Origin of the sequence: Wolbachia endosymbiont of Drosophila pseudotakahashii (assembly GCF_026015925.1) — a bacterium.
Classification (GTDB): domain Bacteria; phylum Pseudomonadota; class Alphaproteobacteria; order Rickettsiales; family Anaplasmataceae; genus Wolbachia; species Wolbachia pipientis.
In genome coordinates this window covers 690,046-747,716 of the sequence record NZ_CP110359.1, presented here as the reverse complement: position 1 = coordinate 747,716, position 57,671 = coordinate 690,046, and the positions used below count along the sequence as shown (strand labels likewise).

Annotated in this window: 57 protein-coding genes, 2 pseudogenes and 1 riboswitch (2 of these 60 only partly in view); of the genes and pseudogenes, 27 read left to right on the top strand and 32 right to left on the bottom strand. The window is 35.0% G+C overall.

Features of this window, described 5'->3' with window-relative positions:
- The 4 genes from ONI09_RS03910 to ONI09_RS03895 all read right to left on the bottom strand — a co-directional run.
- Positions 1–865 carry the beginning of a hypothetical protein gene (locus tag ONI09_RS03910; RefSeq protein WP_265013736.1) on the bottom strand. It extends 869 nt beyond the left edge of the window, so only the first 865 of its 1,734 coding nucleotides appear in the window; it begins with the start codon at positions 863–865; its stop codon lies off the left edge, out of view.
- 135 nt (positions 866–1,000) lie between these two features.
- Positions 1,001–1,405, bottom strand: coding sequence for an HK97 family phage prohead protease (locus ONI09_RS03905; protein WP_265013735.1), 405 nt, complete (start codon positions 1,403–1,405; stop codon positions 1,001–1,003).
- 243 nt (positions 1,406–1,648) lie between these two features.
- A complete protein-coding gene (locus ONI09_RS03900) occupies positions 1,649–2,227 on the bottom strand; it encodes a hypothetical protein (RefSeq protein ID WP_265013734.1) in 579 nt (192 codons plus the stop codon).
- 72 nt (positions 2,228–2,299) lie between these two features.
- The gene (locus ONI09_RS03895; RefSeq protein WP_265013733.1) at positions 2,300–2,470 is read right to left on the bottom strand and encodes a hypothetical protein; all 171 of its coding nucleotides are present in this window, start codon (positions 2,468–2,470) and stop codon (positions 2,300–2,302) included.
- Positions 2,471–2,641: 171 nt separating this feature from the next.
- Here ONI09_RS03895 and ONI09_RS03890 point away from each other — a divergent pair, with 171 nt between their 5' ends.
- Together ONI09_RS03890 and tatC are read left to right on the top strand one after the other, a co-directional pair.
- A complete protein-coding gene (locus ONI09_RS03890) occupies positions 2,642–3,730 on the top strand; it encodes a type I glyceraldehyde-3-phosphate dehydrogenase (RefSeq protein ID WP_265013732.1) in 1,089 nt (362 codons plus the stop codon).
- Complete coding sequence (gene tatC, locus ONI09_RS03885) at positions 3,727–4,488, top strand: twin-arginine translocase subunit TatC (RefSeq protein ID WP_264707549.1); 762 nt, start codon at positions 3,727–3,729, stop codon at positions 4,486–4,488. The genes ONI09_RS03890 and tatC overlap by 4 nt, the downstream gene beginning before the upstream one ends.
- Positions 4,489–4,541: 53 nt before the next feature.
- Here the strand turns inward: tatC and ONI09_RS03880 are convergent, their stop codons facing one another.
- Positions 4,542–4,997: an arginine repressor gene (locus ONI09_RS03880; protein WP_064125001.1), complete on the bottom strand. Its 456-nt coding sequence runs from the start codon at positions 4,995–4,997 to the stop codon at positions 4,542–4,544.
- Between the two features lie 125 nt (positions 4,998–5,122).
- Between ONI09_RS03880 and ONI09_RS03875 the strand changes: the two genes are divergently transcribed.
- The 3 genes from ONI09_RS03875 to ONI09_RS03865 are packed head-to-tail and all read left to right on the top strand — an operon-like array spanning position 5,123 to position 7,129.
- Positions 5,123–5,857 (top strand): substrate-binding periplasmic protein, encoded by a 735-nt coding sequence (locus ONI09_RS03875; RefSeq protein WP_265013731.1) that lies wholly within the window; start codon positions 5,123–5,125, stop codon positions 5,855–5,857.
- On the top strand, positions 5,857–6,504 hold the full coding sequence (locus tag ONI09_RS03870) for an amino acid ABC transporter permease (RefSeq protein WP_007548901.1): 648 nt from the start codon (positions 5,857–5,859) through the stop codon (positions 6,502–6,504). The genes ONI09_RS03875 and ONI09_RS03870 overlap by 1 nt, the downstream gene beginning before the upstream one ends.
- On the top strand, positions 6,497–7,129 hold the full coding sequence (locus ONI09_RS03865) for an amino acid ABC transporter ATP-binding protein (RefSeq protein ID WP_236718395.1): 633 nt from the start codon (positions 6,497–6,499) through the stop codon (positions 7,127–7,129). Before ONI09_RS03870 ends, ONI09_RS03865 begins: the two co-directional genes overlap by 8 nt.
- Positions 7,130–7,518: 389 nt before the next feature.
- Here the strand turns inward: ONI09_RS03865 and ONI09_RS03860 are convergent, their stop codons facing one another.
- Entirely contained in the window at positions 7,519–8,718 is a 1,200-nt protein-coding gene (locus ONI09_RS03860) for a phage major capsid protein (RefSeq protein WP_265013730.1), read from the bottom strand.
- Between the two features lie 48 nt (positions 8,719–8,766).
- Here ONI09_RS03860 and ONI09_RS03855 point away from each other — a divergent pair, with 48 nt between their 5' ends.
- Positions 8,767–8,898 carry a hypothetical protein gene (locus tag ONI09_RS03855; protein WP_255356234.1) on the top strand — a complete coding sequence of 44 codons (132 nt, stop codon included), beginning with the start codon at positions 8,767–8,769 and terminating at the stop codon, positions 8,896–8,898.
- A gap of 125 nt (positions 8,899–9,023) precedes the next feature.
- Here the strand turns inward: ONI09_RS03855 and ONI09_RS03850 are convergent, their stop codons facing one another.
- Positions 9,024–9,980, bottom strand: coding sequence for an IS5 family transposase (locus ONI09_RS03850; RefSeq protein ID WP_253303014.1), 957 nt, complete (start codon positions 9,978–9,980; stop codon positions 9,024–9,026).
- 33 nt (positions 9,981–10,013) lie between these two features.
- Between ONI09_RS03850 and ONI09_RS03845 the strand changes: the two genes are divergently transcribed.
- A complete protein-coding gene (locus ONI09_RS03845) occupies positions 10,014–10,181 on the top strand; it encodes a hypothetical protein (protein ID WP_265013729.1) in 168 nt (55 codons plus the stop codon).
- A 192-nt stretch (positions 10,182–10,373) separates the two neighbouring features.
- Here the strand turns inward: ONI09_RS03845 and ONI09_RS03840 are convergent, their stop codons facing one another.
- The 5 genes from ONI09_RS03840 to ONI09_RS03820 form a co-directional block, all read right to left on the bottom strand.
- On the bottom strand, positions 10,374–11,171 hold the full coding sequence (locus ONI09_RS03840; protein WP_155968486.1) for a hypothetical protein: 798 nt from the start codon (positions 11,169–11,171) through the stop codon (positions 10,374–10,376).
- Positions 11,172–11,220: 49 nt separating this feature from the next.
- Positions 11,221–11,895 (bottom strand): orotidine-5'-phosphate decarboxylase, encoded by a 675-nt coding sequence (pyrF, locus tag ONI09_RS03835; RefSeq protein ID WP_006280567.1) that lies wholly within the window; start codon positions 11,893–11,895, stop codon positions 11,221–11,223.
- A gap of 30 nt (positions 11,896–11,925) precedes the next feature.
- The gene (locus ONI09_RS03830) at positions 11,926–13,248 is read right to left on the bottom strand and encodes a coiled-coil domain-containing protein (RefSeq protein ID WP_265013728.1); all 1,323 of its coding nucleotides are present in this window, start codon (positions 13,246–13,248) and stop codon (positions 11,926–11,928) included.
- A gap of 125 nt (positions 13,249–13,373) precedes the next feature.
- The gene (locus ONI09_RS03825) at positions 13,374–14,936 is read right to left on the bottom strand and encodes a hypothetical protein (protein WP_265013727.1); all 1,563 of its coding nucleotides are present in this window, start codon (positions 14,934–14,936) and stop codon (positions 13,374–13,376) included.
- Positions 14,937–15,003: 67 nt separating this feature from the next.
- The gene (locus ONI09_RS03820; protein ID WP_265013726.1) at positions 15,004–17,475 is read right to left on the bottom strand and encodes a valine--tRNA ligase; all 2,472 of its coding nucleotides are present in this window, start codon (positions 17,473–17,475) and stop codon (positions 15,004–15,006) included.
- 259 nt (positions 17,476–17,734) lie between these two features.
- On the opposite strand from ONI09_RS03820, the gene ONI09_RS03815 reads away from it, so the two are divergent.
- On the top strand, positions 17,735–18,517 hold the full coding sequence (locus ONI09_RS03815; protein WP_265013725.1) for a hypothetical protein: 783 nt from the start codon (positions 17,735–17,737) through the stop codon (positions 18,515–18,517).
- Positions 18,518–18,570: 53 nt separating this feature from the next.
- Here the strand turns inward: ONI09_RS03815 and ONI09_RS03810 are convergent, their stop codons facing one another.
- Positions 18,571–19,086 carry a gamma carbonic anhydrase family protein gene (locus ONI09_RS03810; protein ID WP_264707561.1) on the bottom strand — a complete coding sequence of 172 codons (516 nt, stop codon included), beginning with the start codon at positions 19,084–19,086 and terminating at the stop codon, positions 18,571–18,573.
- Positions 19,087–19,230: 144 nt separating this feature from the next.
- On the opposite strand from ONI09_RS03810, the gene secG reads away from it, so the two are divergent.
- The 3 genes from secG to ONI09_RS03795 are packed head-to-tail and all read left to right on the top strand — an operon-like array spanning position 19,231 to position 21,588.
- Positions 19,231–19,551 (top strand): preprotein translocase subunit SecG, encoded by a 321-nt coding sequence (gene secG, locus ONI09_RS03805; protein WP_182319295.1) that lies wholly within the window; start codon positions 19,231–19,233, stop codon positions 19,549–19,551.
- Complete coding sequence (locus ONI09_RS03800) at positions 19,551–21,155, top strand: CTP synthase (protein ID WP_265013723.1); 1,605 nt, start codon at positions 19,551–19,553, stop codon at positions 21,153–21,155. The genes secG and ONI09_RS03800 overlap by 1 nt, the downstream gene beginning before the upstream one ends.
- Positions 21,156–21,180: 25 nt before the next feature.
- Entirely contained in the window at positions 21,181–21,588 is a 408-nt protein-coding gene (locus ONI09_RS03795; protein ID WP_209472967.1) for a nucleoside deaminase, read from the top strand.
- Positions 21,589–21,659: 71 nt separating this feature from the next.
- Here ONI09_RS03795 and ONI09_RS03790 read toward each other — a convergent pair whose 3' ends face one another.
- The 5 genes from ONI09_RS03790 to ONI09_RS03770 form a co-directional block, all read right to left on the bottom strand.
- Positions 21,660–21,854: a hypothetical protein gene (locus tag ONI09_RS03790; protein WP_265013722.1), complete on the bottom strand. Its 195-nt coding sequence runs from the start codon at positions 21,852–21,854 to the stop codon at positions 21,660–21,662.
- Positions 21,855–21,977: 123 nt separating this feature from the next.
- The gene (locus tag ONI09_RS03785; protein WP_265013721.1) at positions 21,978–22,400 is read right to left on the bottom strand and encodes a hypothetical protein; all 423 of its coding nucleotides are present in this window, start codon (positions 22,398–22,400) and stop codon (positions 21,978–21,980) included.
- Positions 22,401–22,403: 3 nt separating this feature from the next.
- Positions 22,404–24,326, bottom strand: coding sequence for an ankyrin repeat domain-containing protein (locus ONI09_RS03780; protein WP_265013720.1), 1,923 nt, complete (start codon positions 24,324–24,326; stop codon positions 22,404–22,406).
- A gap of 249 nt (positions 24,327–24,575) precedes the next feature.
- A complete protein-coding gene (locus ONI09_RS03775; protein WP_264707566.1) occupies positions 24,576–25,781 on the bottom strand; it encodes an MFS transporter in 1,206 nt (401 codons plus the stop codon).
- A 266-nt stretch (positions 25,782–26,047) separates the two neighbouring features.
- Positions 26,048–26,224, bottom strand: coding sequence for a hypothetical protein (locus ONI09_RS03770; RefSeq protein ID WP_265013719.1), 177 nt, complete (start codon positions 26,222–26,224; stop codon positions 26,048–26,050).
- A gap of 719 nt (positions 26,225–26,943) precedes the next feature.
- On the opposite strand from ONI09_RS03770, the gene ONI09_RS03765 reads away from it, so the two are divergent.
- Entirely contained in the window at positions 26,944–28,047 is a 1,104-nt protein-coding gene (locus ONI09_RS03765) for an ATP-binding protein (protein WP_265013718.1), read from the top strand.
- Positions 28,048–28,286: 239 nt separating this feature from the next.
- The gene (locus ONI09_RS03760) at positions 28,287–29,285 is read left to right on the top strand and encodes a pyruvate dehydrogenase complex E1 component subunit beta (protein WP_012673123.1); all 999 of its coding nucleotides are present in this window, start codon (positions 28,287–28,289) and stop codon (positions 29,283–29,285) included.
- Here ONI09_RS03760 and ONI09_RS03755 read toward each other — a convergent pair.
- The 11 genes from ONI09_RS03755 to pgsA all read right to left on the bottom strand — a co-directional run bounded on the left by ONI09_RS03755 (position 29,261) and on the right by pgsA (position 40,961).
- A complete protein-coding gene (locus tag ONI09_RS03755; protein WP_265013717.1) occupies positions 29,261–29,635 on the bottom strand; it encodes a TrbC/VirB2 family protein in 375 nt (124 codons plus the stop codon). The two genes, ONI09_RS03760 and ONI09_RS03755, sit on opposite strands and share 25 nt — an antisense overlap.
- Before the next feature lie 871 nt (positions 29,636–30,506).
- Entirely contained in the window at positions 30,507–32,303 is a 1,797-nt protein-coding gene (gene lepA, locus ONI09_RS03750) for a translation elongation factor 4 (RefSeq protein ID WP_264339418.1), read from the bottom strand.
- Between the two features lie 80 nt (positions 32,304–32,383).
- A complete protein-coding gene (locus ONI09_RS03745) occupies positions 32,384–33,787 on the bottom strand; it encodes a malonyl-CoA decarboxylase (protein ID WP_265013716.1) in 1,404 nt (467 codons plus the stop codon).
- A gap of 857 nt (positions 33,788–34,644) precedes the next feature.
- Positions 34,645–35,337, bottom strand: a complete 693-nt coding sequence (locus ONI09_RS03740) for a thiamine diphosphokinase (protein WP_265013715.1) — start codon at positions 35,335–35,337, stop codon at positions 34,645–34,647.
- Between the two features lie 100 nt (positions 35,338–35,437).
- Positions 35,438–35,593 carry a PQ-loop domain-containing transporter gene (locus tag ONI09_RS03735; protein WP_265013714.1) on the bottom strand — a complete coding sequence of 52 codons (156 nt, stop codon included), beginning with the start codon at positions 35,591–35,593 and terminating at the stop codon, positions 35,438–35,440.
- Positions 35,582–35,684, bottom strand: a riboswitch (TPP riboswitch). (Overlaps the previous gene by 12 nt.)
- 76 nt (positions 35,685–35,760) lie before the next feature.
- A complete protein-coding gene (locus tag ONI09_RS03730; protein ID WP_265014425.1) occupies positions 35,761–36,606 on the bottom strand; it encodes an SPFH domain-containing protein in 846 nt (281 codons plus the stop codon).
- A gap of 7 nt (positions 36,607–36,613) precedes the next feature.
- Entirely contained in the window at positions 36,614–37,795 is a 1,182-nt protein-coding gene (locus ONI09_RS03725; protein WP_410543717.1) for a peptidoglycan DD-metalloendopeptidase family protein, read from the bottom strand.
- Positions 37,792–38,532 carry a YebC/PmpR family DNA-binding transcriptional regulator gene (locus tag ONI09_RS03710; RefSeq protein WP_038248082.1) on the bottom strand — a complete coding sequence of 247 codons (741 nt, stop codon included), beginning with the start codon at positions 38,530–38,532 and terminating at the stop codon, positions 37,792–37,794. The genes ONI09_RS03725 and ONI09_RS03710 overlap by 4 nt, the downstream gene beginning before the upstream one ends.
- A gap of 59 nt (positions 38,533–38,591) precedes the next feature.
- The gene (locus ONI09_RS03705) at positions 38,592–39,299 is read right to left on the bottom strand and encodes an outer membrane protein assembly factor BamD (RefSeq protein WP_265013712.1); all 708 of its coding nucleotides are present in this window, start codon (positions 39,297–39,299) and stop codon (positions 38,592–38,594) included.
- A gap of 66 nt (positions 39,300–39,365) precedes the next feature.
- The gene (locus ONI09_RS03700) at positions 39,366–40,307 is read right to left on the bottom strand and encodes a hypothetical protein (protein ID WP_265013711.1); all 942 of its coding nucleotides are present in this window, start codon (positions 40,305–40,307) and stop codon (positions 39,366–39,368) included.
- A gap of 111 nt (positions 40,308–40,418) precedes the next feature.
- Positions 40,419–40,961 carry a CDP-diacylglycerol--glycerol-3-phosphate 3-phosphatidyltransferase gene (gene pgsA / locus ONI09_RS03695; protein WP_253303417.1) on the bottom strand — a complete coding sequence of 181 codons (543 nt, stop codon included), beginning with the start codon at positions 40,959–40,961 and terminating at the stop codon, positions 40,419–40,421.
- Between the two features lie 134 nt (positions 40,962–41,095).
- Between pgsA and ONI09_RS03690 the strand changes: the two genes are divergently transcribed.
- Positions 41,096–42,418, top strand: a complete 1,323-nt coding sequence (locus tag ONI09_RS03690) for a malic enzyme-like NAD(P)-binding protein (RefSeq protein WP_265014423.1) — start codon at positions 41,096–41,098, stop codon at positions 42,416–42,418.
- 14 nt (positions 42,419–42,432) lie between these two features.
- Here ONI09_RS03690 and ONI09_RS03685 read toward each other — a convergent pair whose 3' ends face one another.
- Positions 42,433–43,359 (bottom strand): P44/Msp2 family outer membrane protein, encoded by a 927-nt coding sequence (locus tag ONI09_RS03685; RefSeq protein WP_265013710.1) that lies wholly within the window; start codon positions 43,357–43,359, stop codon positions 42,433–42,435.
- Between the two features lie 111 nt (positions 43,360–43,470).
- Here ONI09_RS03685 and ONI09_RS03680 point away from each other — a divergent pair, with 111 nt between their 5' ends.
- Entirely contained in the window at positions 43,471–43,689 is a 219-nt protein-coding gene (locus ONI09_RS03680) for a BolA/IbaG family iron-sulfur metabolism protein (RefSeq protein WP_006280012.1), read from the top strand.
- Positions 43,690–43,704: 15 nt separating this feature from the next.
- Positions 43,705–44,028, top strand: a complete 324-nt coding sequence (grxD, locus tag ONI09_RS03675; RefSeq protein WP_006280013.1) for a Grx4 family monothiol glutaredoxin — start codon at positions 43,705–43,707, stop codon at positions 44,026–44,028.
- Between the two features lie 194 nt (positions 44,029–44,222).
- Here the strand turns inward: grxD and fumC are convergent, their stop codons facing one another.
- A complete protein-coding gene (gene fumC / locus ONI09_RS03670) occupies positions 44,223–45,617 on the bottom strand; it encodes a class II fumarate hydratase (protein WP_265013709.1) in 1,395 nt (464 codons plus the stop codon).
- 202 nt (positions 45,618–45,819) lie between these two features.
- Between fumC and ONI09_RS03665 the strand changes: the two genes are divergently transcribed.
- The 7 genes and pseudogenes from ONI09_RS03665 (at position 45,820) to ONI09_RS03635 (ending at position 50,398) form a co-directional block, all read left to right on the top strand.
- Positions 45,820–46,038: a hypothetical protein gene (locus ONI09_RS03665; protein ID WP_265013708.1), complete on the top strand. Its 219-nt coding sequence runs from the start codon at positions 45,820–45,822 to the stop codon at positions 46,036–46,038.
- 219 nt (positions 46,039–46,257) lie between these two features.
- On the top strand, positions 46,258–46,656 hold the full coding sequence (locus ONI09_RS03660; protein ID WP_265013707.1) for a reverse transcriptase N-terminal domain-containing protein: 399 nt from the start codon (positions 46,258–46,260) through the stop codon (positions 46,654–46,656).
- 21 nt (positions 46,657–46,677) lie between these two features.
- On the top strand, positions 46,678–47,952 hold the full coding sequence (locus ONI09_RS03655) for a reverse transcriptase domain-containing protein (RefSeq protein WP_265013706.1): 1,275 nt from the start codon (positions 46,678–46,680) through the stop codon (positions 47,950–47,952).
- Positions 47,953–48,042: 90 nt separating this feature from the next.
- A pseudogene (locus tag ONI09_RS03650) lies at positions 48,043–48,210 on the top strand (ankyrin repeat domain-containing protein); the annotation flags it as partial.
- A gap of 4 nt (positions 48,211–48,214) precedes the next feature.
- On the top strand, positions 48,215–48,661 hold the full coding sequence (locus tag ONI09_RS03645) for a DUF2924 domain-containing protein (protein WP_265013705.1): 447 nt from the start codon (positions 48,215–48,217) through the stop codon (positions 48,659–48,661).
- A pseudogene (locus ONI09_RS03640) lies at positions 48,655–50,155 on the top strand (recombinase family protein). Before ONI09_RS03645 ends, ONI09_RS03640 begins: the two are co-directional and overlap by 7 nt.
- 111 nt (positions 50,156–50,266) lie before the next feature.
- Entirely contained in the window at positions 50,267–50,398 is a 132-nt protein-coding gene (locus ONI09_RS03635) for a hypothetical protein (RefSeq protein WP_010401858.1), read from the top strand.
- Between the two features lie 18 nt (positions 50,399–50,416).
- Here the strand turns inward: ONI09_RS03635 and ONI09_RS03630 are convergent, their stop codons facing one another.
- Positions 50,417–52,423 (bottom strand): ankyrin repeat domain-containing protein, encoded by a 2,007-nt coding sequence (locus tag ONI09_RS03630; protein WP_265013704.1) that lies wholly within the window; start codon positions 52,421–52,423, stop codon positions 50,417–50,419.
- Positions 52,424–53,216: 793 nt separating this feature from the next.
- Between ONI09_RS03630 and ONI09_RS03625 the strand changes: the two genes are divergently transcribed.
- The 4 genes in view from ONI09_RS03625 to ONI09_RS03610 are tightly spaced (at most 19 nt apart) and all read left to right on the top strand, a layout consistent with a single transcriptional unit that may run on beyond the window.
- Entirely contained in the window at positions 53,217–55,313 is a 2,097-nt protein-coding gene (locus ONI09_RS03625; protein ID WP_265013703.1) for an OTU domain-containing protein, read from the top strand.
- A gap of 19 nt (positions 55,314–55,332) precedes the next feature.
- Positions 55,333–56,586 carry a hypothetical protein gene (locus tag ONI09_RS03620; RefSeq protein ID WP_265013702.1) on the top strand — a complete coding sequence of 418 codons (1,254 nt, stop codon included), beginning with the start codon at positions 55,333–55,335 and terminating at the stop codon, positions 56,584–56,586.
- Positions 56,555–57,604 carry a DUF917 domain-containing protein gene (locus ONI09_RS03615; RefSeq protein ID WP_209473059.1) on the top strand — a complete coding sequence of 350 codons (1,050 nt, stop codon included), beginning with the start codon at positions 56,555–56,557 and terminating at the stop codon, positions 57,602–57,604. Before ONI09_RS03620 ends, ONI09_RS03615 begins: the two co-directional genes overlap by 32 nt.
- Before the next feature lies 1 nt (position 57,605).
- Positions 57,606–57,671: the beginning of a hydantoinase/oxoprolinase family protein gene (locus ONI09_RS03610; protein ID WP_265013701.1), read on the top strand. It continues 1,479 nt past the right edge of the window; the window shows 66 of its 1,545 coding nt (coding positions 1–66); the start codon lies at positions 57,606–57,608; its stop codon lies off the right edge, out of view.

Sequence of the window (57,671 nt, the reverse complement as noted above, 5' to 3'; positions counted from 1 at the left end):
CACTTTGTAATTGCTTCCCCAAGTTCTCCATTTCACCCAATTGAGCAGTCAATGTATTCACACTTAATCGTAGAGCTTTGTTTTCATGACCTAAGTCACTGACTTTATTTTCTAATTCAGTATTTTTGTCTTTAGCCTGACACAATTTATCAGTCTGTGATTTAAGTAAAGCAACTAATTTGCTAGCTTGCCATTGTTGATTCAATTGAATTAATTTATCCTCCTTGTCCTTTAACCTACTCTTAAGTTCTATTATTTGTGCTTGCAGACTTTCATTTATTATCATGTATTGATCAAATATAGTTTTCTGTTGTTCATCAACTTTATCCCGCATTGCTTTTTTATCTTGTTTGTATTTGGTTAGTTCCTCTTCTTGTTCGCCTGCATCTTCTGTAAGTCCCTTATAACTCTTTTCAAGTCCTTCAATTGCAGATCGTAATTCTCTATTTTCTTCTTTTAAGGAAGCATTTTGTAAACGTTCAAGTTCTAATTCCTGATTTATTATGCCCCCCAGCTGTTCTTCTAATGCTTCATCATCTTCCTCTGTTATCAATGCTACTCCATCAGTCTGAACCCCTCCATCTTTGTTTATCACTACACTTTGGCTCTCTTTCTCTACAACTTCAGGTTTTAAGTCAACTTGAACACTTCCATCTATTGTCTTAAAAGCATCAGTTTGAACTTCATTGTGTGCAGTAGTTTTATCGTAGTACAAAATATTTTCTGCCCATCTATTCCATCTCTTGGGCAATATTCGTCCAATCGTTTTTAGATATAACCAAGCAAATACAGTAGACCAGCTGTATTTTTTTTCCTTTCGCTTAATATTAATTTCATAATTAACCTTATTATTAATATTTAGCATAAAATTACCTTATTTTTTAACTTTAATTTACAGAAAATTTTAATAGTAATAAAGTTATATATATTAGTATAAATGTTAAACAAATACTAACGCAGGTGTCAAATTATGGTAAAGTCTTTGCCCGCCTAATACACTTTAAGCAGAAATGTACATGTCTGCAAGTACAGCATTTGCTTTTTCTATCGCTCTTGCTAACACTTCCTGTTCATTGTTCTGATTTTTCACATTGATTACCTGAGCAGCTAAGTTTGCAGGAAAAGTGACCAAACTGACTTCCCATAATTCCACTTGTTTTAACACTCTAGCTCCGCTTTTATGATCAACTTCATAAATATCTATGATACTACCTATAGGTTCGTCAGGATTATCCTGCCAAAGGAGTTTTATTTTATTTCTGTTTAAATTTTCCTTAAATGCCCCAGGCAATATCAGATCATTTTGTTTATCAATTATATTAAAAACGCTAGCATAACCAGAAAATACACCGTTTTCTCCTATGCTTTTTATTGACAACGGTGAATAGAGAAATTTCTTATTCATAAAGCCTCCTGCAGTGTTGGGAATTTTGTTTGCACAACGCACTGCAATGTCAAATCTATTATATGCAGTTCTCTAAAAAGGGAAAGTATTTTTTTTAGTTACAAAATAATAAATGAGACTATGAAAGCAATAAAGATCCCAGCGTCACGTGCTAGGATGACAGTAGGAAAACTCAGATGTGAAAGCACTCAATAACAGTCTAGAAAGTATTGAGATATGAGAAAAATCTGTACTCAGGTAACATCAACAATTGATATCTCTAGACAAATTTGATCCTACTTTTACTTCTGACAGAATAGAGATAACGTTCTCTTGTATTTTTTTATATCTAGCGATTTCTGATTCATTTTTTTGCACTTCCAATCTATTATGGAGTAAACTAGAAACATCTCTTACTAACGTAGAAATGTTTTGTGCGGCCTTATATGCTATTGTTCCAATAATAAAGCTAGCAAAGGTATTAATTCTATCAGTAGTAAAACCAGAAAAGTTTGACATGTTGGCATGGAAAACAGGAATGCAAGTAAGACTACCAGGACCATTATAGTAATTACCTTTAATAGCATTAATAGCCATCAAACTCACAAAGCTAGTAATACACCCAACAATAAAAGGTCTCTTATCACTGTGTCTAAGGTCCAAATGTTGGAAAGCATCTCTTATATTAGTAATTCTGCGTATTATTTCGTAGATATGTGAAACATTAGCATTATTACTTAATGAAATTCTCCTAGATTGTTCAGATTTTTCCTGTATTCTATTACTAATTTCACAATTAAAGTCATCAATGCTTATACCACATGATGTTAAAATACGAACCATGTCTTGATTGTCGTTTTCTGATGCAGAATATAATGCTGCCTCATCCTTATAATCACGAAAATTGACATCTCCTCAACTTGATCTATAAACGCTAATTATAAACTCTTCTAAGCTCATCTTATGATTTTCTTCCAAATACCTTGACACTTCCTTAAAATATTCTTTATCGGTAGCAAGTTTGTGTAGAAATGATTGGCCTGAAATTTTTTCTAATTGATCTACAATGATCCTCTGTAATAACATAATTAGCCTCCTATTAAAGTTTCAATACTATTGATAAAATGATACAGTATTATAGTTCTTTAGTCAAGGTGAATATTAATATATTAAGGTTAAAACTGCCAATTAGCAGTCAAAAGAATAAAATGAAATATCAAGTGATATCCTCTATAATTAAATTTTTTGAATGAAGAGATGACGATTCGTGTAGGAATTAATGGTCTTGGTAGAATAGGCAGAAGTGTATTGCGTGCTATTTATGAAATAGAAAAGTATAGTGAGCAAATAGAAGTTGTAGCTATCAATGGATCGCTCGGTGCTGAGCAGCATGCACATTTGATTAAATATGATTCTGTTCATGGCAAATTCAGTGGTGATATTGATTTTAATGAGTCTCAAAATTGGATTTCTATAAATGGCAAAAAGTTTTCTTTATATAGAGAACGGAATCCTGAAAATGTTCCTTGGAATGTTGATGTAATACTTGAATGTACTGGTGCATTCAATAAACGTGAAGAAGCAATAAGGCACAATGCAGAGAAAGTAATTGTCTCTGCTCCAGTTCCGGATGCTGATGTCACTATAGTTTATGGTGTGAATGACGATATGCTCGAAAAAGAGCATAAAGTGATATCAGCAGGTTCTTGCACTACAAATTGCCTTGCTCCGATTGTGAAAGTCCTACATTCTGGTTTAGGCATAAAAAGCGGTTTTATGACTACTATACATGCCTACACGAATGATCAAAATATTCTTGATGGTAATCATAAAGATTTGCGTAGAGCAAGAGCTTGCGGATTATCTATGGTGCCAACTACAACCGGGGCAGCAAAAACAATTGGTTCTATAATTCCTGAATTAAAGGGCAAGCTAGATGGCACTGCCGTCAGAGTTCCAGTTAGCAATGTTTCTATGGTTGATTTTACATTTACGACTGATAAGAAAGCGACCGTTAAAGAAATCAATGAAATGTTTAAGGATGCAGCTCTCTCTTCTACGTTATTCCAGCGCGTGACGCTGGAATCTAATCCAGTGTCAGCTACTCGGATGACATCAGAGGGTACTAGGATGACAGAGGGTTCTCCAATGTCAAATGTACTTTCTATATGTACGGAACCTTTAGTTTCAATAGACTTTGTGCATAACCCTTATAGTGCAATTGTGGATTTAACTGGTACATATGTTACAGGTGATATATGCAGGGTTGCAGCGTGGTATGACAATGAGTGGGCTTTTTCGCTGAGAATGTTAGACATAGCATTATTGAGCTATAGTAAAGTATGAACTGGAACTCAAACAAATACGCCTCATTTTATGAGCACTTTGCGGAACTCAGAAAAAGAGTTATCTTTTGCTTTCTATTTTTTTGCATTGCTTTTGGTTTTTGTTACTACTTTAAGGAAAATATATACCGTTTTTTACTTGCACCTTTAATAGAAGCAACAAAAGATAGCAAAGGTTTTTCTTTAATTTACACAGACTTAACGGAGGCATTTTTTGTGTATCTTAGAGTTGCAATGATGAGTGCACTTTTGCTCTCTTTTCCTGTGTTTGCATGGCAATTCTATATGTTCTTAGCACCTGGGTTATATAAAAGTGAAAGGGCAGTGTTGTTGCCATACTTAATTGCAACACCGGTTTTATTTGTAACGGGAGCTACTGTAGTCTATTACTATATATTTCCTTTAGCCTGGAAGTTTTTTATCAACTTCGAACACAGTGGTAAATCCTTCGATATACCGATAGAGTTTATGCCATCAGTTAGCGAATATTTAGATCTCGTTCTCCAATTTATGTTTGCATTTGGCACTGCATTTCAAATTCCAGTAATACTCACATTGATGGTGAGAGTAGGGTTACTCACTACACAAAGTTTGTCAAATAAACGTAGAATCGCAATAGTGGTAATTTTTATTATTGCTGCAATCTTAACTCCACCTGATGTATTAAGCCAAGTAGGGCTTGCAATACCTATGCTGATTCTATATGAATTGTCCATTCTGATATGTAGGTATATTGAAAAAAAGAAGACAAAGATTTAAACAAAGGAATCCCTCTCATCTCCTTTATATCACATTTTTAACTTACAACATTCTTATTCAGGACTTAAATATGGAAATGTTTCATAAATTGATTGTAATACTTTGTTAAGTTCAGCCTTACTTTTGATGATCAATAATACTGTATCATCACCTGCTATAGTTCCTATAATTCCTATGTTTTTGCTATTATTTAATGAATAAATAACATACTTCTGATCTAGAAAGTAAGCTAGGCTGCTAGCTTGTCCTGGTTGAGTGTGTAGTACTATTAAACCAAAATCCGAAATTTGCATATTAAGTATTAATGGTAATCGATATTGGTTGATGTCAATTACTTTATACATACCAGCAACTTTGGCAATTTTAAGTTCTTTCAATTTTCTTGATAAAGTAGCCTGAGAAATGTTATACCCTCTTTTTTTGAGTAAGGTCTGTAAATCGCTCTGTTCTAAAATTTCATGATTTTGAATAATATTTAAAATATGTTCACCTAGTGTGTTGTCATGCATTATGCATTTTCCTCATATTGAATATGTAATAAGTATATTTGAAATTATATTCATTATTTCTTGACTATTCAATTTTTAATGTCTATATTCACAAGATGAATAGAATATGAATATAAATTAGTAATATGAAAAAATACATTTTAAATGCTATTATAGCGATAAGTATTCTATTAACAGGATGCAAGGAAGATAAACACGATAATATCATTAGATTTGCAATTTCTGCAGATTATCCACCTTTTGAATATTATGAAAATGGTAAATTTACTGGCTTTGACATTGAGCTTGCTCAATTAGTAGCAAAAGAGTTAGGTAAAGAAGCGATATTTAAAGATATGCAGTTTAGTACTATATTTGCAGCATTGCAAAGTAATTCTGTAGATGCTGCTATATCTACTATTGGTAGCACAGAAGAGCGTGAAAAAAATTTTGATTTTTCAAATAGTTATTATACAGGGGAATTTGGTATTCTATATCACAAAAATAAACCCATAGCCGGTATAAACAACTCAACTCACAAGAAGATAGCCGTTCAACTAGGAACTGTCATGGAAATTTGGCTAAAAGAGCATGTTCCTACAACAGCTCAAATTATTGCTATAGACAATAATAATCAAGCTGTAGAAACATTAAAGTCTGGTCATGTTGATAGCGTCCTAATTGATGAATTCCAAGGTAAAGTATTTAGCAAAAAAAATCCTGGTCTATCATGGTCAGCCATCGCTAAGTCAGATAATGGTTATTCTATTGCTGTGAATAAAGGATCTGATTTAAAGGATAAAATAAACGAGGCGTTAAAAAGTTTAGAAAGTAAAGGTGTAATACAAAAGATAGCAGAAAAATGGCTAGGAGATAACTGATGCAAGAATTAATTTCTAATTTCTTGTTTGTTGGAACAGGCCTTGCCTTTACTTTAAAATTATTGATTGGAGGACTGCTTTTAGGTATGAGTCTAGGAGGGTTATTTTCAGTACTCAGATATAATAAGATCTGTATTCCATTAATTAATGGAATTATATCTGTAATACGTGGCACCCCCCTTATATTACAGTTAAGTGTTGTTTATTTTATGACTCCAACCATTGCAGGAATTAAATTAAACATATTTAGTGCTGGCATTATAGCATTTGGTCTAAATAGCTGTGCTTATATTGCTGAGATTTTACGAGCTGGTATTGAAACTATATCAAAAAACCAGTTTGAAGCAGCTAAAACTTTACAAATACCTAGTTTCTATATGTGGAGAGATATTATATTACCACAAGTTATTAAAAATATTCTTCCTGCAATGATAAATGAGATCATTGCACTCCTTAAAGAAACGGCATTAATCTCTACTATTGGTGGTGTTGATATTATGCGCTCTGCGCAAATGCTTGCAGCAGAACAATTTACTTATTTTATACCACTTTGTCTTGCTGGGGCTTATTATTACGCTCTTGTATTACTAATTGAATATATAGGCAAAAAGATTGAACAGAAAGGTATATATGATAAAAATGCATAATGTTTGTAAATTATTTAATAATATTCCAGTACTTAATAATATTAACCTGATTATAGAACAATCTATAGTTGGTCTTGCTGGTCCTTCTGGTAGTGGTAAATCAACATTGTTACGTTGTATACAAAAACTCGAAGTTTTAGATTCTGGTAGCATTGAATGCAATGATAGTACTGGTTTTGTATTTCAGGATTTTCAACTTTTCCCACATATGACTGTCTGGGAAAATCTTACATATGCTCCCAAACTTAAAAACAAAACTCAGGATCAAAGTGATTCACTACTTGAGTCTTTGGGTATTGCCTCTAAAAAAAATGATTACCCTAGTAATCTATCCGGTGGGCAAAAACAGCGGGTTGCGCTTGCCAGAAGCTTAATGATGAATCCAAGGATTCTATTATGCGATGAGCCAACGTCTGGTTTAGATGTAGCAACAATAGTCGACGTTGTGGAACTATTACAATCAGTTAGAGATATGGGTATTACTATGATTATCGCTTCTCACAATTTGGATTTTTTAACAAAAATATCAGATCGGATTATTCTGTTAAAAAACGGAAAAATAATTGTAGATATCAATCCTAAAGAAATTGATGAACCAACAAACTATTTAAAAAATAATTATTAAAAGAGAATCACTCATATCATACTGAGAGCTATAACAGATCTTAGCATCGAAAATTACATAATATATATTATGGAAAATAAATTACATAATATAAGAAGCAACGCTAAAAATAAAATCACATAATATAGCAAACTATAGCTAACCCAAGAAAGGTTTTCCTACGTCATACCGCCGCGATATCTCAGCATAGATTCCGCTAACAAGTAGCGGAATGACGAATTTGTGTTTTTCAAACTGTCGGTAAATCTAAGTCAGTTTAGCTATATGTGTCAAGCACTGGGATGACACCCTCCTGATGGGCCAAAATCACAATGTTCGTACAGTTATGGAATGAATCGCGGTATGACGTGTTGCTTTGATCAGCTATAAAGATGATGCTGCGGAAGTTTTTAGTACTTGCTCGCAACTTTCAACAATTTAATAGCACTGGTGTTTACAACCTCTCCGCCGACACGCTTAGTGACAAAAAACCTCACATAAGGTTTATTCGTATAAGGGTCTCTTAATATTCTCATTCCTCTGTTATCTACAATCTTATAAGCTTGTTTGAAATCTGCCATCGCAATTACTGGTAGCTGATTGTTTGGCGCTGGTGGCATATCGGCAGATTGATATACTGGTATTCCCATTAAGGTATCTGGGGCTTTAAGCGACAAACTTGGTTGCCAGAGATATTGACCTGTTTGAGCTTTTAGTAGCCTAATGTCCTTCAACGTACTCCTGTTCATCAAAAATGACGCATTTTTGGAATAATATTCGTCCAGAGAGTAATACAACATCATTATTGAATCACTATCTAATTTTTCAGTTTTAACTTGCTCTATTTTATTATAACTGTTTCCATTTTCATAAGCTAAAATTCCTTTTGGTTGAAAAGTGCCCTCACCCTTAATGAAGGCTTCGCTTTCTTCCTTACTAAAAGTCTCGGCAATCTTTTCCACCAGCCAACTCTCAACATCGACAAACGCATCATCGAGTAACTTTTGTGATATTTGTGGTTGAGCATATAACTCGTAAGTTGTGACGGAAATCTTTTGGATTTTGGGCGTGTCCGTATCTTTTGCAAAATCATACTTAGACTTATTGCCACCGTCCTCATCATCTACTGTTTCACTGCTCCAACCTGCACCGGCGCGGTCAAAATCTTCTATAATGTAATCCAATGTTTCAGTAGAGATTCTTTGACTGGAGCATATTTGTCGCATTGGGAACGAATCAGTTACGCGCTTGTTTATGCGTTTTACAATATGCGGAGTAACTAGATACCCACCGATATCACTGTCATCTCCACTGAGGGTTTTGTGTGATAAACCGCTTTCCATTCCCTTGCGGATATAATCAGAAAAATATTTATCGCTTGTGCTAAAATCTGTATTTACTTCTGGGCGTTGAGCTGCAGTTTCGATCAAGTCTAAACGCTCTTTGCAACTATCAATGGCATTATTTACCTTGCATAGCTGCTCAATTGTTGCAGAATCAGCACGCCCTTTGCTTTCAATTTCTTTTAGTTTGCGATCATTTATTAATTTAAATTGCTCCCATGATGAAGCGAGTTCATTGATACGGTGAGCGATATCGGTAAGTGACATAATAGCCTCCTTTGAAAATGAAATAAAAATGGAAATAAGGTAATAGGAATGGCATCCATAGATGTTTCCCACAGTTGTACGAATATTGCAATATGGTACATAGTAAACGATGTCATTCCAGTGCTCCCTTTCTTGTCATCCCAGTGCTTGACACTGGGATCCAGCTTCTATGCAACTTAATTAAAAACGTTTGTTTTAGCGTAAGACAACTACCTTTAGCTCATCAGCTCAGTTATAAGCAAAATTTCTGGATTCCAGTGGGCTTTGTTGCATCACACTTTATGAGATGGTGATTTATGGTAAATTCATGTAACTATTTCAAATTTAGCCATACCAATATCAGTGAATTTATTAAGCAAATAGCATTTGATTAGCAGTTCTTTTTCTCGATTTATCTCAGATTTATTCCTAAAACTAAATCCGAATATTTGCTTTAATCTTGAGAAAAACCCTTCAATATAAGATCTTTTCCCATAATTTACTTCTTTTTTCCATTCTTTCATGCCATCTTCACCGTATAATTTTATTAACCTAATAGCAGCATTCCTGTCAGACATATAATCTATTTCTGGATGTTCTGCCGCATTGTTTATTGGTGGAATTTTTGTCTTTATATCATATTTGTTACACAACTTATAAAACTTGTGCCTATCACATGCTCTATCTGCATATAGTGCTTTTATGGCATGCTGAAAATCAACTTCTTTTAGCAAATCACAAGCTCCATAGTGATCAGAGTAGACACCATTACTGTATTTTACAGCTATGGCTTTTTTGTTGTTTATATTCAACATTACGTGCAATTTTCTCGTTTGCTCATAGCCACGATATTTTCTGTCAGTGCTATTTTCCTTGCTGTGACCAGGAGTGTTGTTGTATATACTAATTCCTGTACTGTCTATAGCAATTTCGATATCTTCCATATTATTTTTATCAATTCTGCAATCATTTATCTTAATATTAAGTTTCTTAAACCTTCTTGATGCTTGTGAATAGCTGATAACTGCCAAATCTCTTCCTATTTGTTGCAAGTACCCTTTTATAAACCCGACTGTTTGTCTTAAACCAATTCTAAAGAAACTGACGATTATATGCACCAAAATCACAACTTTATCACTATAAATATAGTTGCCGCCCTGCATTTTTGGACAATTCTCGTACCAATTTTCTATGGCGTCATTGATATAACAAAAAATGCTTCCTCTTTCTTGGAGAAATTTGTTATATTCATGGCAGTTACTGACTCTCATTTTTTGTGGCATATTTTTTCTTCAACAGTTAAATGGCTATTTATAATGAATTTTGTCAGTAACTGCCAGTTCTTTTCACTTGAGCGATGCAACAAAGCCATTCCAGTGTCAAGCACTGGAATGACATCATCTGTTGTGCAATTTACCTTTAAAAATGAATGTTCGTACAGTTATGTGCTTGGCACTGAAATGGCATCATTTTTTATCTGTTGAAAATGTAAACCGAAAAATAGCGTGGCACTTTGTGCCACGCTCAGCACTGTAAGCTTAATCCAGTAATTAAATTAAGCGAGGTAAAATAAAAGATAATGACACTATATAATGTTCGTTCTTTTATGTCAAGCACTTTTTTGAATTTTTTTGGTGATAATTTTTATCCAGTTATTTTATTATTGTAGTATAATTTCAATGCCAGATACTATCATTATGATCACTATCTAAATTTAAATCGTAATTATCATCAAATTTATATATCCCCTCCATCTCTTCTCTATGCAATTCATGTGAATCACCTAAAGCTTTTTGATTAGAAACGTCAACACAATACTGTAACAGTGCTCTTAATGCTCCAGCACTATCTTGATCTAAATTAAAATTGCTAAAATCAAATTTCTGCATATTCTCCACATGTCCTTCTCTACATAACCTACATATCTTAGCAAAAGCCCTTTCACTTTCTCGACTCCAAGCATTAAGAAAGTAAGGATCTACTACTTTGCTAAATTGTTTCTCTATCTCTTCAAGAGAGCTCTCTGGATTAAGTTCTAATATTACTTTGAAAATCCCACTGCCATGGAATCTATAAAATTTACTAGATAAGCTATCTTTTACAAAATTAACTGCATCATCTATTGTAACACCAGAGCGAGATTCAAATATCATCTCAAATGCTCCATAACAACTATCAATACCAAAATTAATTATTTTTTCCATAAAATCAATTACCTCTTCTAAGGAAATTTGTGGCTTATTCCTCAAGATAACTTCTAAACTCTTGACAAAATTATGCCCATGCTGACCCATAGCATGGGTTTTCCCATTTATTGTATAATGATATAGCTTCTTATTTTCTATTATATGCTTATTGCACTGGTAGATATGTAGCTTATTCAATTTGCCAGAATATTCCTCTATTTCCTTATCTGGTAATTTTGAGCGGAATTCCTTGATTACTTCGCGTATTATTCTATTGATATTACTCATGCTTATTCCTAATTAATATGTTAGTATTTTTATAAATTAAGTTATTATATTAAAATTCTTTCATGGATTTCAATATTAGCTCCGCACTACTTGTAGTTTTTGTAATGGGTCTGCCAATGACGATATAATCAGCTCCTGAATTTATTGCTTCTTTTGGTGTTGCTGTTCTTTTTTGGTCGTCATGACCTGGATCTATACGAATTCCTGGAGTAATAATTTTAAAGTCTTCACCGCATTCTCGGCGCACTTCTTGAGCTTCTAGTGCAGAACAGACTACTCCATGGAGTCCAATCTTTTTTGCAAGCTTTGCAAGCAAAATTACCTGTGATTTTGCCTCTCTTGCTACTCCAAGCTCGTTTAAATCCTCATTGCTCATACTAGTTAGCACTGTCACTCCAATCAGCTTTATTTTTGTGCCTTGCACTACACTTAGCGCTTCTTCAAGCATTTTTGTTCCACCGCTGATGTGCAGAGTTAACATTTCAATGTTCAGAACTTTTATTACTTCAACTGTTTTGGCTACAGTGTTTGGAATGTCATGCAATTTCAGATCTAAAAAAATTGGTACATTGCATTTTGCAACTTCTTGCACTCCAGAAAGACCTTGAGCAGCAAAAAATTCTAATCCCAGCTTTACCATACCAACTTTACCACGCAGAGCATTAGCTAGAGAAATAGCCTTATTTAAGTCTTGTGTATCCAGTGCGCATATTATTGGGTTCATTATCTTGCATGATTTGTCTTATAATAAGACTCATTGTTGTGTTTTGCAAATACTTTCACTCTGATTGAACTGACTGCGTTCATAAGATTCTGTCAATAGTGAATTTGGCAACTTGGTCGGGGTGGATGAGCGACTGACAAATAATGATTCATATCCAAGACCTTCCAGCGAAGAAGAAGGCGTTTCGTCTGGCAAAAGCCGTGCAATTTCTCCTTGTAACGCAGACTTTAATATTTGAATCATATCTAATATTGCTTTTCCATCATTATTTCTTATTGGTTCTTCTATATTGTCTGTTACGCATCTTATCAACAGTTGCGCAAAATTCACTTGTTTTTCTTTCTCTTTCAAAAAATCTTCTATTTGACTGTCTCGTTCTAAAAGTGAATTTCTTAAACTTTTTACTTCATTATTACAATCTTTTCTTATCCCATCTAACTCAAAAGATTGATTTTTAATTAAACCATTTGCTTCATCTAACTCTTCAAATTTCTCTTTTAATTCTTTAGATAAATTTTTCTTTTCTTTGTTGACCTCTTTAATTTTACATTGTAGCTTATCTAAGTTTGCATGCAGCCTTTCTTGTTCTTCACGTAATTCCTCTACTTCTTTAGAAAGTTTATTTTTTTCCTTATTCAATGCCTCTACTTTTTCACTAAGTTCATGTTTTTTCTCACGTAGTGCCTTTTGTACTTCACGTAACGTTTCTATTCTATCATTCAACCCCTTATTCTCTAGCTCTAAATGTTTATTATCATCCACTTCCATCTTCAGCTTTGCAATAAATCTACTTCTTTCTTCCAACTGTTTCTTCAAACATGAGATTTCAAGTTTTAATTTCTCTTCCTGCTCATTAAGCTTACCTATTTCCTTTCTTGTTTTGTCCAATTCACTGTCTATTTCAAACGTACGATTCTTTGCTGTTTCTAATTTTTTCTCTAAAGATTTTTTTTCTTCAAGAAGAGATTCTCTCTCAACTTCTGACTCATTTACTTTCTGATTCAATTTTTTTGCTCTCTTGTCTAAATTTTGCTTTTCTCGAGTTAATTCATGTAATTGATTCTTCACTTCTTTGTTTGCAGCTTCTTCAGCTTCCTTTCCTAGAGTTATTTTATTTTCCAACTCTTGCTCTTTTTGAGCGAATTTATTTCTCTCAATCTCTATTTTCTTATTATTACGAATTATTTTATATAAAAGTGCAAGCACCAAAACAGATAATGCAGCTAAAGCGAGAGTTAGAGGAAGAGGCACATTAGAAGTTACAATAAGCGCTAAAGATGTAAGTAACGTAAGAGTAGCTAAGGAACTAGCTACAAAATAAAATGCATTAGCCTCACTAAGCAAATTGCTCATTACTCCCCTCCTCCCCCACGTTCAGCAGTCTTGTATATATTTATTAAAATTCTCTTATCTGTGGAGGAATTATAGTGCTGCACCTACAACAAACTTCCCATTTTCAGTCTACTAGCTAAAAATGGCTAAGGTTTTATGTATCCAGTGTACAACTGTACTAAAAATGTGTGGCAGCTGTTGGTCGGGGTAGAACGTCCACTGGTATATCCAGGATCTTCCACAAATGAAGGAACAGACGTTTCGCCTGGCAAATATTGTGCAACTTCTTCTACTAACACGGACTTTATTGCTTGAATCACTTGTAATATTACTTTTTTATCATCATCTCTGATCACTTCATTTTCCCTTACTAATTTTTCTACCTCATCTGTTATATACTCTATCGTCTGTTGCAAAAAAAGCACTTCTTCTTGTTTCTTTTTCGACAAATCTTCTTGAAGTTGTTCTATTTGAGAGGATTGCTCCAAAAGTGAACTGTTTAATTCTTTCACCTTATTATCGTGATCATCCTTCACTGTTGTTAATCTGTTATCAGATTCTTTCTCTTCTTTTTGTAAAGATAATAACTCCTTTTTCAGCTCCTCAATTTTAGATAAGTACTCTTTCTCCTTTGTACACAATTTATCAACTTTACTTTCAAGATCAGTGCGCTTTTGACGTTCATCACTAACTTTACCTTCTAATTCTTTCTTTTCCTTTTTCGACTGGCATAACTTCTTCTCTAATTCTTCTATGTCGCTTTCTGAGCTCTCATGTTGTTCTTCCGATTCTAAAGTTTTTAATTGTTTTACTTCTTCTACTTCTACTTTTTTTCTTAACATAGTTAATTGAGTATGCAGAGAAGAAGCTTCCCTACTTTTATGTTCTAATTCCAAGTTTAATTCATCTTCATATTCCAATCTTAAGCGTAACTCATCTTCATATTCTGACTTTAAACATAACTTATTCTTTTCACTTTCTAATTTGCATTGACACAATTCCTCCATTAAAGAATCTACTCTTTCATTCAATCTTGTATTTTCATCACGTAACTCTTGGTGTTCAAGAGAAAGCATCTCCTCCTTATGTTTTAACTGACCTTTTACTTTTGCACTCAATTCTGTATTTTCATCGTGTAAATCTTTGTTCTTATTATTAAGGGCACCTATCTTACCCTCTAATTCTCGGATTTGATTACCTTTATTATTTAACTCTTTTGTAGCATCATCTAATTTTTGCTGTGCATCATCTTGTTGTGTCTTTAACTGCTCTATTTCCTTATTTAACCCTGCAATTTCGCTTTCCAAATCTTGCTTTTCTCGAGTTAATTGATCTTTTAATTCCTTCACTTCTTTATTTACAGCTTCTTTAGCTTTTTCTCCCAGAGCTATTTTACTTTCTAACTCTTGTACCTTACTCTCTGATTGTTGTTTTACGCTTTCTAACTCTTGCTCTTTTTCAGCAAATTTATTTTTCTCAACCTCTCTTTTCTTATTATTACTAATTATTTTACATGAAAGTGCAAGCACCAAAATAGAAAGTATAGACAAACTCAAAGCAACAGGAAGAGCTACATTAAAGGCTGCAACTGAAGACAAGAACTTAACATAAGGGGCAACAGCAAGTGTCCCAGACGCAAGCAATACCAAAGTAGCAAGAGCACCAGCTATAAGATATGGTGCATTGGCTTTATTATATAAATCCCCCATTATTATTCCCTCACAACCAATAATGACTATGATAGCATAGATATCAAAGGAAGTGAAGCTATAAAAATCAGTATAAGTCTATATTCACTATGTATTTCCCGTCTTCAGTTTCAAGCTCATACTGCATCCACTCTATCGTTTCCGCATTGCACACTGCCTGCAAATCATCCTGTGCGGATTGATCCAACTTATCCTCTTGTACGCTCGCTTTTATCATCAACTTTTTTATCAGATGCTTAACTGATACATTATTATCTGCCTTCATCTTTCTAATAATGTTTAATATCTGAATAACATTATCTCCCATTTCCTCTGAATATTTATCGTAGATAAGTTCTTCTTTGCTCGGCCAATTACTTTGATTGTGTACAGAATTATAACTATACAACTGGTGGTATATCTCTTCTGTAATGTAAGGCAAGAAAGGTGCAAATAACCGCAAAATAATATTCAGTACATATGCCAAACTTTGTTTTACACTGAAGGTTGCTTCACTGCTTCCGTACGCGCGTTTTTTTACTAATTCCAAGTAGTTATCACAAAAATCCTTCCAAAAAAATTCTTCTACTGCACTCAAAGCTTCGCAGTATTCAAACTGTAATAGGTTATTCGTTGCTCTACCTATTACTTTGTACAGCTTAGACAGTATCCATTTATCCATCGTCTCACTGATGGAATTTATGCTTACTGTTTGATGCTTTTCCATGAACATGGAAACAAACTTGCTAGCGTTCCAAAGTTTTGTAACGAGGCGCTTGCCAATTTTGAATATATTTTCAGAGTAGACTGTATCAACTCCAAGCCTTGAGTTCGCTGCCCAATAGCGCACTACATCAGCTCCATAAGTTTCAAGTATTACATGAGGAGTGATGATGTTACCCTTTGATTTACTCATCTTTTTCTTATCATCGGTTAAACACCAACCGCTGATCATAATGTTTTTCCAAGGTAAAGAATTTGCATGATAATGTGCCTTTAAAATAGTATAAAAAGCCCAAGTTCTGATTATCTCATGGCTCTGGCTGCGCAGATCTGCAGGAAATATCGTATCATAGCGATGATTTGGTAAGCTAAACTCACTGTTTACTGCCAGTGCACTCAGTTGAGGAGTAATTGAACTTGTGGCCCAAGTATCCATTACATCTTGATCTGGGATAATCTCTTCTTTGCTATACCCTTTTGGTAAATCTTTCGATGGATCTATAGGTAGGGCATTTATTTCAGCTAGGATGATTTTGCCCTCTTCTCCTTTACGCTTGGAATACCACGCTGGAAATGGCACACCAAAATAGCGCTGCCTTGAGATGCACCAGTCCCAATTTAGCCCTTCTATCCACACTTCCATACGTTTACGCATATTGCTTGGGTGCCAATTGCATTCTTTTACTTTATCTAATACTTGAGCTTTTTGCTCTAAAGTCTTGATAAACCATTGATAAGTAGGTAATATCTCAAGTGATGCACCAGATCTTTCTGCGCACTTAACAGAATGAGAAATGTTAGTGCTTTCTATCAAAAGTCCTTTTCCACTCGAGATTTCAATCATCCTCTTTCTTGCTGCTGTAACTTTCAATCCATTTATTTCATCGTAGATTCCAGTGTCAGCTACTTTCATGACGCCGGGGTGTGGTGGAATGACATCATCTAGGTTCATCCTCCCATCCTGATCGATGATAATTTTCATCGGCAGGTTATGCTTTTGCTGCCAATATATGTCGAGTTCACCACCGAATGTACAACACATAACAAGCCCGGTACCTTTATCTATTTTAACCTTATCATCTGCTATTATTGGAACTTTCTCCTCTGTTATTGGCACTACCGCTGTTTTTCCGATCAGATGAGTGTAGCGCGTATCCTCTGGATGACAAAAAACTGCAACGCATGCTGGAAGTAGTTCAGGTCGCGTAGTTGCAATATTGATCTGCTCATTTTCTTGAGTAGAGAAAACTATCGTGTTTAAGGATGACTCAAAAACTTTATCTTCTATTTCTGCTTGCGCAATTGCTGTTTTATCAACCGGGTCCCAAAGGATAGGCTGCATTTTTCTATATGCATATCCCTTGTTATATAGATCAATAAACGACATCTGTGAAAGCGTCACAGTTTCCTTGCTGATCGTGTGATATTCCAAATCCCAGTCATAACTAATGCCGACCGATTTAAATAGTTCCTTGAATTCTTGCTTTGATTTTTCAATAACCTCATGGCACATCTCTATAAATTTTTCCCTACCAACTTCTTTTGCGCGGGTTTTATAGGTTTGCTCAACCAATCTTTCAGTGGGAAGCCCATTATCATCAAACCCAATTGGGTAAAACACATCTTTTCCCAGCATGCGCTGAAACCTTGCAATAAAGTCCGTGTGGCAATAGCTAAATATATGGCCAATATGGAGTTTTCCCGATATTGTCGGTGGAGGTGTGTCTATAGTGAAAGTGTTATCCTTTTCACCATTCCATTTATAAACTTTACTACCTTCCCATAATATGTTGTATTTGTCTTCAACTTCTTTAAAGCCGTATTTTTCTTTTAACATAAATATTTCTCAATTTTAAACCTTAAGCTAGCAACGTTATACCGCCGCGGTATCCCTAGATCCCGCTAACAAGGAGCGGAATGACGATGGTCGGTAAACCTAAATTACTTTAGCTATAGCACAATTAAGTAAATACGGCAATTTTACGCCAAAATTTTTTGTTTACGAACATAAATTTTCTATGCTATGATAAAAATATTACTTGATCTTAGGTTCTAAGGGTATTATGTAATGTTAATTATATATATTGAGGTTTAATATGTTGAACTCAAATGAAAATCAAAATTCTTCACCTGAAGTACTTGCTGCACAAACTGAAGGTACGGCAACTGAGGCAACCACAGCAGTGTTGGATGATAGCACAGGACAAGAAACATCAGAAAACGATGCTGGTAATATCAGTAATGATGAGGTTATGTCGAACAATGAAGATGATCGAAGAGTTGGTTTTAGTAGTAGCACGTCATCAAGTAAAGATCTTGTTAATGAGCAAGAAGGTGTTACTGAGTTAAAAAAAGGAAAAGGAAAAAGATCAGCAAGTAAAAGACTACAACGGAGTAAGCAGCAGTTAAAGGAGAAAGACGAGGAAATAATAGCATTAAAAGCTCAACAAAATACACAAGAAGTTGCGGACTTACAGCAACAGTTACAAGCTAAAGACGAGGAAATAACAGCATTAAAAGCTCAACAAAATACACAAGAAGTTGCGGACTTACAGCAACAGTTACAAGCTAAAGAGAAAGAAGTTGACAAGCTAAAGAAGGAAAGTAAAGAATTAGAAGCTGAAAACAAAAAAATTCAACAACTAAAACAAGGCAATGGAGCACGGTACACTGCTACTGTTGGTATGGGTCTTGCTGCTGGACTGATAGCATTTACTGCACTTGAACGTACAGTGAGATTAGATATTTGGGTAATGGTTGGTATAGCAGTAGCATCTGCACTCGTAGCCGGTGGTATTACATATGCAGCATTACCTAGTACTCAAGTAGATGGGGCAAAAGCACAAGAAGTAAGTGGGGGAAAAAACAAGGTAGCTTAACACAGTTTGTTGAGCTGAGACGTACGTGTCAAGTAAAGCACTTGACGCGAACTTCAGTTTTTGTATTCCTTCATTAGCATAATATAATTTTGTGCTGATTGTGTAATATGTTTAATTTCTTCATTTGACATTTTTTTGAAGAATTTTGCTGGCCTGCCAGCCCATATTTCTCTACTTTTTATCACTTTTCCGTGTGTTACCAGTGAGCCAGCAGCTACCATAGCTTCAGACTCCACAACTGCATGGTCCATCACGGTAGAGCCCATACCAATAAACGCTTTATCATGCACCGTGCATGCGTGCAACATACAAAAATGTCCCACTGTTACCATGCTGCCAATAATTGTGTCACCACCTGGGTTTCTATCCACATGAATTACCGTTCCATCTTGAATATTTGTTCCATCACCTATTTTTATTGATCCAACGTCCCCTCTGATTACACAATTAAACCAGATGCTCGCATTTCTTCCTATTTCAACCTTACCTATGATATGCGAACCACCTGCGATGAAAGCACTTTCGTCTATTTTTGGTTCATAATCTTTGTATTTTAAAATGTGATACATATTAAGCCCAAAGTCTTATGCATATGTTAATCAAAATAAGGTAGGCAGTAAATACATACTTAGGTTTCAAGCTATTTGGGTGACAGATGTTCTTGACTTACGTGCTTTGTACTGCTAAAATTTTTATTTTCAGCCCTATCTATAATGTCAGTAGCGGTATTAAGTATATTTCAAATAATATTGGTTGTTGTGTTAGTAATTTTAGTGCTCTTGCAGCCACCTGGAAGTAGTTCGTTAAGTGGTTTTAGTAATGCACAACAGGGGGTCAATTCGATGATTCCGGTGAAATCTTCTGAAAACCCGCTCAGCAGAATAACGGCTATTGTTGCTGGATTGTTTATTATAAACACATTGCTATTGTCAGGATTATGTTCAAAAGACGTACATAAAAAATCGATCGCAGAAAAAATTATATTAGAAAAAAAGCAAGAAAGTGAACCTACTTCTGTTCCATTTGAAAATTAATGAAGGAAGCTAAATTTATCTTTGTCACAGGTGGAGTTGTGTCATCGCTTGGTAAAGGCTTAGTTGCTTCAAGCGTTGGTGCGCTTCTTCAAGCTCACGGTTTTAAGATCCGTATCAGAAAACTTGACCCGTATCTCAACATTGATCCTGGGACAATGAACCCAACTCAGCACGGAGAGGTATTTGTTACCGAGGATGGTGCTGAAACTGATTTGGATCTTGGGCATTATGAGCGTTTTACTGGAATTAAAGCAACAAAAGATGACAATATAACAACTGGTAAGATATATCATGAGTTATTGAAGAAAGAGAGGCGTGGTGATTATCTGGGCAAAACTGTGCAAGTCATTCCTCATGTGACAGATTTGATCAAATCGTTCATTTTTAATGGTACGGAAGGTTTAGATTTTGTAATATGTGAAATAGGCGGAACTGTAGGTGACATTGAAAGCCAACCATTTTTGGAGGCTATACGCCAAGTTAACTACACATTAGGAAAACAAAGAGTTATCCTGATTCACTTAACTTTAATACCATATCTTACCGCAGCGCAAGAATTAAAGACAAAACCAACGCAGCATTCAGTTCGAGAGTTAAATTCCGCGGGGTTACAACCAGATATTATATTATGCCGCAGTGAGAAAGAAATTTTCGATAATCAAAGAGAGAAAATAGCTAAGCTTTGCAATGTTTCTTTATCCAATGTAATACCTGCCCCTGATGTGAGTCATATATATGAGTTACCGGTGTTGTATAGCCAATGTGGGCTTGATACGCAAATTTTGGAGCACTTTCATTTAAGTAAGCCAAAACCAAGCTTGACTGAATGGGATCAAATAGTGCATTCCATAAGGCACCCAACACAGGAAGTTACTGTATCTATAGTGGGAAAATACACCGAATTCCCTGATGCATACAAATCACTGATTGAAGCATTAAATCATGGTGCGATTAGTAATAAAGTCAAAGTAAAGATAAATTGGGTTAACTCAAGAGAGAAGGAAGAAAAACCTATAAATGAAAAACTTATAGGAGAGAAATTACAGAATTCTCATGCAATCCTTGTTCCAGGGGGGTTTGGTGATGATGGAGTAGAGGGTAAAGTATTAGCAATAAATTATGCCCGTACAAATAATATCCCATTTTTCGGAATTTGCCTTGGTATGCAGCTTGCAATTATTGAATTTGCTCGTAATGTTGTTAAGCTTGAAGATGCACACTCTGAAGAATTTCGTAACTGTAAACATCCAATCGTTAAGTTAGCTGGCGATCAAGATGACGATCTTGGTGGAACCATGAGACTTGGGGCATACAAATGTAATATAAATGCAAACTCTAAAATGATGGATGCATATAGTAACACTACTATTTCAGAAAGACACAGGCATAGGTACATAATCAATTCAGATTATAAAGATGACTTAGAAAAAAATGGGCTGTTATGCAGTGGCATATCAGAAGATGGAACGTGCATAGAGGTAGTGGAGTTAGAGAGTCATCCGTGGTTTATTGGTGTGCAGTTTCATCCAGAATTTCAATCAAAGCCGTTTTCTCCTCATCCTCTTTTCGTGTCGTTCGTTAAAGCAGCAATTGATAAGAAATAAGTGCCTAGTGTTTAAGTATCAATATATGGAGCTTGCCATAGAGCAAGCCAAACTCGCTCAAAAAAATGATGAGGTGCCCATAGGTGCTGTAATAGTGAGTGGAGACAATATCATTTCTTCTGCACACAATATATCCAGCGATCCAACTGCACATGCAGAGATGTTAGCGATCAGACAAGCATTTTCAACTCCCACGCTTTGTGATGCTGATATGTACGTAACATTAGAACCATGTCCGATGTGTGCTCAAGCTATTTCCTTTGCCAGAATTAAACGATTGTACTTTGGAGCTTATAATCCAAAAGGTGGAGGAATTGAAAATGGTGCTAAGATATTTCAATTTTGCAGCCATATACCTGAAGTTTATGGTGGGATATTAGAAACAGAATGCTCTTTTTTGTTAAAGGATTTTTTTGAGAAATTGAGAACATAGTTTAAGTCTATCAATTGTCATTTGCTTGCTTATCTCTGAAACTATCTTCACTTTTTTCCATATAGCCGCCTCTAGTCTAACTGTGCAGATCGATTTGTTGCCACGTGCGTAATAAGTACAACATTAGAGTTGCTAGATAAATTATTATTAGTACCAGCTTCAGCGGCCAAATAACGACCATCTTCAGTACATGTGAGTATATAATTTAATAGTGTTGCGGCTGCTCCCCTATCATTCAGTTTTGGGTCCAAACAATAATCTATCAATTTACTAATTGACTGTTTATTTGTAACTCGACCCTCAAACTCCCTGAGAGATCCTACTCTCTCTCCTAAGTTTATAACGAATTGCTGTGTTTCTTCAGGTGTAAGTTTACCTACTCTGTAATCTCACTCATTTGCGGTTCTTGCACGTTCTACTTCTTCGTGTCCATAGCAGCCTAATAGGTTACTTATTGCCTGTACCATACCATTTAGACTATTTGCAAGTTCTACTCCTAATATCCTATACAATGACTCTTGTACCGATGTCGTATAAACTTCATCAATCACTTCTTTCAGGCAGACCAGAGTATAGATTATAAATTTTCTTTCTTCTCTTGATTCTGATAGGCTCTTTAAAATATCAGTAAGAGTTGGTACTATAACATTCCGCACAACTTCTTGATTTCTTATTAAGTTTGGTACTGTATTTTTTAATACCTTAGCCCACTGCTTATCTTCAGGCAATTTTCTTTCACTTATGGCAGTTAAAATTGTACTTCCAAGAGTTGGATCAGTTATTGCCTGAAAAATAGCATATGATACTTCCAATGATCAATGGTAAACAAGCGATAATAGATGTAAATTGGAAATAGGAATGCTGGAGCGTATCTTTAGAACATCTTTAACAGCAGCATAGAATTTCTTTAAAGTACTAGAATCTCTAGCACCTTGAAGTTCTTCAAAATTACTTAACTTATTAATGAAATTTTCTTGTATATTTTGAAATCTTGCTTCAATTAATTCCTTTTTGGATGTCATTTTTTTAGCTACACTTTCAGTCTTTTCCTTTACTTCCAGGTATAGTGCACCTGCTTCTGCTCCTCTTTCTGCTATAGTTGATAACCCGCTAAACAAATCATTAGCTGCTTCTTCTAGACTTATGTTAAATACAGCATTATTAACAATTACCTCGTGTTTGCGTTCCCCTTTTACTTTTTTATATAATACAAACAGAGACATAGATGCTATTGCAGTCAAAAAGAAGGTCACAGCTACTATTACTAACACTAGCGGAGACATTTTAATTAGAGTAAACGTGGCTGCAGCTCCCATACCAAGCGAAAACATCGCTACACATCCAACCGCTACTTGGAAATACAACTTACAGTTTTTCTTATTATTTGAAATGTTTGCGTTATTTGGAATGTCTGCTCTGTTTCGTAAAAGAAACCCGATACCTTCTATATCTCGATTCTGAAGAGCTTGTATCAGTAAAGATGACCCATTATGCGAAACATTTGCTCCTAGATCTATACAAGATTGAGCACTATCAAATAATTTATTGTTGAAAAAATACTCCAATGGTGTTTCACCAGAAGGCAATTTGAAATTTTTTACTAACTGCATGTTTTCACTCTGATCACCTCTTTCTATATATAGCTTGAATAGATAAACAGCTTCCCTAGGAGCTATTCTTGCGTGAAAAGCATATTCAAATGCTGTAAGGTTATCATGATTTTTGATATAGAGATCTGCACCATTCTTAAGAAAATCATAAAAAGTAGCGTTAGCTGTATAGGTTTCATCACATTCAATTAAGCGCTGCTTAATAAAATTGACAACAGCGTAGTGTAGTGAGCTATTTCCATTATTATCTGGTATATTAACGTTAACTCTTTGTTTTATGAGATATTTTGCATGGCCCAACTTATCTTGAATAATTGCATTTAGTAATAACGTTCTTCCTTCAGCATCTTGAGAATTTACTCCTTCATGTGCTCCCCTTTCAAGCAATAGCACAGCATTTTCAACATCACCTTTTTCAGCTGCAACACTCAGTAGGGCTTGATCACCTTTATTAACATTAATGTTAGCACCATTTTTTAGCAACCAATCTATAACCTCTTCCTTTTCGCATCTGTCCTCAATCTCTAATGCTTTTGTAAGCACATCAAAGCAGTAGTTATGGTCAGAAACAAGTTTATTTAAATCTAATTCCCCTATATTAAGGTTGCGTGAGTATAAAAACTTTTCACTATGTTGTGCTCCATATTTTTGCAGCAAGCTATACATTTCACTGCCATATTGAGCATAATCCAAAGCAGTACAACCATCATTATCCTTAGCATTTACTTCTATTTTTTGATATAACATAGACAATGGCAAAAACCTTGCTACCAGGTGCTGAGACACTTCTTTTTCATTAGCTTCTAAAAACAACTCAACAACTTTTCTATTTTCATTCCTAACAGATCTATGCAGTACAGTACGATCGCTAGCATCTATAGTATCAATCCTACTGTCATTGCTTATTAATGAACTTATAACTTTTGATGAGCATTTTTTTTCTATAGCAACGTCTAGAATAGCTTTGCCATTTTTTGTAGCATTTATATCTAAATCTTCCTTGATAAGCTGCTTAATTCTGTTTTCCCTATCGGTGCTGTCTGAGTAAGCAATACCTGAATGAACAGCATTTCCTGCTTGTTCACGTACTATATTAATTCTATTATTATTTTCTGTATTTGTTGTCATATACCCTCTATAAAGCCTAACTTATGTCATACTATATTTGTGACGCTTGTAAAGACTTAAATTTACAGTTGGAAATACTGTTTTTTTAGACGAATAGAATAAGAAATTAGTGTTACGCATAAAAAAGTTTATCATGGCATGTGTTTTTGATCGTTCTAATTTTTCCGCAATAAAATTTTCTCATTTAGCGAGATTAGCGCATTTTTCACACCTTTTTTCAACTTAGGAGAATACACACTTAAGAGAAAACTAAGACCAATCAAATTTCTTATCTTGCGGGTTTATTTGCAATATTGCTACCACACTGATCAACAAGCAGAAGACTATATAAAGCCCAGCAGCAAGGTTTGTTTGAGGAAATGTTACAGTCAACCAAATACAAACCATAGGAGTAAATCCTCCATGTAACGCATAAGAGATATTGCGTGATAAGCTCACACCACTAAATCTAACATTGGTAGGAAAGAGTTCAGATGCAACTATTCCTATGGGAACTATACCCCTTTCTATTATAGAGAGAACCATTACGCTCAACGCAATCACAAGATAATTTTTATAGTAATATGCAATAGATAACGCAGGACAACACAGTGCCATTGTAATTGCTATAAATAAGATTGCAGTGCGCTCTTTTCCAACTTTATCAGCCAACATTCCAAACGCTATTGAAGATATCGGCATTAATACACTGGTTATAATCAATACAATTTCATTGATATATGTTGTTACATAAACATCCACTGATGCTATTTCCTTTGCGAGAGTTCGAAGAAATATGGTAAATCCAACAGCAACATTAACAGGTACAGATATTAAAATAGCAAGTATAAGAGCTCTCTTGTGGCGTTTTATAAGCTCTATTATTGGCAAATCAGGTAAATTTCTTTGTTTTCGATTTTTTTCATATGCTGGAGTTTCTCCCAATGTGTATATGCTATACGCGCTAATTAATCCTAAAATAGCTGAGAAAATAAATGGCAATCTCCAACCCCAGGTACAAAAATCAGTAGTTTTTTTGCAGATAATCACTATCACCGCAGAAAGCAAGACACCAATGGAGCGACCAAAACCCATCATTCCAAAATACATCCCTAAGTTCTCTTTCCTACTGGATAAATGCTCTATAAGATAAACAGAACTTCCTTGTTCACCACCAAGTGCAATTCCTTGTGTTATATGGATTGCAAGAAGCAATATAGTAGAAATTATACCTACTTGATTGTGACTTGGAATAAATGCAATGAGACTTGATGGTATCGATATTAGCAAGATAGTAATTATTAATGCTATCCTCCTTCCATACCTGTCACCAACGTGACCAAATATGAATGCACCAAGTGGCCTTACAATTGCACCTAGCCCTACAATTCCAAATAATTGCAGTATGTTACTGTAGACATCTTTTGCAAAACAAAACTCTCTGCTGATTATGTTAATCAAATCAATAAAAAGCATGTAGTCATACCATATTGCGATTCTGCAGAGTATGGTTGATATCAACACCCTTGTTTGCACTAAATTCAATTCGTAAATGTTTGCTTATTCTATTCTGGCTGCTTTTTGGGATTTTACAACCTAAACATATGGAGTTGACTTTTTTATTATGGTGTGTGATAATTGCAATGAATATAGCTTATTTAGCAGCACTTATAGCAGCAGCTATAATAAAAATAGCAGCAGTAATACTTTGTGCTATAATGTGTATAAGCATTTTCTTTATATTATTTAAGGGAAAAAGAACACTTAGATTCAAAAGGATTTCTATCTCTTCTGAAAACAGTAGGTGTAATTTCTATAATACTATCAATTATATCTCTCCCACTTGTTATATTAAGCCTTACTACTCCGTCACCTCTGGTAGTAGGTATAGTAGGTGGTATCGTTGGTGCTATTTCCATAATAGCATTAATAGTAGCTTACATTTTGCTTGTGGCTATATCGAATATCTTTACTACCAAGTCTTTATAAATTTGAGCTAATGTTACTGTCTTCATTTCTTCTTGGTTGTAATATTGCTGAAAGTTATCTATTTCCATAGGTATAACATATAATCTGATTTTATAAGATATTCTACCGGGATTAAAATATCGTAAATCTTAGGCGTTATAAACAAAATTTACAGGAAAAATAAGATGATACTACTCAAAAAGGCAAACAAGACGGTATCTTTCTGGCATAAGTTAGCATTCAGCTTTACCTTTCCTTGCAAGACATTTTAGAGCTATTATGTCTTACTTCTTGAAGATACAAGTTAGCGTTTTTAACCCGAATTCTGGATTGGAGATTAAAAAAAACAAGAATATCAATAGCTTATTGTTTTAGCACTTACGATAAAGCAGTAAGCATTTTAAGACTAGTTACTAATTTAGTAAAATTCAAGACTTTCAATAATTTACCTAAAATCTAATCCAGAATTCGGGTTAATAATAAAATCTTGTTTTTTGAAAATGAATTTGGTAAACTTTAAAGATGTATGTGACAATATGGTGATATGTTGTTTTTAGTATTTAATAAATTAAAGTACGTACTTGATAATTTTTCTGAACGCTCTAATCAAGCTAAAATAGGTAAGCTAGATAAAATTATTCTTAGTTTAAAATTGGTATAAGGTATTAAGATGAAAAAAATTGAAATTTCAGAATTACTAAAAAGAATTTCAATCTGTTTACTATGCGTGGCAACTATTGTCTCTATCGCTTTTTTGTTTGCCTATATGCATACAATGTTGCTTAGTAAAGGGTATGAGTTAGCTGCACATTATGTTAGTGAAGCTATGCCTTGTGTGTTACTTGTCGTTTTCTTTTTTATTGCTTGGTTTATATATGATCAAATATTCAGCAAACTAAAGGAAGTAGAGCTGCCTATATCGATAGAATTAGCTGATTCAGATGATAAAAGAACAACATTTGCTGATGCTATAATTGATGACTCCTTAAAACAACGGTTGCAGATGATTTGCTGTGACCAAATGACAGAAGAAATGCGCAAGCTGTTTGGAAATAAAAGTATTAATTCACTAAGAGGTTACATATTACATGGCCCTCCTGGAAATGGTAAAACACTTATCGCTCGTGCAATTGCAGGTGAATCAAATATGAATTTCATAAGCATCTCAGGTCCTGAACTTATTGGAGTATATATTGGTCATGGTGCACATGCTGTACGCGAGCTTTTTAAAATAGCAAAAAAATATTCTCCTTGTATAGTCTTTATAGATGAAATAGATGCAGTTGCTCAAAAAAGAAGTACCGCTAATAACTCAGCTTACCATTGTCAAGAGGGTTTAACACAGTTGTTAACTGAAATAGATGGATTTAAGAGCAGAAAAGATATAATAGTAATTGGTGCAACTAACCTTATCGGTGGTATAGATCCAGCACTTATTAGACCTGGGCGTTTAGGTCAGAAGGTTTATGTCCCTAATCCAAACATAGAGGTGAGACAAAGGATATTGGAACTTTATATGCGAGTGCGAGGTACAAAAACTGATGAAAAGCTAAACCTCCAAGACATTGCAGACAAGACTGAAGGCTATTCTGGGGCTGAATTAGAGCAATTAGTGAATGAAGCAAAAATTAGCGCTGGTGCGCAAAGACGGCTTATAGTGAGTGAGGAAGATTTCAGTTACGCGCTTCACAGGTTAAGTCCAGAACAAGAAAGAGATAGAATAAGGTTAGTTTCAAACGTGAAGACACAGACAGAAGTATCTTATTCTATTTAGAGTATAAAACTATCATAAATTTTTCTGTTATTTCCAAATAAATTGCTATTAATTTAACAACATACATTACTAAAAGCTTAAATAATCCAGCCATTTCCAGCAACAAAAAACAGCAAGCGTGAGAAGATTTTTTTTTGGAATGAGTTGGTCATGATGTTTGTAAAACTTAATTTGTACACTTTACTTACCCCAGTAATTCTGATATAGTTACTTTAGTTAAAGTCTATAAAAGTTTATAAATGGCAACCTTAAGTGTAAGAGAAGCTTTATGTACAGCAATTAGAGAAGAAATGCAAAACGACTCTGATGTGCTTATCATGGGTGAAGAAGTTGCAGAGTATGATGGTGCTTATAAAGTAACGAAAGGATTACTGAAAGAGTTTGGGGAAAACAGAGTAGTTGATACGCCTATTACCGAACATGGATTTGCTGGCCTTGCTGTTGGAGCGGCATTTGCTGGATTAAAGCCAATAGTCGAGTTTATGACTTTTAATTTTTCTATGCAAGCTATTGACCAAATTGTGAATTCCGCAGCAAAAACAAATTATATGTCAGGCGGACAACTTGGATGCCCTATAGTATTTCGTGGACCAAATGGCGCTGCAGCAAGAGTTGCTGCACAACATTCTCAATGCTTTGCAGCTTGGTATTCGCATATACCGGGGTTAAAAGTAATAGCACCCTATTTTGCCTCAGATTGCAGAGGTCTGCTTAAAGCTGCAATTCGTGACCCTAATCCGGTAATATTTCTAGAAAACGAAATAGCTTATGGACATGAGCATGAAGTTTCTGACTCTGAGCTATCAAACAAAGATTATCTACTTGAGATAGGCAAAGCTGCTGTTATACGGGAAGGAAAGGATGTAACTATCACTGCTTTTTCATTAAAATTAATGGATGCCTTAAATGCAGCAGATTTACTTTCGAGTGAAGGTATAGAAGCTGAAGTTATTGACCTCAGAACCTTAAGACCACTTGACACTCAAACTGTTATTAACTCTATTCAGAAGACTAATAGGTTAGTTAGTGTAGAAGAAGGATGGCCATTTGCAGGAATAGGAGCAGAGCTGTCAGCCGTTGTTATGGAACAAGGATTTGACTACCTTGATGCTCCAGTTGTACGTGTAACTGGCAAGGACATCCCCTTACCTTACGCTGCAAATCTAGAAAAAAAAGCATTACCGCAAGTGGAAGATATAGTTGAAGCCGTGCATCAGGTCTGTTTTAGAAAAAAATAGTTCTTTTTTGTGTCTCCTATTCCGCATTGGTCCATCAAAGAAGTATTTCCAGTGCCGCCTGTACCACCCATTACTTTTATGACGATAGTTTTAGCACCGAAAAATACAGCACAAAATATACCGAGTGCAAAAAGAGCTGGCCATGGCATTCTACCAAATATCGCAAGCAAAGCTGCACCTATTATCACTACGGTCATAAGCGGTCCGCCTATTCCCCAAACGTAGCCAATAATGTTACATATTACTTGAGCAGTTGTATCAGTATTAGTGTCAGCGGCAGCACTCCCAACATGAGAAAAAGAAATAAATAATACTATAAAAAGAATATTAAAAACTTTCCTAGGGTTCATCTCTATACCTTAAATTTAGATATTGCAATTATACCTAAAATACTATAATTTTTAGTAAAACTAGCATAAAGATTGAATAACAAACAGTGCCACAAAAGTAGTTGATACACAACTGCACAAATATTGTAATATAGACATAGTAAACGATATTATTCCAGTGCTTGACGCTGGAATCCAGACTTTAATTGTTATATTTGTAAATAAGTCTGGTAAGAATAAACGTTCATCTCAAATGCAGTATTTTTGTTGAAATAGCTCAACTGGATCCCAGTGTCAAGCACTGGGATGACAGCAGTCCTACGTCATACCGCCGCGGTATCTCAGCCGCTAACAAGTAGCGGGATGACGGTTGTCGTTTAGCCATAAACATTAAGAAATTTACCAAATAAAAAAAGGCAAAAGAAGCCCCGTGGTGGTTGGCTATTTACTATGTACTAAAATATCGGCTTTTTTTTTATTCTAAAACGCTTGATTAAGAGCGATTTAGCTGCTTTTAACTTGCAACTAACCTACACCGCAAGTGTTTAAGAAATTTACTAAGCAGGAAAAAAGGCAAAGAAACCCCGTAGTAGCTAGCATTCAAATTCTCCCTTGTCAATTTGACGTTTTTTGCTGTCTTAAACGCTTTGTAAGCGCGTTTCGGCTTATATAGGTAAAAACCCAGAAATTTTTAAAGACATGCGATGCACGTAGTGCGAAAAATTAAACATGAGACGCCAAATACCCTAAGTTTTTTGTCATTAACCTGCACAGATTGCGAAGATAAATAAATAGCTTCAGTTTCATGATAAGTGGGCTGGCGGAGTTTGTCAAGTAAGTTTTTTCGTTTCTAACGGTTGTTGCCAAAAACTATACAAGAAGTCTTTTAAGATCAATCACTTATCTTCAAGGCTTGAATAAAAGCATTCTGTGGAATATTTACGTTCCCTATAGAATGTAACCTTTTTTTACCCTTCTTTTGCTTTTCAAGTAGTTTCATTCTTCGCGTTACATCTCCACCATAGAGTTTAGCTGTTACATCTTTTCTGTATGGGTTAATCGTTTCTCTGGCAATAATTTTTCCGCCCACTGCCGCTTGAATCGCGATTTTATATTGCTGACGTGGTATTAGATCCTTCAAGCGTGCGCATATTTCACGCCCTCTTTTTTCTGCCCTACTTTTGTGAACGATACAAGCCAGTGCATCTACGGGCTCTCCATTAATTAAAAAGCTTAATTTATCTATTTGGCTTACCAGATAGCTGGAAATTTCCCAATCCAAACTTGCATATCCTTTGGAAATTGATTTTAATCGATCATAAAAGTCAAAAACAACTTCAGACAGTGGTAATTTATATCTTAACAATGCTGTTGTTGTGTTACCAATGTAAGATAAATCCTCCTGTTCTCCCCTCCTTTCTTCACATAGAGATAGAATCTCTCCCAAGTATTGGTCAGGGACCATTATGGTTGCGGTAATCCATGGTTCTTCCACAATTTCAATTTTCGTTGGATCTGGCATATCACTTGGGTTATGAATATTCAAAATTTCACCACTTCGTGTTGTAACCCTATATATGACACTCGGTGCAGTTGCTGTTAGGTCTAAATCAAATTCTCTCTCGAGCCTTTCTTGAATAACTTCAAGATGCAACATTCCCAAAAAACCACAACGAAATCCATAGCCTAGTGCATTTGAAGTTTCAGCTTCGAAGGTAAAACTTGCATCATTTAAATGTAACTTCTCTAGAGCTTCCCTTAGATATTTAAAATCATCCGTTTTGTGAGGGAAAATGCTACAAAATACCACAGGATGCACTTCTTTAAATCCAGGAAGTGCTTCACTACAAGGTCTCTTTTCCTCAGTGATAGTGTCTCCTACCTTGCAGTCTGCTACTTCCTTCATTGAAGCAGTTATAAAACCAACTTCACCCGCTGAAAGCTCACTCGTCATAACTTTTTTAGGGGTGAAAATACCAATATTGTCCACTTGATATGTAGCATTATTAGACATCATAACAATTCTCATGCCTTTTTTTAGCACTCCATTTTTAACTCGCACTAAAATTACTACTCCTAAGTAAGTGTCATACCAACTATCAACCAAAATTGCTTGCAATGGAGCATTTACATCACCTTGAGGAGCTGGAAGTTTTGCTACTATTGCTTCCAGTACATCTTTTATTCCAAGTCCAGTTTTTGCTGATATTAAAACTGACTCACTTGCATCAATACCGATTATTTCCTCAACCTGGAGTTTTACCCCTTCTGGATCTGCAGCAGGAAGATCAACTTTATTGAGCACAACTATTATTTCATGGTTGTTGTCAATAGCTTTATATACATTTGCAAGGGTTTGTGCTTCAACGCCCTGGCTACTATCTACCACTAAAAGTGAACCTTCACATGCGGCTAAGCTTCGGCTTACCTCGTAAGAAAAGTCAACGTGACCTGGGGTGTCCATGAGATTTAGGCAATATTGATTACCGTCGTTTGCCGTATAATTGAGTTTTACCGTCTGTGCCTTAATTGTAATCCCACGTTCGCGTTCTATATCCATTGAGTCGAGTATTTGATTGGTCATTTCTCTTGCTTCAAGGCCATTACATTCCTCTATTAAACGGTCAGCAAGCGTTGACTTACCGTGGTCTATATGCGCTATTATTGCAAAATTTCTTATGTTGTTCATTGATGGCCTACTTATACTTAATTAGTAAAACCATTTTACATTTTAAGTGTTGTGAGGGCAATCCTTTATTAAGAGACTATTTACTCCTTCAACATAGACGACACTTTTTTCGAGCAGGAAATCACTTTATTAACCATATAGTTTTCATGATTATTATCTATTTTAGGCAACTCATACAGATAATTTACCATCATTCCAGCCGACTGACTAATACCTTTTTCAGAAGTATCCGCCATCCAGTTTAATTGTTTTATCGATGCACCATTGCTTAAATGAAAATGCGCCACCGGATCATAAGCATTCCCATTACTATTATTCACTTTTAGTAAATAATATGCACATAGTTTAAGCATGCATTGTTTAGTTTCATTTGTACATTCAACATTAGTTTTTAATTGCTCTGCACTTTCTAAAATTTCTGCACTAGATTGTTTTATATTTAGTTTGCCCAATAAAGTGACATCTTGGTTTAGATTGTTTTTTAGCCATTTCGTAAAGCCAGGTATTGGAGAAAGAGTTGCGTATGTTTTTATACTTTTAAACTCCTGTGATAGCTTTTCTACAACCCTTTTGATCAAAAAATTACCAAGGCTGATTCCAGATAACCCTGCTTGAGTGTTTGATATTGAATACAATATAGCAGTGCTTGCATTACTCGGATCATTTGAAGGTACTGACTCATCTAAAAGGTGTTGAATACTATCTGCAATCTTATCTACCAATGCAACCTCTACAAAAATTAGAGGTTCGTTTGGTATCTTGTAATGAAAAAAAGCAAAACAGAGACGATCAGAATCTAGTCTGTTTTTTAGGTCGCCCCAAGAGGAAATTTTATGCACAGCTTCATATTTTATAAGTTTTTCTAGCAATGATGCAGGTGAATCCCAGGTGATTTGACGAAGATCAAGTAGATCAACATCAACCCAAGTATAGAGTATATTTTTTAATTCGCTTTCTAGTGGATTCAAGCTTCTATATTGGTTCTTTAGCTTAAGCACGTCAGAACGCATATCAACAATAAACTTAAGGCCTTCTGGTAAAGAAATAAATTGCTTTAATATTTTAGAACGCGGTGATTCAAGAATTTTTATTAAATCCTGTTCAAATTTATAGTTTAACTCGGGATCTTGGTTTTTCTTATACTCTCTAATTTTCTCATCTATTTCCGCTTTATTCGGATTAAATTTTTCTGCCAGGGTTTGTAGAAATTTTATTTTACCTTTCTCTGATAAGCTTAAGTACAAGTTACCAAGAGATACAGCGTTTTTACGTGCTGAAACCTCCCCTCCCTTTGGATTTAAGCACTCGTTCATCTTCAAGACTAAACTATCGATATCGCGACTGTTGCTTAAATCAGGACTGATGTTACCAATCCACGATCTTACAGCATCTGCCACTCCACCTAGTATTTTAAAAAAGCTTCTTACCGCCTTTTTGTCTTCAACTTTCACTATATCAGTTTTTACCAATGATTCTTTTGTCATAGATTCCCTTTATTATACATAGCTAATGCAAGTCAGGGTCATACCGCTGCGATATCTCTAGATCCCGCTAACAAGTAGCGGGATGACGAATTTGTCGTTTGTCAAATCGTCGGTAAACCCAAGTTATTTTAGCTACATATAGCTTAAGTTAAAGGAAAATTTTAGCTACATAGCAGGCACTATTACTAGATTATTAATAATTCAGTAATACAATAGACTTCTTGCACTACCTCCCAAGCCACAACTGTCATTCAGTAGAAACGAAAAAACTTGCTTGACAAACTCCGCCAGCCCACTTATCATGAAACTGAAGCTATTTATTTATCTTCGCAATCTGTGCAGGTTAATGACAAAAAACTTAGGGTATTTGGCGTCTCATGTTTAATTTTTCGCACTACGTGCATCGCATGTCTTTAAAAATTTCTGGGTTTTTACCTATATAAGCCGAAACGCGCTTACAAAGCGTTTAAGACAGCAAAAAACGTCAAATTGACAAGGGAGAATTTGAATGCTAGCTACTACGGGGTTTCTTTGCCTTTTTTTTCATTTGGTAAATTTCTTAATGTTTATAGCTAAACGACAACCGTCATCCCGCTACTTGTTAGCGGGATCTAGAGATACCGCGAATGAATCGCGGTATGACGGTCTGCGGCGGTATGACGGTTCGTGGCGGTATGACGGGTAAGCAATTCGTCATCCCGCTGCTTGTTAGAGGCTAAGAGATACCGCGGCGGTATGACGTAGGACTGCTGTCATTCAAGTAGCTGAAACTGGAATGACACGTCATAAAGGAACCAGTGTCAGCTACTTGGATGATACCTTTTTTCTACTTAGTTTGGGTTATGCAAGAAGTCTATTTACTTCTTAACTTGACGCACATGATGTCTTGCAGCATCATCTACTGTCTCTAAATAAATCATTGCTAGACATATACCACTGTGTACTTCTACGGATACCTTATTGCCTGAACTTCGATTAAAGCAAGAATTTTTTCCCGGAAAAGCAAGATTACTAAGGTGCAGTTCCCATTTTAATCCTTTAGTTGATATTTGAGCTCTCGGTATACCAAGTAAAGATATTTTAGTACTTTTTGGCAAAGAAAAAAAATGGGTAATACCTTTTTGTAAAGTGTAACCTACCATGGGAGGTGAAGGTGTGTAAAAGATACTGCCCGTACTTAGAAAAATGTTAATATTCTGTAGTATGTGATCAATTGCTCCTCCAGTAATACCCGTTACTATTGATGGCAATAACTTTACTGTTTTTAAGTGAGCCATTGCTTTAGAAAAGTCGCAATAATCTTGATCAGGTAGATATATCGTATTCAAATTAGCACGTAAATCCAGATTTACGCTATCCAAATCTCCTACTACAAGATCAGGTTTTACGCCAATTGATAGAAGCTTGTTTGCTCCTCCATCTACAGCAATAATGGGTATATCTCGTTTAAAAAACGATGAGCTCGGTATTTTTCCATTTAGCACTACAATAGAACGATATTGTTGTTGTGTACTGCAGTGCAGCACATGATCATGGTGCAGGTTTTGCATCGTAGTAACATTTTTGAATAATTGATATTATGCTAATCACTAATCCAGCAATATTGCTAAGCACCACAAAAATTGAGCTCTGGTAAAGACCATAGCCAATCTAAGACAATGAACAAATAAGATAGTTTACTAACATTAACATCGATACATCACGAGTAACTTTAGTGATATATGCTTTATATACTTGAGGTGATAATCCAATTAGAGATGCAATTAACGCAATGAAGCCGAAGCATTCTTCAATATTTATATACATACATTTTCCTACGCTTGCTTTAACAATATCAGGTTCAAAGGGTTGTACTTTATGTACTCTCAGCTTTTCTAGAGCACCCCTAATGCGTGTAATTTATAACATCATTTAGTCTATTAATCAAGAAATTAATAGTGACTTGCATTTATGAAACCCAATCGGCTTCTATGCTAATTATTAGCTAAACTAATCGTCGGTTGTGCATCTTGCTCAGAGATTAGGGCAACCAACAAATTATTTATCAATTGAACCTTTTGCTTGCCATCTAATTGTAAGCTTTTGTTTTTTTCAAAATGAGCTATTACTTCCTCGACAATTCCTATTGCATTTTGCACTATATGCCTTCTTGCCGAAGTGATAGCATGTGCTTGTTGACGCCTTAACATTGCTTGTGCAATCTCGGACGAATACGCCAAATGCGATATTCTTGCTTCTGTAATCTCAATTCCTGCAATATCTAATCTTTGTTGTAACATTGACCGCAATTCATCTGAAATTTTATCAGAATTTTTACGTAAAGATTCCTCATCGCTTTCGCTATCATACGGATAATTGCTCGCCAATTCTCTAATTACCGAGTCACTTTGTACAAAAACAAATTCGTGATAGTTGTTAACATTATAATACGCCTTTGCAGGACTGCTCACTCTCCAAACAATTACTGCAGAAATCTCTATTGGACTTCCATTTGCATCATTAACTTTTATTTTTTCTGTGTTAATATTCTGAAATTTTAGGGAAACTATATATTTGCTTGAAAAGGGAAGCGTTACACATATTCCAGACTTAAAATAAGTTCCAATATAATGACCAAAAAATTCTATCACTCTTGCTTCATTAGGGTCATTAATAAAAAATCCTTGAAGAAAAGTCAAAATTGAAACGGCAGCAACTCCAAGTGCAATTGTGCTGTCATATGCCAAAAAAAGCAGCGATAAAATTAATCCTAGCGCTATTAGTACAGGAAAAGCCCGAATTTGACTCAAATTTCTATCGTTTATCGTATTCTTATCCATATTGTCTTTAAACTTCTTTTTCACTTGAACTCTCTCTGTTGATCGTTTTATTTATCTTATTTACAAATAGTTTAAACTCTCTTAATTCATGATCAGGCAATTTTACTTCAGTTTTATGCGCTATCGTAAGCGGATCGATGTGTTTGCCGTTATATATAACTTCGTAATGTAAATGAGGGCCTGTTGCAACACCAGTGCTACCAACATAGGCGATGACCTGCCCCTGCTTTACTTTAGAGCCTAACTTTATATCGCCACTAAATCTACTTATATGCGCATAACAGGTTGAATATTCATTTTTGTGTTTTATTTTGATGTAATTTCCATAGCCACCATTCTTTCCTATATATTCTATCACACCCTCTGCAGCAGCGTATATGGGAGTGCCAAGTTTAGCTGCATAATCCACTCCTTTGTGAAAAGCAATTTTACCGCGAACAGGATGCTTTCTATTGCCAAATTTTGAGGATATGCGATAATCTCCATTTAAAGGATTTGCAAAAATTTCGCCATTTTTTAAGCTTATTCCTTCTTTATTAAAATACCTTTCTTTGCCGTCTTGCGATTTATAATGATATAAACTAATAGCTTTCTTGTTTATTGTCAGTGAAGCATATAAAATTTTTTCTTCAGTCTTCTGATTATTAGGCAATCTCTCAAAAAGAACCTCCAATTTACTCTTCGGCACAATGTCTTTTTTAAAATCAACACCGAAATCTTTATATATGTTGATCAATTTCACCACTGTATTTGGCGCCAACCCTTGCTCAATTCCCGTGGCAAAAAGGGAAGATTTTATGGTACTGGATATGAATAATAACCTTCTATCATGGTTGCTTTCTGTCACCTCAAAATCCTCTCCTGTCATTCCAGCGCTTGACGCTGGAATCCAGTTTTTATTATACAATCGCTTGATGTGTTCATTTGTAATTGAATTTACTGGATCCCAGTGTCTAGGCACACAACTGTACGAACATTGCAATTTGCGGGTGGTGTCATTCCAGTGCTTGACACTGGAATCCAGCTCTTTGACTGACAATGCTGCATAGTGTGCTTGAATTTTTCTGGATCCCAGTGTCTGGGCACTGGGATGACACCCTACACACTGGAACAGCACTGCAAGATCTGTTGATGTTTCAGTAGCATATGCTGGTAAAATACAAAGCAATACAAATATTACCAGCCTCATAGCTTATCAACAAAAGTAAAATTACCTTCCACATACTGTACATCATCATTATCTTCCAGCTCTTCAACCAATGCAGATAATTTATCAATCAACTCTTTATCGCTAATTTCAATCAGATCTTTTGGCTGCCGTGAAAGACGAGCAAGTTCTGGTTCTCCGAATTTTGCATAAAAGGCATCGCGTACTTTACCAAAATCTTTTATTTCACAAGTTATAACGTGTAATCCTTCTTTGTCATTTTCCTCAACATTCAATACTTCTAATTCGATTCCATGACTGAATAAATCATCAAAATTCACACCCTCTGCTTTATAGACGATTAAGCCTACATGATCGAAAAGGTAACTAACACTTCCTGTTTCTCCTAAATTTCCACCTTTACGAGAAAAGATATAACGTACCTCAGAAGCAGTACGGTTGCGGTTATTAGTCAAGGCATGGACAATGAGTGCAGTGCCAGAAGGCCCATGACCTTCATATTGTATTTCTTCGTAATTTTCTCCAGCAACGTTACCAGTTGCATTTTTTATTGCTGTTTCTATTTTATCTTTTGGTAGATTTTCCTTGCGTGCAGCAAATATAGCAGAGCGAAGGCGCGGGTTGAGTTCGGGATCGGGCAGCCCTTGCTTTGCAGCAACTGTTATTTCTCTAATCATCTTCGTAAATTTTTGAGAGCGCTTTGCATCCTGAGCGCCTTTCCGATGTTTTATATTTGAAAATTGTGAATGACCAGCCATATTCAAATAGTTAAAAACCTAATTATATATCAAAGCATAGAAAAAGCTAAAGCAAATTTTCAAGCCTCCGGCTTGGCATCTTGCAGGTTTTCTGCTAATAACATACTTTCATACTGCTCAGCTTCTAAGTCAAGGCCAATAGCTGAATGGGCTGCTATTAAATAGTTAATAGACTTAGAAAAATATTTAGAATCCTTATAGCTTGCCATATTCTGGAAATGCTTAATTGCTGCTAAATATTCACCACGCCTCAGGTAAAATTTACCGATAGAATACTCTTTTGTTGATATATGTTCTGTGATTAATTTTGCTCTTTCCTTTATCTCGTCTACATATTCGCTGCCTGGAAAGAGATTAATGTACTCAGTGGCTAGCTCTAAAGTTTTATATGCAGTTTGCTGTCCAAGTTGCACTTTATTAATTTGCATGTAATAAGATAATACTCTTAAGTAGTATACATATGGTAAATCTTCACCATTTGAATAAACATATATATAATCATCCATATCACTTGCAGCACTGCTATAGTTACCCATATTGTAGTGAGAGACCCCAGATAATAATTTTGCTTTCATTGCCCAATAAGAAAAAGGATACAAATCCTCTATCTTATGAAATGCCCTAATAGCTTGTTTATATTTTTTCTGGTCAAAAAGTTCAACTGCTTCTTCATATAGTTCAGTTTCAGTTTTTTCAAGATCATCCGCATACGATTGTGTAAAGGAGCAAATTAGGAAAATAAAGCACGTGATTAAAGTCTTATACATATACATAAGATTTTTTTCGATCAAAATAAAGTATAGACCTAAATATTACTTAAATAAATAAATTTCTTAGGCAATAGCCGGTCCTTCTTCTTTATAACTACGGTCAGAACTACCTGCATTTCTTGATTCACCTCGTCCTTCCACTTTTGGATCTTTCAGCGTCTTACTGTAGGAATGTATAGTTAAGACCTGTACAGCCATAAAAATTGCAATACCTATCAAGCCTAAAGTAGGTCCAACAGCAGGATTTAAGGACGATGCTAATGCTATTAACATTATCCTTCTTATTAAAAATACAGAAGAACCAGCAAGCGCCAATCCGGCTACAGATATATTGCTAGTTTTCTTGCTAGATTTCTCATCAAGATCAGACTTTTCTGTTTCCTTTTTCTTATTTTTTTCATGCTTATCAATATAAGAAACAAGAGTTGCAAGAAAAGCAATTGCATCGGCAAGAAATAAAATTGCATCCTCTGCTGCTTCAAGTGAAGATGTTTCACCCATTATCATACCTACAATAACCAGTGCAGTTGTTATAGCCTCAATATAGATCAAACACTGACCTATATCAGAAATATTGTGCTCTTTTTCCTTTACTTCCTCTCCATTTTCAATAATCTCCAACTCTCGTTCTTTTTGTGCTATCTTCCTATTATTGTAAATTAAATATAGCGTACAAATAAGAGATAAGACTGTAAAAGGTAATATAGTGTGGCTTAGCGCGCCACTTATCACGCCAAGTAATACCTGATCGCTATATGTTTTTTCCAGTTCAATCGCCATCAGCAATGTAAATGGGACCATTGTTGCCAATGATGCACATTTTCTATATAGCTCTCTTTTTTTTAGTGCTAATAGTTCTTGTTCTAGCCTTTCTCTTTTGACTTCTTTATCAACTGTTGGCCAAAAATCCCAAAAAAACTCTTCTAATGGTTCAAAATCTCTTTTTTTCTTATTCTTTCCTGGAACCTTTTTAGTAGAAGAAAATTTGCCATTAGGTATTTTCATAATATTAACCTAATTAGTTGTAAGTTAATATAATTATACACCTTTTTGCTTTCTGAGTCAATATCACTAAGATATTAACTACTCTTGTCTATTAACTATTTCCTAGGAGATTTAATCAATCTGTTTGATGCCGGCTAGGATATAATTATAGCCTGACCACATAGTTATAATAGCTGCAACCCATAAACAAATCGCACCTGTATATTGAATCATATAATAATCGTTCATTATTAGCGCTACTACAGCAACCATCTGCAAAAATGTTTTAATTTTTCCAGCTTTGCTTACAGGTAGACTAACATTTGTAGCTATCAGAAACTCCCGTAAACCCGAGACTAATATCTCCCGACAGATGATGATAATCGATGGTACTATTGTAAAATCATTTATCTTATGCTTATAAACTAGCATAATTATCGTTGAAACCACTATTAATTTGTCAGCAATTGGATCAAATAGCTTGCCAAACTTTGATTGGACTTTCCACGCACGCGCCAGGTAACCATCAAAAAAATCCGTAATGCACGCAAACACAAAGATTGATATTGTTATCAGGCCTGCATATTTATTTTCTATATAAAAACTTAATATTATTGCTGGTATTGCAAGTGCACGAGAAATTGTAAGCAAATTAGGCACGTTTTTTTTAAGCATGTAATATCATCTTACGTAATAGGTAAACTTATACAGAAGTACAACAGAGTTCACAAGTTAATAGTTTACAATTGAACATTTATAAAAACTCCATATACTTAAAAAATACAAGCTTAAAATATAAGGATGTAATGATGAACGATGATTTAGATAGTACCACAAAACAAGAAGCGCTTAAGTATCACAGCAGAGGTGGTAACCCTGGTAAAATTTCAATCATGCCAACAAAACCTTTATCTACCCAGTATGATTTGTCACTTGCTTATTCCCCTGGTGTTGCAGCTCCGTGCCTTGAAATAGCTAAAAATCCTGAGGTTGTTTATGATTATACAGCAAAAAGCAACTGTGTTGCTGTCATTTCAAATGGCACTGCAGTGCTTGGACTTGGTAATATCGGTCCTCTTGCTGCAAAACCTGTCATGGAAGGCAAAGCTGTTTTATTTAAGCGTTTTGCTGATATTGATGCAGTTGATATAGAAGTTGGTACAGAAAATATAGAAGATTTCATCAATGCAGTAAGGTATCTTGGGCCAAGTTGGGGGGGGATAAATTTAGAAGATATAAGATCTCCCGATTGTTTTATAATAGAGAAACGCCTGAATGAACTGATGGATATTCCAGTGTTCCATGATGACCAGCATGGAACTGCGGTGGTTGTTGCAGCTGGCATAGAAAATGCTCTTGATATTGTTGAAAAGAAATTAGAGGACGTTAAGATCATTATGAATGGTGCTGGAGCAGCCGGTATTGCATGTTTAGAAATACTAAAGTCCATGGGCGCTAAAAATATAGTGCTGTGTGATAAGCAAGGAGTAATATACAAAGGTAGAAACGAGGATATGAATGAGTGGAAGGAAAAGTATGCAATTGATACTTCCGAACGTTCTCTACTTGATACAATAAAAGGCGCTGATGTATTCATCGGACTATCTGCAAAAGATGTGTTAAATGAAGAGATGTTAAAGAGTATGGGCAAAGACCCGATTATTTTTGCTCTTGCCAATCCCGATCCAGAAGTAAGGCCTGAGTTTGCAAAATCTGTGAGGCCAGATGCAATAATTGCAACTGGTAGGTCAGATTACAACAACCAAGTCAACAACGTAATGGGTTTTCCTTATATATTTAGAGGGGCACTTGATGTACATGCAACAACAATAAATGATGAAATGAAAATTGCAGCTGCAGATGCAATAGCAAAGCTTGCCCGTGAGCCAGTAACAGGTGAGATATCTGCAGTCTATGGCGGTCGTAAAATGGGCTATGGACGTGAATATATAATACCTACTCCATTTGACCCAAGATTAATTTCTATAGTAGCTCCTGCTGTTGCAAAAGCCGCAGTTGATTCAGGTGTTGCAAGAAAGGCAATACAAGACTGGAGTAAATATGAAAATCAATTAAAATCTCGTCTTTCTAATGTTCTCAGTACGCTGAATTTACTATCTTCACATATGTAATTTATTGGATAAAGTTAAAAGTGATAAACCAACCCAAACTCTAAGCCATATATGCCAAACCTATTGGTAATGGTTGCAGTTGTTGATTCAACACGTGCAGTTTCATCAACTTTACTTCCTCCACCGGCAGGAATATATCCTTCACCAGCTAGTATCTTTATTCCTGGTACAATATCTTTAAATTGGTTATCAAGGATACCAAAATAGCGTAAACCAGCAAATGCTTGAGTTTGTGCTGTAAGTTGGTGATTGATACCAAGTTTTGCTTGATAAGCCAAGGCATATCTGGTTTTTCCTAGAAATTTAACCCTAGTTACACCTGCACCAATACCAACATATGGGGTGAATGGCATTTTTGCTATATTAAAATCACGATATACATTGACCATTCCAGCTAAGTTATTAAAACCTTCATTTTTCATCTTAAATGCAGCTCTGAACTCTGCTTCAACACTACAATTTTCTTGAATGTGAATATCAACCTTTCCACTTCTCCAAGGTGAATTGCATTCCGCTCCAGTAGACGCATCATTGTGACGACGAAGTTCAATATATCTTGCTTTTTTCTTATCTGAATAATCTTCATCATATAAGTTAGTCTGAGAATATAAGCCTTCAAACTCAACTCTCATATTTTTGAATAAATACCCTATTGCAGCACTACCGGCAAACCCTGGAACATATTTAGGACTGTATCCAGCTTCAATTCGCTCCTTCTTATTAAAACTAAAAACCCCCTCTGTTATATTGTCACCTGCATCTTCTTTTCCTTCTAGAGAACCTATTGCATTGAAGAATGTTCCAAAATAGTTAGCTTTGATGTAAACATTCTCTAAGTTATTTATTTTATCATCGTAAGATAAGCACCTAAATGAAAAAGTTAGCAAAACCAATAGACATGTGAACTTAAATCTTTCGCCGACCACAAAGCCTCCCTGCATAATTTGTCATTCCATTATTATAGTATGCTTCTATTTTTTATGATAGCAACTTTTTATTGCGCTCAATCGTTTTAGATTTATAATGAAAGTATTGTAATTTAAAGCAAATCAATGACTATTGCAATTCACGAATTAGAGAGGATCATCAAACAATCGTTCCCCGACGCTGATATAAAGATTCATGATCTTGCTGGAGATGATGACCATTATCATTTAAAAATAAACTCCAAGTGTTTTCTTGGAAAGACAAAAATAGAACAGCATAAAATGGTATATAAAGCTCTGGAAGGTCAGTCTATACACGCCTTGCAACTGGAAACTAATACTTAAAAATAAGGTGAATTTATGAGCAATTTTGAACAAATAAAAAAAGATATAACAGAAAATGATGTGGTATTGTATATGAAAGGCACTTCTGATTTTCCTCAATGCGGATTCTCTGGACTCGTCGTGTCAATCCTAAAAAAATTGAACGTGAAGTTTAAGTATATTAACGTGTTGGAGAATGATGAAATACGTGAATCTATAAAAAAGTTTTCTGATTGGCCAACAATTCCACAATTATATATAAAGGAAGAGTTTATTGGTGGTTGCGACATCACTCGCGAGATGTACGAAAAAGGCGAACTGCAAAGTTTATTGAAGGAAAAAAAAATTATTGCGGAATAAGTACCAAGAAACCAGTGCCCAGACGCTGGATAACGTAGTATAGCTATGAAAAAGGATCTTATGTCTTAAACCGTATCCGTTCAGGGAAGCAGCAAAATAAGATAGACAAAGCAAGATAATAATGTTGATGTTAACGCTATTGTCAAGTTTACTGGCCTTTCTATTAGTGAGATTGAAGAATTAAGTGTGAACGGTTACAAATAATTTACCATTTCTTCTGGTTTCACTATCCTTTCAAACTCTTCCTCAGTGAGCAGTTGAAGTTTTGCTGCTGCTTCTTTTAGAGTGATATTTTCTTTATAAGCAAGCTTCGCTATTTTTGCTGCATTGTCGTACCCTATATGCGTATTTAATATAGTGACCAACATCAACGACTGATTCAGTAAATCTTTTATCCTCTCTTCATTTGCTTTAATACCAACTACACATTTTTCTGTAAAATTTAAACTTGCGTCAGCTAAAAGTCTTATAGACTGCAAAACATTGTAAATTATCACTGGCTTAAACACATTCAATTCAAAATGACCGTTTGAACCACTAATGGTTACAGCAACATGATTTCCCATAACTTGAGTGCATACCATAGTCACCGCTTCACACTGAGTTGGATTCACTTTACCTGGCATAATTGAAGAACCAGGCTCATTTTCCGGTAACATTATTTCCCCAATTCCGCATCTTGGACCAGAACCAAGCAACCTTATATCATTTGCAATTTTCATTAAACTGACTGCTACTGTATTGAGTGTTCCACTGAGCTCAACTAAAGCATCATTTGCTGCTAGCGCTTCAAATTTATTGCCTGCTGAAGTAAATGGAAGGTTAGTAATTTCTGCAACTTGGCTTGAAAAATCTTCAGCAAAACCCTTTTTAGTATTGAGTCCCGTGCCAACTGCAGTGCCACCTTGTGCAAGCTCATATATATCACTTAAAGTTGATTTTACTCTCTCTATCCCCTTTTTAATCTGGACTGCATAGCCAGAGAACTCCTGTCCTAGTGTTAGGGGCGTTGCATCTTGCAGATGAGTACGTCCTACTTTTATTATATCTTTAAATTCCTGAACCTTATTATCCAGCACCTTATGCAATTTTTCAAGATTTGGAATAAGCAAGCGGTTTATCTGGTCTGCTGCTGCTATATGCATTGCTGTTGGAAAGGTGTCATTTGACGACTGACCATGATTCACATGATCATTTGGATGTATCGGAGATTTACTACCCAAATTACCACCTAAAATCTCTATTGCGCGATTGCTGATCACTTCATTCATATTCATATTAGTCTGCGTTCCGGATCCGGTTTGCCAAACAACAAGCGGAAATTCATTATTAAATTTGCCATCTATTACTTCCTTTGCGGCTGCGCAGATTGCATCCCCTACCTTATTATCTATGCTACCCTGCTTCATGTTAACATGTGCTGCTGCAAGTTTTACTATTGCTAATGCTTTAATCAGAGGCTCTGGCATTTTTTCTGTGCCAATCTTAAAATTTTCTAAAGAACGCTGAGTCTGCGCTCCCCAGTAATGTTCACTTGGTACTTTTACTTCCCCTAAGCTGTCTGATTCTATTCTCGTCTTTCTATCCATATTTTCCTCCTGGTGTTATGCAAACTGGTTCACTACATAATTTTTTCATGCCTACTTCTTGGTTAATTAGATCATACTAGATCCAAGTAGTCAAGTGTACAAACATTGCAATTTTCAGGTAACTTGCATGGTAGAGTGCGACCCGAAAGTCGTGATTTTGTGGTGGTTAAATTCCATCTTCCCTAAACATCAGGGATAAAGTATGTCTCACATTTTAGAAAGTGGCAACTTCTGGGATGCAAGCATGAGACAAAAGCAGGTAATACCTAACCTTATGGTAAATCCCTGCAAACAGAGTTGGATAAGGTTACGAAAGGAACTTATGTTTGAATTGTCGTCAGCAGGAATATGCGAAATAAGGTTGATACGCATAGACCAAAATGGTAGAAGCGCAAAGAGGAATCAAGATCCTACCACTTGATTATGGATGTTCTCAGCTTCCGGCAAAAAGTAAGAACCTAAGTCCAACATGAAACAAAATCATGGAACGGAGTAACCGCATAGATGCTCTTATATTTATTTAGATATAAGCAGGTAGCCAACCGTAAGCTTCTATGTGGAAGGATTGTTTAAGAAGCTAACGCCCAAAGTAATATTTGGGATATGCAGACGTAAACACTGTAATTTGGAAGGTAAAGTTATGAGTAGTAGTGAATATGTTATGAGCCAACAAAATGTTAGGTATGAATGGAATGAAATTTCTTGGCGTAAGCTGGAGAAATCTTCATTTAAGCTACAAAAACGAATTTACCAAGCTTCTAAATGTAATGATATCAAAAAGATGCATAATCTTCAGAGATTATTACTCAAATCAACAAGTGCAAGAATGCTCGCAGTTAGAAGAGTAACACAGGACAATAGAGGGAAAAAGACTGCAGGTATTGATGGGAAAGCCAATCTCGACCAAAAAGAAAGAATGCAATTAGCAAATTCTATGGATTTAAGAGGAAGAGCAAAACCATCAAGACGAGTCTGGATACCAAAACCTGGCAAGCCATTGGAGCGTCGTCCCCTTGGTATTCCCACTATATCGTGTTGAGCAAAACAAACACTTGTAAAAATGGCGTTGGAACCTGAATGGGAAGCAAAATTTGAGCCGAACACTTATGGTTTTAGACCTGGTAGATCTTGTCACGATGCTATGAAGGCCATATTCAATGCACTAAGTCAGAAAACAGCATATTGTTTAGATGCTGATATTTCAGGGTGTTTCGATAATATTAAACACTATGCATTGCTTGAAAAACTCAATACCACACCAACATTAAGAAAAACAATAAAAGGATGGTTGAGAGCAGGAGTAATAGAAAATAGAATTTTCCAGCCAACTAAGAGTGGTACAATTCAAGGAGGAACTATCTCTCCATTATTGGCTTGTATAGCATTACACGGTATGGAACAATATATTAAAGAAGCATTAAAAAGTGAACTTTTTCTATATAGAAGAAGAAAGTATGGTACAGCATCGCAGCAACGGGCACAACAAGCTCTTAGTATAATTTTTTATGCTGATGATTTTGTTGTTATACATGAGAGTGAGGAGATCCTTATTAAGGCAAAGGTACTAATCGAAGAATGGTTAAAAATCATTGGATTAGAACTAAAACCTTCAAAAACAAGGATTTCCCATACTTTAGAAGGGGATAAACCAGGATTTGATTTTCTTGGATTTTCAATAAGACACTACCTAACAAGAAATAATAAGAAAGGTTACAAGTTATTAATCAAACCAAGTCGTGAATCTATAAAACAGCATAATTTCATTATCAAACATAAGATTAGAAAATTGAGGGGAGCAACACAAGAAATAGTAATTAAAGTACTTAATCCAATTATTAGAGGATGGAGTCAATATTACTCTTGTGTAGTTTCAAGTGAAACATTTAATCTTATCGACAGTGTAATGTTCAGAAAACTTTGGAAGTGGGCGTTATATAAACACCCAAACAAAGGAAAATGCTGGATCAAAAGAAAGTACTTCAAGAAGTATGGTAATGATAATTGGCGATTTATGACAAGTAACGAAGTGAATCTTATAAGACACGGAGATCATGTTATTAAGCGACATATCAAAGTGAAAGGAACCAAATCTCCATACGATGGTGATTGGGTTTACTGGGGGAATCGTCTTAATAGAATACTAGATAAATCACCGAGAGTAATAAAGCTGTTGAAGTTACAACAAGGCAAATGTGATCAATGTCAACTTTGGTTCAAGAGTGATGATATTCTAGAAATACACCATAAAGACCAAAATAGGAAAAATAATATGATCAAAAATTTATTATTATTACATGGACATTGTCACGATATTTTACACAGGAAGTGTGCATGACAAGCACCAAATTGCAGAGGAGCCGTATGACGGTAACCTGTCACGTACGGTTCTGCAGTCGAGTGGGGAGAGGTGACTTTCTCCACTTAGATACCTGAAAAAGAAATAGTGGAAGAGCTAGTAAAAGCTGGAGGAGAAATAGAACAAGCGGATAAATTTGAAATGATAGCAGCGGATTATGCAAAAAATAGTGAGGAAATAGCCGAGATATTAAAGAAAGAAACGGAAAGAATTGAAAAGTTATTTATGAGAGGCTGAAAACATGGAGGAAGAAACAGAAAAGAAAGTAATAAATTTAGAGAAAAAAACGTTAGAAGAGCTAAGGAGAATGTGGAAGAAGGTATTTGTGGAAGAGGCACCTAAACATTCAAAGAAATATCTGATACCAAGATTAGCTTATAGAATGCAGGAAAAAGTATATGGAGAAATGTCAAGAAAGGGGACAAAAAGACTAGAGTATCTGGCAGATCGGCTAGAGAAGGGAAAAAGAATAAGTAGCGATAAATTACCAGTAGAAGGGACAGAATTAATACTAGAGAGAGGGGAAGAGACTCATGCAGTGATGGTAACAGATAAGGGTTTAATCTACAAAGAAGAGTTTTATACATCATTGTCAGCAGTGGCAGGAAAAATAATGGGAATGAGCTACAACGGACCTTTATTATTCGGATGCGTGATAAAAGTGGAAATTGAGGAGAGAGAATGCTAAAAGAGGTGAGATGCGCAACATATACAAGAAAATCAAATGAAGACGGTCTAGAACAAAAGTTTAACAGTTTAGATGCGCAGCGAGTAGCATGTGAAAAATATATAAAGAGCAAAGAAGGCTGGGTAGCATTGGCCAAAAGGTACGATGATGGAGGATATTCAGGGAAAAATTTAGAAAGACCAGCGATAAAGGAGTTGTTTGAAGATGTAAAGACAGGAGAAGTTGACTGTGTAGTAGTATATACATTAGATAGGCTATCAAGAGAAACAAAAGACAGCATTGAAGTAACGTCATTTTTTAGAAGGCATAGAGTAAATTTTGTAGCAGTAACGCAGATATTTGACAATAATACGCCCAATGGGAAAGTTTGTACAAACGGTATTATCAGGAGCAGCACAGCTAGAAAGAGAAATGATAGTAGAGAGAGTAAAAAATAAAATAGCAACATCAAAGGAACAGGGGTTATGGATGGGTGGAGCTTTACCGCTTGGATATGATGTAAAGGATAAAGAATTAATAATAAATGAGAAAGAAGCAAAGTTGGTAAAACATATATTTGAGAGGTATATAGAGCTGAAGTCAATGGCAGAATTGGCAAGGGAGTTAAATAGCCAAGGTTACAGAACAAAATCAGATATCTTTAAAAAGGCCCCGGTGAGAAGAATAATAACAAATCCAATATATATGGGAAAAATACGGCATTATGAGAAAGAGTATGAGGGAAAGCATGAAGCAATAATAAAAGAGGAAAAATGGCAAAAAGCGCAGGAATTGATAAAGAATCAACCATGTAGAAAGGCGAAATACGAGGAAGCGTTGCTAAAGGGAATAATTAAGTGCAAGGGCTGTGATGTAAACATGACTCTGACATACTCAAAAAAAGAGAATAAAAGGTATCGATATTATGTGTGCAACAATCATTTAAGGGGAAAGAATTGTGAATCAGTAAATCGAACAATAGTTGCTGGAGAAGTGGAAAAAGAAGTGATGAAGAAAGCTGAACAGCTATATGAAAAATGGGGAGAAAAAGCAGAAGAATGGAAAAATTTAAGTTTTGGAAAGCAGAAAGAAATAGTGAAAAATTTAATAAAGGGAGTGATAGTGAGAGAGGATGGAATAGAGGTGCATTCTGAATCAGAGGAAAAATTTATACCAATAAAAAAGAAAGGAAATAAATGTACAGTAGTAGAGCCAGAAGGAAAAACAAATAATGCGCTACTGAAAGCAGTGGTGAGAGCCCATTCCTGGAAACGTCAACTAGAGGAAGGAAAATATGGGAGTGTGAAGGAGCTGAGCATTAAAATTAATATAGGTACAAGACGAATACAACAAATTTTAAGATTAAATTATTTAGCACCAAAAATTAAAGAAGATATAGTAAATGGGAGGCAGCCAAGGAGTTTGAGGTTAGTGGATTTAAAAGAAATACTGATGTTATGGAGTGAGCAAATAGAAAAATTTTATGGATTAACGTTTATAAAAGTAACAATATGAAAAAACGTCGAAAAAAGTATGTGCCAGAAAATTAAAAAAGGTTATTACAAAAGGAGCTACTACAAAGGGCCACACAAAAAGATGCTGAAATTGATATAGAAAAGTAAGTCAATGTTACAGAATCAATTATGTGAAAATATCAATATAAATAATGAAGATTTTAGCATACTGGACGCAACAGTGGTAGAAAATGATCCAAAATCTATAAATTATAGTAGTTTATATTTAAATAATAATCTTTAACCTTTATGACAAATTAATCTACCTAGAAACTTCTCTCCTAGGATCAGAAGTCCTTCTTAATTCTTCACGTCCTGTCCATTTGTTGTTAGACTCGCTTATTACTTCAGGACGCATTAATCCACCAGATCTAGCAAAAACACCTTGATCTATAGCTTCAATAACCGATAAACCTCCCAATAAGCAGTTTTGCCCTATTTCTTCATGACTTGCTATTTCTTCAAATAGATCTTCATCGATCACTTCTACTCTTATCAATTTTTTATTGTTCTCATCAGGATATAATCTAACTTCTAATTCTCCTAAACTAGTATAAAAAGTTAATACTATACTGCTGCCTTCTGCAAGGTCTATGTAATTCCTTTTGCCATCTTCAGTTTTAATTTCTACTTCACTATTGCCGATCTTTACTATATTTCTTTCACACTTTACATTTCCATGGATTAGTCCTAAATCCCTTGTTCTATTTGTGATTTTTGCAACATCTATTATACTATCCTCTGAGTATTCTAAGTAAGATACACTGTTATCGATTTTTCCATCACACAGTTGACCACTGGTAGCATCCTTTGCAACTCTAAAAAATTCTTCAGCATAATTAATGTACTCTACATGAGCCTTGATTACATTAGCTTTATGATCTTTAAACTCTCGTTCTATTGTATCAATGACTTTTAAACTATCTGAGTTTTTTAACTTTGCTCCTCTCGATATTAATGCACATACTATATCACTGGCAATTCCATAGCTTCTTTCTAGCTGAGCAATTTTTTCTAGTACGTGATCTGCAAAGTAATAATCTTTGTCTTTAGCAAAATTTAATCTCATTCCAGAAGCTATAATCTCATTTACAACTTCCTGTAGTTCAATCATGCTTTTAGCTTTTACTACCTTACTCAAAAACTTATTTAGCTTAGCAAGTTGATTTGTTTGATACATCTCTGATAAGAGACTATCACATTTTTCACAATTATCTTGCTTATTACCTACAAAGTCAGTTGCTCCTGCTTTTAAGAGTAAAGCTTTTACATCAGGAAATTGATAAAACGGCCAAATTGAACTATCACCTTTAACATTTAAAACTATCTTTAAATCTTGGTTATTTTTATGTTTATCTAAAAATTTTTTCAGATCTTCAACACCTGGACCATAAGGATTATCCCAATCTTCATCAGAATCTGTAGCTTTAACCATTTTACGTAGTTGGTCTCTTAACTTTTTTTGGTTGTCAGTTAAAAAACACTCTATAATATTGTTGCTATCAATTGCAATTTGCAGTGGGGTTTTTCCATTGTTATTTTTTATGTTTAAATCAGCTCCTTTGCTTATGAGTAAATCCATAACCTCTCTGCTATAATCATTACAATTAGCAGCATAATAGTGTAAAGGTGTATTACCTTTTTTATCTTGTATATTTAGATCAGTTTTTGCATCTAAGAGATACTTTAGACCTTCATACGTACTGGAATAAATAGCAGTATCATGCAAAAGTGTTTTACCTTTATTATCCTGCATATTTAAATCAGCACCAGCTTTGATAAGAGGATGAATGGCTTCATCGTGTGCGACAAACACATTCAATACTGTTGTTCCTAGATGCCCTCTTTTTAGATTAAGAACGTACTTCAGGTCTTTATTTTTCTCGTTACTTTCTAAAAACTGCTTAAGATTTGAAAATGAGTCATAATTTCCCATATTAAAATCTTTTATAATACTATTGAGTAATTTTTGATTTAACTTTTTTTGACTTTCTTCCAGCTTTAAGTTAAGTGCATGAATAAGCCACTCATCTATTAAATTCTCTAAGCATTTTTTATCATCTATCAGACTTCTATCAGCCCAAAATAAATCTTGCTTAATGAATTCATAATAACTATCTACTGGTAATTCAGTTGCTTCTGTTTTTGGACTACCTATTTCTGAACACTCTTGTCCAGCACTTGGATCCGACTTCAGTTTTTGCTCATCAGTGTGTTTACTTTGTTCACTGATAGGTTCTGCAATATATTTTGTTGACTCTATACTCATATTACCTGCTAGCTTTAGATATAGAATATATTATATAGAATGTGTAGTATATGTCAAGCTAATTTCAACATAATCTTTTTACTACTCATATTTTTGTTAAGTTTTTATGGTGAGTACTGCTAGGTTAAAAGTTGTTTATTACTGAAAGTTTTAGCCAATTTTACTATAGATCAACAAAATTGAGAACACCAGCTATATTTAATATATAGGAATATGATGCTTTAAAGGAGTACGGAAACTGCTGAAGTTTTTACAGCAAACCTGTATGGAGCAACTTTAGCAGAATAAACAAATACATGCCAGTATTAGTAAAGAATTATTTATAAGTCAATTAACTTTTTCAAAAAATATTTTAGTGAAGATACCATGCTAGCTAGTGTTATAAAGAATTCAATTGTTTACTCCTTCAAAAAAGATCGTATATTTTTGAGAACAAGTTGCGTAAAAATGGAGTTACGAAAATAGAATTTTGAAATCTTTGCAACAAAGTTAGGCAAAATAGTTCATATGTAGATGTGGGTGAAATGGGCTAATGTGGTTAGTTTTAGCGTATAATAAAATTACCGTATAAAAAAGTTCGTACGGTATACATGGTAGACCATGCCATCCCAAAACAAACTCTTCTCACGCTTGTTTGTTAATTAGGCAAAAAGTAGAACCATATTATTAATTTAATAATAAAAAATATGGAAATATATATCTATTGAAAAATATTGTTATTTATCATAAAAAAATAATTTACTTTGCTTATTTTTTCTGCTATCAAGCAGGTGGCTTGGTTTAGTGAGTTAATATGTTAGCAGTGGGTAAAGGGTCAGGTGTTAGTAGAGAGCCTATTTCCGTTTTTTGTCAGATAAAAAAGGCAAAAGGTGAGAAGCGAAAAGAACTCGAGGAACTTTTAAGTAAGCTAAAAAAGGAGTTTCCTGGGAACTATAAAATAGGGGCTGCTGTAGGTGCAGGAGATTGCTTTTTTGATTCTGTTGCTCAAGGATTGAATGAACTAAAAAGTAATGGTCTGATTACAAGTAGTGAAGAGTTTAACGTAAAGTCTTTACGGAAAAGTTGTAAACAATATGCAAAACAATCAAAGAGCAGTTCATGGTTGAATAAAGCTTTAAAAAAAGAAGATGATAACATTATAAGATATGTTTCACGTATTGAATTTACTGTAAAAGATGTTAAAGATTTAAGCCTTAATTCATTAATGAGAAAACTAGAGTTAGAAGATGCTGTATGTGGAAGAAACGAAATTGAAGGAAAAATAATATGTGAGAAATATAATGTGAAAATTAAAGTTATAGAATTGCATGAGAAATCGGTAGATGGATTACATATTACTACAGATGAAGTAGGCACAGGTGATAATGTTCTTTATATAGTGAATTACAGCAACCATTTTGTACCACTTCTTAGTAACATCGAAAAGGACATAGAGGATGATATGCCAGTTTCTAGAGAAAAAATTTACGGCGTTTCATCCAATACATCAGAGAAACCCAAAGCAGAAAAAAAAGATCTTAATGAAATCTTGGCTCGTTGCGAAGAACTCATATGTGACAAATGTGACAAAGGTGAAGATATCTTTGAGTTACTAGATCCTCTTGTATCAGATAGCCTATGTCAAATTCGTCCCTTATTTATTCTTTCTATGTTGCCTAAGTTCTGCAAAGAAGGTAAGCTTTCTCGTGATGAAGTCAAAAACTTAACAAAGAAAGAAAAAGATCTATTTTTACCTGTAATTCTGCTCAGTTTGTTAAAATATAGAAAAAAAGATAAACTTGGTATTGCAGTTTTGGAAGAATCGATAGATAATTTTGGTGGTGTTTCTCTTGGTAAAGATAAGGAGGAAGAACTCATTGCCAAAATGAAAAGCGAAATTAACTTACATTCTATAGAATATATAAAAAATATTGCAAATGAAAGAGTTCAGAAAATATTGGGCACATGTAAAGGTGTTCTACTGTATTCAAAACATAATATTACCCTCAAGGTATTACCTTGTTACATTAGTGTCTATGCAGTAATCAGCTGTATGGAACAAAAAGGGCTGCCAATCATTATTTTGTTAGTGAGAATTAATAGAGTAAATGATCAGCTTAGTATAGATAGTAAAGATGTGCTTTTTTACAAGTTCCAAGCAGAAAATAAAAAAACGTTTTATTATAAAAAGGAGGAAGATGTTGATGAAAATGAAAAAGTACAACCAACTCTTGCTTTTTTTTGTTTTAGCTTGATTAATGGAGAATGTTCTAAAGAATATAAGGAGTATGCCGATGGTACACAAGTACCGTCAAGGAAATTTCTAACAGAAGATTGTGATATCAGCAATATTCTTATGCTCCATCCTGCAGGTCATATTCAATTACCACTATGCACTAAACTTCCTGAAGAAGATAAACCATCTAAAGATGAGGAAAAACTTAGAAAGTACGTAGAAAGCTTATATGAGAAGTGCCCAGATGGCTCAGTAGAATTACAAGATCCATTAGTAGATGACTTTCATTCAATAGATAAAGATTTCCTTGGTTATAATAATATGCATGTTAATTTTGCGAGGAGATTTGGTATAAAAGATACACGCTATTCACATCATGCTAAGGTTGGAAATTTAGCCAAAGTAACGCGGAGAAGTGAAAATGCTCTTTTTGCTATACATCATATATGTTTATCAAACTATTCAAGGGAACGTGAGTATCAAAAGAGCTTAGCTCCTGATGCCAAAGTTAACATGGAGGAGGATATAAAGGTTGATAAGGCCACTGAAAAAGCCAAGGAAGTCCTTCGCCAGTTGCATGCTGATACTGGAGCAGGTCCTAGTACTCAAGTTGACGAAACTGAGACTTCAAAAGCTCAAAGAGGACTAACTAACTTAAGAATGAATCTCCTTTGATTGTTTTGTAGGTGATAAGTTGAAGTATACTAGTCAAACATACATAGATCTTACCGCGATTCAAGCAGGTGCAGTCTTTTGTGTACCTGCTTTCATGTTGGGGTATATGCTTACTACCAAATATGGTGTTACTTCTAGCTTAATTTCTATAATTGTAGCAAATCTTATGCTGACAATGTTGGGGTTGTGTTTTGCTGTATTGTCAGTAAGAAGACCATGCAATACCATAGAACAAGTATTACACTATTTTGGTGTTCACGGTACATGGCTATATGGATTAGGTATTATAATGTGTTTAGTGTTCTGGTTTTCTATTCAACAAAACATTATGGTGAACACTATTATAGAATTTCCTCTATTAAAAATGAAAGACTTACCATATGTATTCGTTGCTACTAATTGTATCATTGGTTTCGCTATTACACTTCTTGTAAGCAGAGGTATCACTGCATTAAAGAGCTTTGCAAATATTGCAACGCCTTTTCTTATCATAATTACGATAATCGCAATATTGCAACTTTTTTACAAGCACACCTTACCTGATATTATACTTACATCTAATATGACATTAAAAGGCGTACCGCTTATAATTGCAGCATCTTTAGGTGCTATTTTCGATATCCCAACATACTATCGTTTTGCACGAACAAATCTCGATGCATATGTAAGCGTTATACTTACCTTTTTCATATGTTATTTTTTCGTTATAGGCACAGGAGTCTATTTTGCTCTTTGTGTGCCAGATTCAAGTTTTATAGAGGTATTATTGAGCAGCGGAAATGATTTGTGGAAGTTATTGTGTATTCCGTCTATAATTCTTTTATGCTGGACTACTAATAACTTAAACTTGTATTCTGCTGGTGTAAACGTTAATTTTTTGTTACCCAAAGTTTCATTACCGTTCTGCATAACAATTATAGGGATTGTTGGTACAGTACTTTCATGTACTAATATAATACTAAAATTTGAGGAGTTACTTAATGTAATTACCATTGTCATAGGAAGCCAAGGATCTGTTATTGTAACCTGTTTTGTGCTGGATAAATTACAACCTATACAATATACGTCTTCAGCACAAAAAACCAATCTCATTTGTGCAATATTTGGTATTATATATGGTTTGCTTTCGTTACTTAAGGTGCATGATATAACAACTGGTTTTATTTACACCGATGCAGCAATTGTATCATCTTTTGCTGTTCTATGCACACGCACTTTTCTGTTTATTTATAAGAACTATTGTGAAAAAAATAAACCAACTAACTCTCAATAATATAGAAGCTCTTTCTTTAGGGGCTGGATTATTAGGCTCAGGAGGTGGAGGTAATACCTATTATAATAAGCTTAGTACACAATATAAAATCGAACTCCATGGCGAGGTAGCTATTACAGATATAGATGAGTTGGAAGATGATGCTCTAATTATGCCCATTGGTTTTATGGGTGCACCTCTTGTAGCTGCAGAAAAATTACCCAGTAAAGAGTGTCACTCATTAATCGATGTATTTACGTTATATTATAAGAAAGAACCTACGGCACTTATACCAGCGGAAATAGGAGGAAGTAATGCTTTTACACCATTCCTTGCAGCAGGTAAAGTCGGGATTCCTGTTATAGACGGAGACTTAATGGGCAGAGCATTTCCATCATTGAATATGGTATCACCTAATTTATATGGCATTTCTTGTTGTCCTGCATTTTTTGCAGATAGCTTAGGTAACACTATAATTATGCATATTGAAAGCAGTGACCACCTCGAAAGGGTTGCGCGCGCGGTGACAGTGGCATGTGGTTCAAGCATAGGTGTTAGCTGCTACCCTATAACAGGTCAACAAGCAAAGCAAGTTATTTGTAGAAACAGTATCTCCTATGCATGTTTTCTAGGTAATATTATACTGGAAGCACGAGAACGAAAAATATGTCCTATAAAAGCGTTATGCGATAAGCATGCATTGCTGTTGGGAGAGGGAATTATAAGAGATATAGATCAGTCAATTAAGGGAGGGTTTCTTTCAGGAAATGTATCTATAGAAGGTTGTAATAATATGTTGACCATCATTTATCAAAATGAATATCTTGCAGTGTATGATGGTTCCGATTGTGTTGCTGCAACACCAGATATCATTGCTGTTCTTGATAAAGATACTGGATATCCAATAGCTTCTGAAGCTTTAACATATGGAATACGTGTATCAGTGCTAAAATTTCCTTCTCCCACGTTATGGACAACACCAGAAGGACTGGCAATAGTAGGTCCTGAAGTGTTTGGTCTTTCTGAAAAAAGGAGGTGATATGGATTATAGAATAGGAATCGACGTTGGTGGCACAAATATTGACGCTGTACTTATAAAGGATAAT

What these genes read in the sequence shown, in the direction of transcription:
- ONI09_RS03905 (WP_265013735.1), bottom strand. Translation starts at nt 1,405, where the DNA reads ATGAATAAGAAATTTCTCTATTCACCGTTGTCAATAAAAAGCATAGGA.
- ONI09_RS03900 (WP_265013734.1), bottom strand. Translation starts at nt 2,227, where the DNA reads ATGGTTCGTATTTTAACATCATGTGGTATAAGCATTGATGACTTTAAT.
- ONI09_RS03895 (WP_265013733.1), bottom strand. Translation starts at nt 2,470, where the DNA reads ATGTTATTACAGAGGATCATTGTAGATCAATTAGAAAAAATTTCAGGC.
- ONI09_RS03890 (WP_265013732.1), top strand. Translation starts at nt 2,642, where the DNA reads ATGACGATTCGTGTAGGAATTAATGGTCTTGGTAGAATAGGCAGAAGT.
- tatC (WP_264707549.1), top strand. Translation starts at nt 3,727, where the DNA reads ATGAACTGGAACTCAAACAAATACGCCTCATTTTATGAGCACTTTGCG.
- ONI09_RS03880 (WP_064125001.1), bottom strand. Translation starts at nt 4,997, where the DNA reads ATGCATGACAACACACTAGGTGAACATATTTTAAATATTATTCAAAAT.
- ONI09_RS03875 (WP_265013731.1), top strand. Translation starts at nt 5,123, where the DNA reads ATGAAAAAATACATTTTAAATGCTATTATAGCGATAAGTATTCTATTA.
- ONI09_RS03870 (WP_007548901.1), top strand. Translation starts at nt 5,857, where the DNA reads ATGCAAGAATTAATTTCTAATTTCTTGTTTGTTGGAACAGGCCTTGCC.
- ONI09_RS03865 (WP_236718395.1), top strand. Translation starts at nt 6,497, where the DNA reads ATGCATAATGTTTGTAAATTATTTAATAATATTCCAGTACTTAATAAT.
- ONI09_RS03860 (WP_265013730.1), bottom strand. Translation starts at nt 8,718, where the DNA reads ATGTCACTTACCGATATCGCTCACCGTATCAATGAACTCGCTTCATCA.
- ONI09_RS03855 (WP_255356234.1), top strand. Translation starts at nt 8,767, where the DNA reads ATGGCATCCATAGATGTTTCCCACAGTTGTACGAATATTGCAATATGG.
- ONI09_RS03850 (WP_253303014.1), bottom strand. Translation starts at nt 9,980, where the DNA reads ATGCCACAAAAAATGAGAGTCAGTAACTGCCATGAATATAACAAATTT.
- ONI09_RS03845 (WP_265013729.1), top strand. Translation starts at nt 10,014, where the DNA reads ATGAATTTTGTCAGTAACTGCCAGTTCTTTTCACTTGAGCGATGCAAC.
- ONI09_RS03840 (WP_155968486.1), bottom strand. Translation starts at nt 11,171, where the DNA reads ATGAGTAATATCAATAGAATAATACGCGAAGTAATCAAGGAATTCCGC.
- pyrF (WP_006280567.1), bottom strand. Translation starts at nt 11,895, where the DNA reads ATGAACCCAATAATATGCGCACTGGATACACAAGACTTAAATAAGGCT.
- ONI09_RS03830 (WP_265013728.1), bottom strand. Translation starts at nt 13,248, where the DNA reads ATGAGCAATTTGCTTAGTGAGGCTAATGCATTTTATTTTGTAGCTAGT.
- ONI09_RS03825 (WP_265013727.1), bottom strand. Translation starts at nt 14,936, where the DNA reads ATGGGGGATTTATATAATAAAGCCAATGCACCATATCTTATAGCTGGT.
- ONI09_RS03820 (WP_265013726.1), bottom strand. Translation starts at nt 17,475, where the DNA reads ATGTTAAAAGAAAAATACGGCTTTAAAGAAGTTGAAGACAAATACAAC.
- ONI09_RS03815 (WP_265013725.1), top strand. Translation starts at nt 17,735, where the DNA reads ATGTTGAACTCAAATGAAAATCAAAATTCTTCACCTGAAGTACTTGCT.
- ONI09_RS03810 (WP_264707561.1), bottom strand. Translation starts at nt 19,086, where the DNA reads ATGTATCACATTTTAAAATACAAAGATTATGAACCAAAAATAGACGAA.
- secG (WP_182319295.1), top strand. Translation starts at nt 19,231, where the DNA reads ATGTCAGTAGCGGTATTAAGTATATTTCAAATAATATTGGTTGTTGTG.
- ONI09_RS03800 (WP_265013723.1), top strand. Translation starts at nt 19,551, where the DNA reads ATGAAGGAAGCTAAATTTATCTTTGTCACAGGTGGAGTTGTGTCATCG.
- ONI09_RS03795 (WP_209472967.1), top strand. Translation starts at nt 21,181, where the DNA reads ATGGAGCTTGCCATAGAGCAAGCCAAACTCGCTCAAAAAAATGATGAG.
- ONI09_RS03780 (WP_265013720.1), bottom strand. Translation starts at nt 24,326, where the DNA reads ATGACAACAAATACAGAAAATAATAATAGAATTAATATAGTACGTGAA.
- ONI09_RS03775 (WP_264707566.1), bottom strand. Translation starts at nt 25,781, where the DNA reads ATGCTTTTTATTGATTTGATTAACATAATCAGCAGAGAGTTTTGTTTT.
- ONI09_RS03770 (WP_265013719.1), bottom strand. Translation starts at nt 26,224, where the DNA reads ATGGAAATAGCACCAACGATACCACCTACTATACCTACTACCAGAGGT.
- ONI09_RS03765 (WP_265013718.1), top strand. Translation starts at nt 26,944, where the DNA reads ATGAAAAAAATTGAAATTTCAGAATTACTAAAAAGAATTTCAATCTGT.
- ONI09_RS03760 (WP_012673123.1), top strand. Translation starts at nt 28,287, where the DNA reads ATGGCAACCTTAAGTGTAAGAGAAGCTTTATGTACAGCAATTAGAGAA.
- ONI09_RS03755 (WP_265013717.1), bottom strand. Translation starts at nt 29,635, where the DNA reads ATGAACCCTAGGAAAGTTTTTAATATTCTTTTTATAGTATTATTTATT.
- lepA (WP_264339418.1), bottom strand. Translation starts at nt 32,303, where the DNA reads ATGAACAACATAAGAAATTTTGCAATAATAGCGCATATAGACCACGGT.
- ONI09_RS03745 (WP_265013716.1), bottom strand. Translation starts at nt 33,787, where the DNA reads ATGACAAAAGAATCATTGGTAAAAACTGATATAGTGAAAGTTGAAGAC.
- ONI09_RS03740 (WP_265013715.1), bottom strand. Translation starts at nt 35,337, where the DNA reads ATGCAAAACCTGCACCATGATCATGTGCTGCACTGCAGTACACAACAA.
- ONI09_RS03735 (WP_265013714.1), bottom strand. Translation starts at nt 35,593, where the DNA reads ATGTATATAAATATTGAAGAATGCTTCGGCTTCATTGCGTTAATTGCA.
- ONI09_RS03730 (WP_265014425.1), bottom strand. Translation starts at nt 36,606, where the DNA reads ATGGATAAGAATACGATAAACGATAGAAATTTGAGTCAAATTCGGGCT.
- ONI09_RS03725 (WP_410543717.1), bottom strand. Translation starts at nt 37,795, where the DNA reads ATGAGGCTGGTAATATTTGTATTGCTTTGTATTTTACCAGCATATGCT.
- ONI09_RS03710 (WP_038248082.1), bottom strand. Translation starts at nt 38,532, where the DNA reads ATGGCTGGTCATTCACAATTTTCAAATATAAAACATCGGAAAGGCGCT.
- ONI09_RS03705 (WP_265013712.1), bottom strand. Translation starts at nt 39,299, where the DNA reads ATGTATAAGACTTTAATCACGTGCTTTATTTTCCTAATTTGCTCCTTT.
- ONI09_RS03700 (WP_265013711.1), bottom strand. Translation starts at nt 40,307, where the DNA reads ATGAAAATACCTAATGGCAAATTTTCTTCTACTAAAAAGGTTCCAGGA.
- pgsA (WP_253303417.1), bottom strand. Translation starts at nt 40,961, where the DNA reads ATGCTTAAAAAAAACGTGCCTAATTTGCTTACAATTTCTCGTGCACTT.
- ONI09_RS03690 (WP_265014423.1), top strand. Translation starts at nt 41,096, where the DNA reads ATGAACGATGATTTAGATAGTACCACAAAACAAGAAGCGCTTAAGTAT.
- ONI09_RS03685 (WP_265013710.1), bottom strand. Translation starts at nt 43,359, where the DNA reads ATGCAGGGAGGCTTTGTGGTCGGCGAAAGATTTAAGTTCACATGTCTA.
- ONI09_RS03680 (WP_006280012.1), top strand. Translation starts at nt 43,471, where the DNA reads ATGACTATTGCAATTCACGAATTAGAGAGGATCATCAAACAATCGTTC.
- grxD (WP_006280013.1), top strand. Translation starts at nt 43,705, where the DNA reads ATGAGCAATTTTGAACAAATAAAAAAAGATATAACAGAAAATGATGTG.
- fumC (WP_265013709.1), bottom strand. Translation starts at nt 45,617, where the DNA reads ATGGATAGAAAGACGAGAATAGAATCAGACAGCTTAGGGGAAGTAAAA.
- ONI09_RS03665 (WP_265013708.1), top strand. Translation starts at nt 45,820, where the DNA reads ATGTCTCACATTTTAGAAAGTGGCAACTTCTGGGATGCAAGCATGAGA.
- ONI09_RS03660 (WP_265013707.1), top strand. Translation starts at nt 46,258, where the DNA reads ATGAGTAGTAGTGAATATGTTATGAGCCAACAAAATGTTAGGTATGAA.
- ONI09_RS03655 (WP_265013706.1), top strand. Translation starts at nt 46,678, where the DNA reads ATGGCGTTGGAACCTGAATGGGAAGCAAAATTTGAGCCGAACACTTAT.
- ONI09_RS03645 (WP_265013705.1), top strand. Translation starts at nt 48,215, where the DNA reads ATGGAGGAAGAAACAGAAAAGAAAGTAATAAATTTAGAGAAAAAAACG.
- ONI09_RS03635 (WP_010401858.1), top strand. Translation starts at nt 50,267, where the DNA reads ATGTTACAGAATCAATTATGTGAAAATATCAATATAAATAATGAAGAT.
- ONI09_RS03630 (WP_265013704.1), bottom strand. Translation starts at nt 52,423, where the DNA reads ATGAGTATAGAGTCAACAAAATATATTGCAGAACCTATCAGTGAACAA.
- ONI09_RS03625 (WP_265013703.1), top strand. Translation starts at nt 53,217, where the DNA reads ATGTTAGCAGTGGGTAAAGGGTCAGGTGTTAGTAGAGAGCCTATTTCC.